General features: G+C 53.8%; 47 protein-coding genes, 1 tRNA gene and 3 pseudogenes (2 of these 51 cut by a window edge). 28 read left to right on the top strand and 23 right to left on the bottom strand.

The annotated features are described in order from the left end of the window. Nucleotides 1–662, bottom strand: the 5' portion of a protein-coding gene (mltF, locus tag CRO05_RS14870) for a membrane-bound lytic murein transglycosylase MltF (protein WP_097067862.1). The gene continues 760 nt to the left of window position 1, outside the view; the window shows 662 of its 1,422 coding nt (coding positions 1–662); its start codon is at nucleotides 660–662; the stop codon falls past the left edge of the window. 70 nt (nucleotides 663–732) lie between these two features. Between mltF and CRO05_RS14865 the strand changes: the two genes are divergently transcribed. The 7 genes from CRO05_RS14865 (at nucleotide 733) to CRO05_RS14835 (ending at nucleotide 6,894) form a co-directional block, all read left to right on the top strand. Further along, a tRNA-Ser gene (locus CRO05_RS14865) sits at nucleotides 733–825 on the top strand. Between the two features lie 163 nt (nucleotides 826–988). Continuing rightward, a complete protein-coding gene (locus tag CRO05_RS14860) occupies nucleotides 989–2,218 on the top strand; it encodes an integrase arm-type DNA-binding domain-containing protein (RefSeq protein ID WP_097067861.1) in 1,230 nt (409 codons plus the stop codon). Between the two features lie 178 nt (nucleotides 2,219–2,396). Next, on the top strand, nucleotides 2,397–3,164 hold the full coding sequence (locus CRO05_RS14855) for a hypothetical protein (protein WP_097067860.1): 768 nt from the start codon (nucleotides 2,397–2,399) through the stop codon (nucleotides 3,162–3,164). 195 nt (nucleotides 3,165–3,359) lie between these two features. Then, nucleotides 3,360–3,926, top strand: a complete 567-nt coding sequence (locus CRO05_RS15955) for a hypothetical protein (RefSeq protein WP_235001464.1) — start codon at nucleotides 3,360–3,362, stop codon at nucleotides 3,924–3,926. Between the two features lie 127 nt (nucleotides 3,927–4,053). Beyond that, nucleotides 4,054–4,353 carry a hypothetical protein gene (locus CRO05_RS14845; RefSeq protein ID WP_235001463.1) on the top strand — a complete coding sequence of 100 codons (300 nt, stop codon included), beginning with the start codon at nucleotides 4,054–4,056 and terminating at the stop codon, nucleotides 4,351–4,353. After that, the gene (locus tag CRO05_RS14840) at nucleotides 4,343–5,983 is read left to right on the top strand and encodes a hypothetical protein (protein ID WP_097067859.1); all 1,641 of its coding nucleotides are present in this window, start codon (nucleotides 4,343–4,345) and stop codon (nucleotides 5,981–5,983) included. The genes CRO05_RS14845 and CRO05_RS14840 overlap by 11 nt, the downstream gene beginning before the upstream one ends. A gap of 308 nt (nucleotides 5,984–6,291) precedes the next feature. After that, nucleotides 6,292–6,894, top strand: coding sequence for a terminase small subunit (locus CRO05_RS14835; protein WP_097067858.1), 603 nt, complete (start codon nucleotides 6,292–6,294; stop codon nucleotides 6,892–6,894). 248 nt (nucleotides 6,895–7,142) lie between these two features. On the opposite strand, the gene CRO05_RS14830 is transcribed toward CRO05_RS14835, so the two are convergent. Both CRO05_RS14830 and CRO05_RS14825 read right to left on the bottom strand, forming a co-directional pair. Further along, nucleotides 7,143–7,391 carry a hypothetical protein gene (locus CRO05_RS14830; RefSeq protein WP_200814417.1) on the bottom strand — a complete coding sequence of 83 codons (249 nt, stop codon included), beginning with the start codon at nucleotides 7,389–7,391 and terminating at the stop codon, nucleotides 7,143–7,145. Between the two features lie 244 nt (nucleotides 7,392–7,635). Then, nucleotides 7,636–8,016, bottom strand: a complete 381-nt coding sequence (locus CRO05_RS14825) for a hypothetical protein (protein WP_097067857.1) — start codon at nucleotides 8,014–8,016, stop codon at nucleotides 7,636–7,638. A 112-nt stretch (nucleotides 8,017–8,128) separates the two neighbouring features. On the opposite strand from CRO05_RS14825, the gene CRO05_RS14820 reads away from it, so the two are divergent. Next, nucleotides 8,129–8,896 carry a hypothetical protein gene (locus CRO05_RS14820; RefSeq protein ID WP_097067856.1) on the top strand — a complete coding sequence of 256 codons (768 nt, stop codon included), beginning with the start codon at nucleotides 8,129–8,131 and terminating at the stop codon, nucleotides 8,894–8,896. Here CRO05_RS14820 and CRO05_RS15650 read toward each other — a convergent pair. After that, nucleotides 8,871–9,119 (bottom strand): hypothetical protein, encoded by a 249-nt coding sequence (locus CRO05_RS15650; RefSeq protein ID WP_107758435.1) that lies wholly within the window; start codon nucleotides 9,117–9,119, stop codon nucleotides 8,871–8,873. The genes CRO05_RS14820 and CRO05_RS15650 overlap by 26 nt on opposite strands. Before the next feature lie 409 nt (nucleotides 9,120–9,528). Here CRO05_RS15650 and CRO05_RS14805 point away from each other — a divergent pair, with 409 nt between their 5' ends. Further along, entirely contained in the window at nucleotides 9,529–10,128 is a 600-nt protein-coding gene (locus CRO05_RS14805) for a GNA1162 family protein (RefSeq protein WP_200814415.1), read from the top strand. Nucleotides 10,129–10,151: 23 nt separating this feature from the next. Here CRO05_RS14805 and CRO05_RS14800 read toward each other — a convergent pair. Then, nucleotides 10,152–10,352 (bottom strand): annotated as a pseudogene (locus CRO05_RS14800) (helix-turn-helix domain-containing protein); the annotation flags it as partial. A 147-nt stretch (nucleotides 10,353–10,499) separates the two neighbouring features. On the opposite strand from CRO05_RS14800, the pseudogene CRO05_RS16190 reads away from it, so the two are divergent. The 4 genes and pseudogenes from CRO05_RS16190 to CRO05_RS14780 all read left to right on the top strand — a co-directional run. After that, nucleotides 10,500–10,589: pseudogene (locus CRO05_RS16190) on the top strand (recombinase family protein); the annotation flags it as partial. Nucleotides 10,590–10,803: 214 nt separating this feature from the next. Then, nucleotides 10,804–11,133, top strand: coding sequence for a hypothetical protein (locus CRO05_RS14795; protein ID WP_235001462.1), 330 nt, complete (start codon nucleotides 10,804–10,806; stop codon nucleotides 11,131–11,133). 428 nt (nucleotides 11,134–11,561) lie between these two features. After that, a complete protein-coding gene (locus CRO05_RS14785) occupies nucleotides 11,562–11,780 on the top strand; it encodes a hypothetical protein (protein ID WP_181319838.1) in 219 nt (72 codons plus the stop codon). 265 nt (nucleotides 11,781–12,045) lie between these two features. Continuing rightward, nucleotides 12,046–14,502 (top strand): choice-of-anchor D domain-containing protein, encoded by a 2,457-nt coding sequence (locus tag CRO05_RS14780; RefSeq protein ID WP_097067850.1) that lies wholly within the window; start codon nucleotides 12,046–12,048, stop codon nucleotides 14,500–14,502. Between the two features lie 332 nt (nucleotides 14,503–14,834). Here CRO05_RS14780 and CRO05_RS14775 read toward each other — a convergent pair whose 3' ends face one another. The 6 genes and pseudogenes from CRO05_RS14775 to CRO05_RS14755 form a co-directional block, all read right to left on the bottom strand. Then, on the bottom strand, nucleotides 14,835–15,845 hold the full coding sequence (locus tag CRO05_RS14775) for a 2-hydroxyacid dehydrogenase (protein ID WP_097067849.1): 1,011 nt from the start codon (nucleotides 15,843–15,845) through the stop codon (nucleotides 14,835–14,837). A 299-nt stretch (nucleotides 15,846–16,144) separates the two neighbouring features. Beyond that, entirely contained in the window at nucleotides 16,145–16,714 is a 570-nt protein-coding gene (locus tag CRO05_RS14770; protein WP_235001461.1) for a multicopper oxidase domain-containing protein, read from the bottom strand. A 3-nt stretch (nucleotides 16,715–16,717) separates the two neighbouring features. Beyond that, a pseudogene (locus tag CRO05_RS15950) lies at nucleotides 16,718–16,843 on the bottom strand (nitrite reductase, copper-containing); the annotation flags it as partial. A gap of 443 nt (nucleotides 16,844–17,286) precedes the next feature. Then, nucleotides 17,287–17,856 (bottom strand): hypothetical protein, encoded by a 570-nt coding sequence (locus tag CRO05_RS14765; RefSeq protein ID WP_097067848.1) that lies wholly within the window; start codon nucleotides 17,854–17,856, stop codon nucleotides 17,287–17,289. 293 nt (nucleotides 17,857–18,149) lie between these two features. Further along, on the bottom strand, nucleotides 18,150–19,166 hold the full coding sequence (locus tag CRO05_RS14760; protein ID WP_097067847.1) for a hypothetical protein: 1,017 nt from the start codon (nucleotides 19,164–19,166) through the stop codon (nucleotides 18,150–18,152). Between the two features lie 165 nt (nucleotides 19,167–19,331). Then, nucleotides 19,332–19,934 (bottom strand): recombinase family protein, encoded by a 603-nt coding sequence (locus CRO05_RS14755; RefSeq protein ID WP_097067846.1) that lies wholly within the window; start codon nucleotides 19,932–19,934, stop codon nucleotides 19,332–19,334. A gap of 546 nt (nucleotides 19,935–20,480) precedes the next feature. Here CRO05_RS14755 and CRO05_RS14750 point away from each other — a divergent pair. Genes CRO05_RS14750 through CRO05_RS14725 form a run of 6 tightly spaced genes read left to right on the top strand, consistent with a single transcriptional unit; the run spans nucleotide 20,481 to nucleotide 30,678 of the window. Further along, nucleotides 20,481–23,054 carry a sigma-70 family RNA polymerase sigma factor gene (locus CRO05_RS14750; RefSeq protein WP_097067845.1) on the top strand — a complete coding sequence of 858 codons (2,574 nt, stop codon included), beginning with the start codon at nucleotides 20,481–20,483 and terminating at the stop codon, nucleotides 23,052–23,054. 38 nt (nucleotides 23,055–23,092) lie between these two features. Then, the gene (locus tag CRO05_RS14745) at nucleotides 23,093–24,544 is read left to right on the top strand and encodes an ATP-binding protein (RefSeq protein WP_200814414.1); all 1,452 of its coding nucleotides are present in this window, start codon (nucleotides 23,093–23,095) and stop codon (nucleotides 24,542–24,544) included. Further along, entirely contained in the window at nucleotides 24,541–27,435 is a 2,895-nt protein-coding gene (locus CRO05_RS14740) for a Z1 domain-containing protein (protein WP_097067843.1), read from the top strand. Before CRO05_RS14745 ends, CRO05_RS14740 begins: the two co-directional genes overlap by 4 nt. Beyond that, nucleotides 27,419–28,429 carry a PD-(D/E)XK motif protein gene (locus CRO05_RS14735; protein ID WP_200814413.1) on the top strand — a complete coding sequence of 337 codons (1,011 nt, stop codon included), beginning with the start codon at nucleotides 27,419–27,421 and terminating at the stop codon, nucleotides 28,427–28,429. The genes CRO05_RS14740 and CRO05_RS14735 overlap by 17 nt, the downstream gene beginning before the upstream one ends. 3 nt (nucleotides 28,430–28,432) lie before the next feature. After that, entirely contained in the window at nucleotides 28,433–30,202 is a 1,770-nt protein-coding gene (locus tag CRO05_RS14730) for an AIPR family protein (protein WP_097067842.1), read from the top strand. Nucleotides 30,203–30,216: 14 nt separating this feature from the next. Then, nucleotides 30,217–30,678 (top strand): very short patch repair endonuclease, encoded by a 462-nt coding sequence (locus CRO05_RS14725; RefSeq protein WP_097068017.1) that lies wholly within the window; start codon nucleotides 30,217–30,219, stop codon nucleotides 30,676–30,678. Between the two features lie 42 nt (nucleotides 30,679–30,720). Here CRO05_RS14725 and CRO05_RS14720 read toward each other — a convergent pair whose 3' ends face one another. After that, nucleotides 30,721–31,878 carry a restriction endonuclease gene (locus tag CRO05_RS14720; RefSeq protein ID WP_097067841.1) on the bottom strand — a complete coding sequence of 386 codons (1,158 nt, stop codon included), beginning with the start codon at nucleotides 31,876–31,878 and terminating at the stop codon, nucleotides 30,721–30,723. After that, nucleotides 31,871–32,875, bottom strand: a complete 1,005-nt coding sequence (locus CRO05_RS14715; RefSeq protein WP_097067840.1) for a DNA cytosine methyltransferase — start codon at nucleotides 32,873–32,875, stop codon at nucleotides 31,871–31,873. The genes CRO05_RS14720 and CRO05_RS14715 overlap by 8 nt, the downstream gene beginning before the upstream one ends. Nucleotides 32,876–33,093: 218 nt before the next feature. On the opposite strand from CRO05_RS14715, the gene CRO05_RS14710 reads away from it, so the two are divergent. Further along, nucleotides 33,094–33,351, top strand: coding sequence for a hypothetical protein (locus tag CRO05_RS14710; RefSeq protein WP_097067839.1), 258 nt, complete (start codon nucleotides 33,094–33,096; stop codon nucleotides 33,349–33,351). On the opposite strand, the gene CRO05_RS15750 is transcribed toward CRO05_RS14710, so the two are convergent. Beyond that, nucleotides 33,346–33,519 carry a hypothetical protein gene (locus CRO05_RS15750; protein ID WP_200814412.1) on the bottom strand — a complete coding sequence of 58 codons (174 nt, stop codon included), beginning with the start codon at nucleotides 33,517–33,519 and terminating at the stop codon, nucleotides 33,346–33,348. The two genes, CRO05_RS14710 and CRO05_RS15750, sit on opposite strands and share 6 nt — an antisense overlap. Here CRO05_RS15750 and CRO05_RS14705 point away from each other — a divergent pair. Further along, nucleotides 33,510–34,076, top strand: a complete 567-nt coding sequence (locus CRO05_RS14705; protein ID WP_200814411.1) for a hypothetical protein — start codon at nucleotides 33,510–33,512, stop codon at nucleotides 34,074–34,076. The two genes, CRO05_RS15750 and CRO05_RS14705, sit on opposite strands and share 10 nt — an antisense overlap. 683 nt (nucleotides 34,077–34,759) lie before the next feature. On the opposite strand, the gene CRO05_RS15360 is transcribed toward CRO05_RS14705, so the two are convergent. From CRO05_RS15360 to CRO05_RS14675, 5 genes are all read right to left on the bottom strand, one after another. Next, nucleotides 34,760–35,503, bottom strand: coding sequence for a PEP-CTERM sorting domain-containing protein (locus tag CRO05_RS15360; RefSeq protein WP_143860944.1), 744 nt, complete (start codon nucleotides 35,501–35,503; stop codon nucleotides 34,760–34,762). A 575-nt stretch (nucleotides 35,504–36,078) separates the two neighbouring features. Further along, nucleotides 36,079–36,969, bottom strand: coding sequence for a diguanylate cyclase (locus CRO05_RS14690; protein WP_097067836.1), 891 nt, complete (start codon nucleotides 36,967–36,969; stop codon nucleotides 36,079–36,081). Continuing rightward, a complete protein-coding gene (locus CRO05_RS14685) occupies nucleotides 36,966–40,298 on the bottom strand; it encodes a response regulator (protein ID WP_097067835.1) in 3,333 nt (1,110 codons plus the stop codon). The genes CRO05_RS14690 and CRO05_RS14685 overlap by 4 nt, the downstream gene beginning before the upstream one ends. A gap of 387 nt (nucleotides 40,299–40,685) precedes the next feature. After that, nucleotides 40,686–41,780 (bottom strand): ADP-ribosylglycohydrolase family protein, encoded by a 1,095-nt coding sequence (locus CRO05_RS14680; protein WP_097067834.1) that lies wholly within the window; start codon nucleotides 41,778–41,780, stop codon nucleotides 40,686–40,688. 226 nt (nucleotides 41,781–42,006) lie between these two features. Further along, nucleotides 42,007–43,845: a hypothetical protein gene (locus tag CRO05_RS14675; RefSeq protein WP_200814410.1), complete on the bottom strand. Its 1,839-nt coding sequence runs from the start codon at nucleotides 43,843–43,845 to the stop codon at nucleotides 42,007–42,009. A gap of 843 nt (nucleotides 43,846–44,688) precedes the next feature. Between CRO05_RS14675 and CRO05_RS14670 the strand changes: the two genes are divergently transcribed. The 3 genes from CRO05_RS14670 to CRO05_RS14660 all read left to right on the top strand — a co-directional run bounded on the left by CRO05_RS14670 (nucleotide 44,689) and on the right by CRO05_RS14660 (nucleotide 47,554). Next, the gene (locus CRO05_RS14670) at nucleotides 44,689–45,702 is read left to right on the top strand and encodes a methyltransferase (protein WP_097067833.1); all 1,014 of its coding nucleotides are present in this window, start codon (nucleotides 44,689–44,691) and stop codon (nucleotides 45,700–45,702) included. Between the two features lie 98 nt (nucleotides 45,703–45,800). Continuing rightward, nucleotides 45,801–46,121 carry a hypothetical protein gene (locus tag CRO05_RS14665; protein WP_097067832.1) on the top strand — a complete coding sequence of 107 codons (321 nt, stop codon included), beginning with the start codon at nucleotides 45,801–45,803 and terminating at the stop codon, nucleotides 46,119–46,121. Between the two features lie 83 nt (nucleotides 46,122–46,204). After that, nucleotides 46,205–47,554 carry a hypothetical protein gene (locus CRO05_RS14660; RefSeq protein ID WP_107758437.1) on the top strand — a complete coding sequence of 450 codons (1,350 nt, stop codon included), beginning with the start codon at nucleotides 46,205–46,207 and terminating at the stop codon, nucleotides 47,552–47,554. A 183-nt stretch (nucleotides 47,555–47,737) separates the two neighbouring features. On the opposite strand, the gene CRO05_RS14655 is transcribed toward CRO05_RS14660, so the two are convergent. Further along, entirely contained in the window at nucleotides 47,738–48,325 is a 588-nt protein-coding gene (locus CRO05_RS14655; RefSeq protein ID WP_097067830.1) for a diguanylate cyclase, read from the bottom strand. Nucleotides 48,326–48,989: 664 nt separating this feature from the next. Between CRO05_RS14655 and CRO05_RS14650 the strand changes: the two genes are divergently transcribed. Next, nucleotides 48,990–50,861, top strand: a complete 1,872-nt coding sequence (locus CRO05_RS14650; protein WP_097067829.1) for a S9 family peptidase — start codon at nucleotides 48,990–48,992, stop codon at nucleotides 50,859–50,861. Between the two features lie 148 nt (nucleotides 50,862–51,009). Here the strand turns inward: CRO05_RS14650 and CRO05_RS14645 are convergent, their stop codons facing one another. Genes CRO05_RS14645 through CRO05_RS14635 form a run of 3 tightly spaced genes read right to left on the bottom strand, consistent with a single transcriptional unit; the run spans nucleotide 51,010 to nucleotide 52,910 of the window. Then, nucleotides 51,010–51,867, bottom strand: a complete 858-nt coding sequence (locus CRO05_RS14645; RefSeq protein WP_097067828.1) for a hypothetical protein — start codon at nucleotides 51,865–51,867, stop codon at nucleotides 51,010–51,012. Nucleotides 51,868–51,877: 10 nt separating this feature from the next. Beyond that, nucleotides 51,878–52,279, bottom strand: coding sequence for a biopolymer transporter ExbD (locus CRO05_RS14640; RefSeq protein ID WP_097067827.1), 402 nt, complete (start codon nucleotides 52,277–52,279; stop codon nucleotides 51,878–51,880). Continuing rightward, nucleotides 52,266–52,910 carry a MotA/TolQ/ExbB proton channel family protein gene (locus tag CRO05_RS14635; protein ID WP_097067826.1) on the bottom strand — a complete coding sequence of 215 codons (645 nt, stop codon included), beginning with the start codon at nucleotides 52,908–52,910 and terminating at the stop codon, nucleotides 52,266–52,268. The genes CRO05_RS14640 and CRO05_RS14635 overlap by 14 nt, the downstream gene beginning before the upstream one ends. Before the next feature lie 464 nt (nucleotides 52,911–53,374). On the opposite strand from CRO05_RS14635, the gene CRO05_RS14625 reads away from it, so the two are divergent. The 3 genes in view from CRO05_RS14625 to CRO05_RS14615 are tightly spaced (at most 16 nt apart) and all read left to right on the top strand, a layout consistent with a single transcriptional unit that may run on beyond the window. Continuing rightward, complete coding sequence (locus CRO05_RS14625; RefSeq protein WP_235001460.1) at nucleotides 53,375–55,318, top strand: PAS domain S-box protein; 1,944 nt, start codon at nucleotides 53,375–53,377, stop codon at nucleotides 55,316–55,318. A gap of 16 nt (nucleotides 55,319–55,334) precedes the next feature. Next, complete coding sequence (locus tag CRO05_RS14620) at nucleotides 55,335–55,769, top strand: response regulator (RefSeq protein WP_097067823.1); 435 nt, start codon at nucleotides 55,335–55,337, stop codon at nucleotides 55,767–55,769. After that, nucleotides 55,769–57,671 carry the 5' portion of an EAL domain-containing protein gene (locus CRO05_RS14615; protein WP_097067822.1) on the top strand. Its footprint extends 1,181 nt past the window's final position, so only the first 1,903 of its 3,084 coding nucleotides appear in the window; its start codon is at nucleotides 55,769–55,771; its stop codon lies off the right edge, out of view. Before CRO05_RS14620 ends, CRO05_RS14615 begins: the two co-directional genes overlap by 1 nt.

The raw sequence follows: 57,671 nt of genomic DNA, 5'->3' as shown, positions 1-57,671 counted from the left end.
AGGGCCGAATCCAGATTAGGGTAAAAATTCTTTGCCAGGTTGATCTGGTTGGAGTCCGCGACCACATAATCCACTTTTCCTTCCGCCAGTTTAGCCAGCAGATCTTCGGCCGTTGTGCTCCTTACGGTCCATTTCAGTTTCGGCGCCTGCTGCTTTGCCTTGTTCAATTGTTCCCCATAGGTCGTTCCACTCGCAACCTCAACGGTTCTCCCCACGAGTTGATGAACGTTTTTAGGCCTCCGATAGTCTGTGTTATAGGCTACCCGAGGTTGTATGAGCTGATAGATCGGCCCAAACTGGACACGCAATGCATGCTTGGGATTGATGCTTAAACCGGCGACAAAGTGTCCCTTGTGCTTCTCCAGATCCTCCAGGGCTCGATCCAGTTTTGGCATTACCTTGAATCGGACTTTTAGCCCGAGGTCCCGCGCGAATTCGGAAGCGAGATCGTGCTCCAGTCCCGCATAAACACCCTCTGCATTTTCGTAATAGGTATCGGGACTATTAACGGTAATGACGACCAGCTCATCGGTTTTGCCGAACGGCAACACGGGTTTTTTAAACGAATCACAGCCGGCAAGCACGAGGCCGCAACTGAAAACCACAACAAACAAGCCGGGGAGAATGCGCATGGAGAAGAGACAGGCAGAATTCCTGAACATTCTGCCATGTTGTGCTGAACGAGCGCGAGAAAACCACGGGAGAAACTGGTAAAATATGCGCAACCGCAATGGAGAGGTACCGAAGTGGCCATAACGGCGCTGACTCGAAATCAGATGGTCAGGGTAACCTGGCACGTGGGTTCGAATCCCACCCTCTCCGCCAATTTGGCATCCAAACTCGTCCAGTAGCTTCCGTTAAACCATATAAAACGGGAGGTTACAAGTAACTTAGTGTCCATCGTAGTTCGGCGGTATCCAGTTGAGTCTGACGTTAAACCGTGGTAAGTTCCGTGGTAACAAAATTACCACGGTTAAAAGTTACCACGATGGCTACAAATCTTCTTTCTGCTGCCCATTGCAAGAACGCCAACAGTAACGGAGCAGCCATCCGCAAGCTGTCCGATGGCGATGGTCTTTACTTATGGGTGTATCTCGACGGCCGCAAATATTGGCGCCTGCGCTACTGGCAGGCAGGCAAGGAAAAATCCCTTTCCCTCGGAGTCTACCCGCTAGTTAGCTTAAGTGATGCTCGCAAAAAGCGCAATGAGCTGCGCAAGCAGTTGCAAGCCGGTCTTGACCCCTCCGCTGAACGGAAAGCCACGAACCTGCGCAAAGAGCTTGCGGCTGAAAATTCCTTTGAGGCAGTTGCCCGCGAGTGGTATGGCAGGCAACTGCATACCTGGGTTCCTCACCACGCGAGCGATGTAAAACGGCGCCTGGAGAACAATATCTTCCCGGGCATCGGCAAGCGTCCCATTGACGAGATTCAAGCCTCAGAACTGCTCCACACCGTCCGCAAGATAGAAACACGTGGAGCGTACGATCTGGCGCATCGGGTATTGCAGGTGTGCGGACAGGTATTTCGCTATGGCATTGCGACTGGACGCTGCACCCATAATTTATCCACAGATTTACGCGGGGCATTGACCCCACACAAGAAAAAACACCAGGCCGCCGTTCGACCTGAAGAGTTACCTGAGCTGTTACTGGCTATTGCCAAGTATGACCAAATTGGCGATAAACAAACACGGCTCGCACTGCAACTGTTGGCGCAAACGTTCGTCCGCACCAATGAATTGATAGGAGCCGAATGGGCGGAGTTCGATATGAACAGTGCCCTGTGGATTATTCCCGCCGGACGCATGAAGATGAAAGCGGAGCACGTTGTCCCGTTGTCGACGCAGGCGGTTCTCATTCTTGCCGAACTCAAAGAAATATCTGGCAGCAGCCGATTCGTGTTCCCCGGCCGTAACCGGGATAAGCCGATCAGTAACAATACCATGCTGTTCGCCCTTTACCGGTTGGGCTACAAAGGCAAGATGACTGGGCATGGCTTCCGTGCGGTGGCCTCGACCATTCTCAATGAAACGGGCTTTAATCCAGATGTTATTGAGCGGCAGCTTGCGCACTGTGAACGAAATGAGATCCGAGGTGCGTACAACCGGGCTGAATACCTGCCCGAGCGCAAGCGCATGATGCAGCATTGGGCGGAGTATTTAGACTCGCTCGAAGCCGGGGCGAAGGTAATTCGGTTTAAAGGCAAGGGAGTCAAGTAGTAGCGAAGCAGGCCCCTTTTATTACTATGCGGATTTGCGGAATTAAATAGATGCTGGTCAATGTTTCCCTACCAGATGGGTTTGAGGTTCAGTCTGGCAAGCAAATAGTCTGCCATATGACTTCACACGAGGCATCTTTTCAGAATGGACGATTTCGCCAAATTGGGTGATTGCTAATATGAAAAAAAAAGGTACCCCTTCCCCCGATACCTCTGGACAACCCGGCAATACACAGAGGCAGCAGCACTTCGAGGCTGAGAATTTCAAAGAAAAGCCTAGGTATATTGCTTTCCCTCACGCGTTAAGGACACTTTTAAAACGTGGTTTGACCGAATCGGACGTGGTTGCGGCTGTTTTTAATGGGCCCGAGTTTGGTGGACTTCAGGCCTATGACGCGCACTCGCCATTCGAAGACCCGCTGTTATTCATATACGGCCTCTATTCTGACAACAATGATGCCGACCATCTTTCTCCGCTGATGGATTGCAAATTCCTCGCAGAGGATATCGAACATTTCCATCCATCAGAGCGCTACATTTCCGGCCGCGAGCTAATTGAACGGTGGGATAAACTTTTGGGCATGGATCCAAGAAGTTATATTAAGTCCAAAATCTTGGAATCGAAATTCATGGCATTTCACCCGACTAGAGGATTAACGGAAGCAACGAATAACAGCCGAGGGTCACACCCGCCAGTCGAAACCGGTCTCTTCGCTCTTAAAGAAGTACTGGAAATTGAAAAGGCAGAGTTTGGCAATGCAGAGATAACATCTACTAATCATTTGAATCACGATTTAACACTGCAACAAAGAGCGAACGAAATCGCTGCTCAGCTTATTATCCACAATGGCCAAAAGCCAACAAGAAACAAAGTGGCCGAAATATTGGCAGCAGAGCTTGGTAAGGCTCCAGAGACGGTACTGCGACGAATACGAAAGCAGTGGTGATGGGAGGGAGCGCCTAAGTACCTAACATTGCCTAAATAAGATATTGTTTTATAGAGGAAAGGCGGAACAGGCAGATGTTTCGCCTTATTTTTTGCCCGCGCACAATTATGTTCGGTGGTCCGCAGCATTCCTCAACTGTACGAACAAGACCTGCAACATTCGCGGAGCACCGGGCCTTGTTCGTTAGGACAAGTCATGCCGACCACCCGTAAGCCGTATCCGAAAACTGCTCCAGACCTCCAACCTCACCTGCAGTCCCAATCCCGAACCGCACTCAGCAAGAAGTTGGAAGGCCGCCCGCAAGCCCCCTGCGATCCTCCTAAAAATTACCGGCGCGCCGACCCCCTTTGGGAAACCAGCGATCGAGCCATCGGGGTAGCGAAGCAAGGAATGAACTCTGACGCCCTCAAGAATGAGTGGGCAGCCCATCACGAAGTGGACTCGGAAACGCTCCACGAAGGCTGGGAAGTCAACGAGAAAATCGCAAGTGCACTCGCCGCCCCAACCGCTGGCATTCCCTCTGGGGTAACCATGCTATCCACGCCGGTTGTATACAAACGACGTAAAAAAGGACGAAGCGCCCACTACGTCGACATTCAATCCGGACTCTTTATAGAGCCAGTAGCGATAGGATTGAGATCAAGGGCAACCCCGGACTACGAGGTCGATATCCTAATTGCTGCTGACATTGCTGGAAAGTCAGACGAAGAAAAACGCGCACTGGTCAGGAAACTGCGTGCTGCCCGCAAGGGGGTGTTATGAGCGTTAGCGAAGTGTTAGATAGGCTCGAAAAAGTCAGACGGAGAGGGCGGGGCCGCTGGATTGCCTGTTGCCCTGCCCATGACGATCGCAACCCCTCCCTGGCTATAGGTGAACGGGACGACGGGGGGTGCTGATTCATTGCTTTGCTGGCTGCAGTGCGTATGAGATTGTTAGTGCAGTTAGGCTCGATCTGAGCGACCTTTTTCCACCTCGCGAAATTGGGTTCGGCAAGGGCAAACCGGAACGCCGCCCATTTCCTGCTGCAGACATCCTGCGTTGCATCGCGTTCGAGGCTCTGGTAGTTGCAATGGCGGCCAAGAGCCTGCTGGCAGGATCACTGTCTGAGGTCGACCGCACGCGTCTGATGCTCGCAGTCACGCGTATTCATCAGGCAATGGACGCGGGAGGTATCAGCGATGTCAAATGAGAACGTTAAGCACAGTATCAGAGCGGTTGCCACCCTCCGCCCTGATACTGCTGGTGGCAAGAAGGATAAGGAAAATACAAGCGGTGAGGATGAAAAGGTCGATAAGGAGGAAAATAGCTCTACTGCAAACGCGCTAATCGCACTGGCCGAAAAAAGCTGTGAGTTTTTTCATGATGAGCGCGGCAATGAATATGCAGTCGTAACCGACCAGGATATCCGGCGCACCTTGAAGCTTCGCAGCAAGCACTTCCGCAGTTGGTGGGTCGGAACGTTCTATAAAACAACGGGACGGGTGCCAAACAGAGAAGCGCTATCAAATGCGCTATCTGTTCTTGAAGCCAAGGCAACCCATGTCAATTCCCAACTGGAACTGTTCAACCGTTTTGCCAAGCAGGGTGAGGCAATCTACATCGACATGGCAGACGACGATTGGCGTGCGGTAAAGGTTACAGCGACTAGATGGGAACTACTGGATAAGCCCCCCGTCCTGTTTCGCCGTTACTCCCACCAGCAGTCTCTGCCTGATCCGGTTGAAGGGGGAAAACTGTCAGATATCCATGACCATCTTGTAATCAAGTCAAATGACGACAAGTACCTGCTGGAGGCCTACCTCGTCGCTTGTGCATTCTCCGACGTGCCGCGTCCCGCAATCACGTTCCATGGTCCGCAGGGAGCCAGCAAGACAACTACCGCCCGTTGCATCAAAGCCATTACCGATCCCACCCTTCTCGGTTCAGTTGACCTTGGGAGATCAACTGCAGACCTGGCTCAGGTCCTCGATCATCATGGCGTACCCTGCTTTGATAACCTCACGAGGATTCAAGCATGGGCGGCAGACATGTTATGCCGAGGCATTACAGGTGGGGCATTTAGCAAGCGTGAGCTGTATTCGGACGATTCGGACATCATCCTGTCCTTCATGCGCCCCATTATTATCACGGGCATCAACATTCCAACGCACGCCCCCGACCTGCTGGATCGCCTGCTCTTGATTGAACTGGATCGCATCTCACCTCAGAGGCGCCTGGATGAGGCCACATTCTGGGCGAAATTCAATGAAGACAAACCCAAACTTTTCAATTCGCTATTGGATGCGATTGCCGGAACATTAAGGCACTTGCCCAACATCACGCTTCCTCGAATGGCGCGCATGGCGGACTTCACTCGTATCGCCTGTGCGTATGCTGAGTATGCCGGGATTGGATCAAGAAAAATGCTGTCGATCATCATGCGACACACTGCCCGTCAAACGGAGGAGGTGCTTGCAGCCGATCCTGTGGCAACCGCTATCATGGGCCTCGTTAAAAACAAAAAAACCTGGACGGGTACGGCAACCGATCTTCTTGAGTTGCTCAACAAGACCGCGCCTGTCCCTCGGCCTCATGAATGGCCCAGGCAGCCTAATAGTCTGACGAAAAGGCTGAATACACTGCACTCAACCCTAAACGACGCAGGGATCAGGTTCACGAAGGCCAAAGGTCGAAAAAATGGCAGGATGTTGACAATAGAATATAAAGGAAAACCACCGTCCCCATCGTCCTCAGCGTCCACAGCTCCTATTCATGAGGATTCAACTGAGGACGGTAAAGGACAGTCATCGTCCCCTGAATCCTCGGGAGAGGACGGTTAATGCAGGGTGAAACACTTACCGTCCCCCTTATCGTCCACTTTGAAACCCAGTGTTGGCGCGCCTTTGGACGGTGGGGACGGTGAGGACGATGAAATGCCGGTAGTTTCCCGGCCACAGATAGGGAAAGCAGGATGAGTTGGGGAAAATCAGGAAAGACCGCTTTCAAGCTCGGTTTTGCTCCGGTATGACGACAATAGCGGTCTCTGATTGCGTAAGGCCTGGATTGGCAATGGTGGCTGCGGTGAGCCTCGAAATTGCAATATTGATCGGATAACGCTAGATGATTATATTCAAAGGTTAAAGGAGTAATGCCTGACTTTCTGGAAAAGGGCGGGGTGATGAAGAAACCAAATCGAACTGAGCTGACGCTAAAACAGCAGAGATTTGCGAACGAGTATTGCGTTGACCTGAATGCCACTGCTGCATATAGACGCGCCGGCTATAACGCGCGGGGCAATGCAGCTGAGGCGTGTGCGTCCCGACTGCTAAGCAACGTTAAGGTGCAGCAGGCTATACAGCAGAAGGAGAAAATATCCGCCAGCCGATGTGAAGTAAACACAGAGAACGTGTTACGCGAGGCATCCGCACTTGCGTTCTCGGATATACGCAAGCTGTTCAATACGGATGGATCACCCAAGTCGATCCATGAACTCGATGATGCAACAGCTGCGGCCATCAAATCAATTGAGGTGGGCCAGATGATGTCGGAAGGCAAAGTAATCGGTCGGATGTGCAAGATCAAGCTATGGGACAAGAACAGCGCTCAGGAGCGCCTGTTCAAGCATCTTCGGCTATTCGATAAGGACAACAGCCAGGGGGCGCTTGCTCTTAAAGGTATTGCCGTTTCCTTCGTTTCGCCAGACGGCGAGGTAATGGGCGTATCTGATATCAGAAAACCTCGTCAGGGTTAAACAGGCTTCAAGAGCCTTTTTACTCCCCGCCGTTTTTCAACCGGACGATTTGCCAGATGCCGCGAGTTTTGCAACCTGTGAAATTATGGCCATCCTGCCGAGATGTTGTCTCGCCTCGAATTGCTCGTAACAGGACATTTAGCCGAACGGAATGTTCCGTTGCCAAGGATTAGAACCTCTGCAACGGTTCCATGCCGAGGCCGGGTGTTGGCTGCGACTCTATTGCAGGAGGGTTGGTTGCATAGGGATTATTCGCACTTATCCTGGCTGTAGGGGGAGCCGTACTGTCCGTATGGGTTGTTGATACTATCCTGCGAATACTCACTTCCATAGCGGCCATATGGATTGCTGGTACTGTCGGGATCGTATGGATTGCTGCTCAGGTTGCCGAGATACTTGACGGTTTTCTTGTCAACGAGAACGGGGGAGCCAGCTGACGTATCCAGTGCGAGGCCGAGAAGAAACCCGGCGACAAACGTCAAACCTATTTTATTCATTATCCCCTTCCCCTCATCTATTGTTTGTGATTAAAGTGCAGCTGCCTGATATATGCATATGCGGGCCGCTGTCTCCTTTCCGGTTTGAGCCTTTTTACCTTCTATCGACCGGGCTCTGCTATAAATAAAACGCAATCTGGTATTAATGACCGATGGACGTCGGACAGCTTTTCAATCACGTGAACTCCTTTCCCCCGCTTGGCAATTTTGAAGCCATGACTTCATTGACCGTAAGCAATTAGGTTTAGTTGGATGTTCTCATTGGACGTGGCGTATTTTCTGGCGACCAGAATTGCGTTTGGTCTAGCGCCGCCTCAAATGGCTCAATACCTTTGGCGCTTGCAACAAGCCACTCAAGTTCTTTATAGGCAAGGCCCCCTGCATTAATCCTTCGACCGTCTTTGGCTGTAATCAAAACTTTTCGGTTGGGCCGATCCAGGAACTCAATGATTACCGTTGGAAGCTTGTCCCAGGTTTCTGCTGACTGAAGAATGTTTACGAAAGGCGCATCCATCCTCATGCTTACCTTTTGTTCACCCAGTAAGTAATGCAGGCTGTGCTTATTTAGCAGCGTCAGAAATGGCCGGCAACTATTTTTGCGGAGATGAATTTTAAGTAATCTCATACATTCGTTGGCACTGTGGAAAGTAATTCGAATGCTACATATCTTTTGCAGAGCTGATTTTGGAAAACAGAGGGGAAAATTCGGTCCAATTGCCCGAGTGCGACTATTCGCGATGGACCATTCTGTTTCACGAGCTGCCCACTATGAGGCAATAGCCAACATAGACAAGCTATTCCGGCTGGCAACGAAAGGAGATAGCAGACCCGGCACAAAGGAAACGGACGCGATGACCATTGCGGCCATTCATCATTTCGATGTGCCCATGCCGTTCAAGGGCGAGATCCTGCATGTGGAAATGCTGGTGAAGGAATTCACGCAGCACCCGGAACGTGGCGGCAACCGGATATACACGTTGCAAGCGGTGGAAATAGCAACGCCAGCGTCTAAAAGGATAGCGGAGAGGCTTGGTTCCCCAAACCTGACCAGTATTCCGCCCGCTGGCGCTACACCCAGATTCGCGCAAATGGTCCAGATTGTCAAGGGCGAAGTCAGGCCCGACGGTTGTGGTCACGCTTTTTCTCGCGCCACTACGGCAACCGCTGCTAATCCTGCTAATGGCGCGACACCCTTCCACGACCGCATGGACCGCATCGCGGATACCCTCATCTACAATTTTCAGGACCGCTTCAAGCCGCCGCGCGATATCCAGAAGCGCGCCGCGCTGGTACCCGAGGCCGGGATGCGGTACTGGCCGAGGAACGGTACTCGGGTATGGTGCGGGCGCGCACCGACGACTTCGAGCAGGACATGCGCGATCCGCTCATCAAGGCGACCCATGATGATAAGCTGGAATATGAGGAGGTCGAGGACTACCTGCATGCGCGCCATGCCCATCGCGCATGCCATGCGCAAAATCAATCCGACCGAAACAGGAACTTAAAGACAAAACCGAGGCGCTGACCGCGCAGCGCGACAAGCTGGCCGGCGACGCCGACGTTCAGGCGTACGTCAGGACGCGGCGCGAGCTGCGCGATGCCGAGGCCGACATCGAGGACGGCATTGCCGATGAATCGCTTGGCCGGGTGTTGAAACAGGAAATAGCCAAGCTGCGCCAGACCCGACCGTGAAGGATGACGTTCGCGCGGCGGAAAAACTGCGCGCATTGTAGGGTGTGAAGCCGTTCGAGGGCGACAATACGGCACTGTCAGGCATGAGTAACGCCGAGTCCGTCAAGTTCATCAGCGATGCCAAAAAATGAGGCCGTGACAAGGCGCAGGAACGCGTATCGGCGCTGGTTGATGGGGTAACCCGCCAAAACGAGGGAAATCATCACAGAGGGCGGATTAGAGGCCCCTACGACGATTTCGCCCTGTAATGAGAAATACGAGCACTATTTCCCCCAGGATCGGGGGCGAGTGAGCGGAAATATCGCCCACCCCATCGGTCAGGACTTCAATATCCGGGGCCGCGAGAATAAACGGGCGATGGTCTCCCACCGGGAAGACGACCATTCTTACGCATGTTGTCGCGCAGCATGAAGCGGCCATTATCCCTAACGCGCGGAGTTCTACGGTGCTTCCAAGAAACGCAAAGGCCGCAAATGGCTTGCTGACAGTGGCGGGTATAATCCCCGTCGCACGCAAGCCCATGCGACCCTTGACGATTCCAATTGTATGCCATTCTCCCAATTGCAGGAATACCCCTACCGTAACGAGGCCGTTGGCCGAACGCGGCTATTACGTATTTCCCGTCTATCTGACGGACCTCGTCCTGAAAGATTTCGGACTGGCGGAGGCGGGACACATTCATTTGCTCGCCACACAGCGCTTGCATGAACTGTTTGGCGCTGATGCCGCACTGTACATCACCATCAAGGACTGGAGCAGCAAATACATTCTTCTTGCCTCGACCGTTGCTGTTGAGATGGACTATGAGCTGAGAGATACGCGCACTGGCATGGTCCTGTGGCAGGCCAATGAAAAAGTGGTGCAGAGTTCAGGAGGCGCCGGAGGGGGATTGATAGGCATGGCGATCGCAGCAGCGGTGAACGCAATGGCGACCGATTATCAGCCGCTGGCGCGGCAGGCGAACAAGCAGGTATTTCTACCGCCAAAAGGGCTGCCAGCAGGCCCTTATCATCTGGAGTATGGAAGGGATCAGGAGAAATTCTAGACAAACGCAGCTGCTCCCACGGTTTACCGAATGTATTGGTACAGGGTCTCCCGACTGATGCCAAACTCTTTTGCCAGCTTTGTCCGGTTTGCTCCTGCTGCGGCCTGTTCTCGCAGTTGAGCGATTCGTTCCGCATTGAGCGCTGGCTTCCTGCCCTTGTAGACCGTCCCCTTGGCTTTTGCCAGGGCTATTCCCTCCCGCTGCCTTTCCCTGATGAGCGACCGTATTCCAGATTGACGTAGGCACGCGATCAATCTTCCATTTGTCTCGGACTCTCCAGTTCCCGAGTCAAGCTAGAGCTAGCTGTAGTCGGGAGACTACAAAAATGGGGGGTTGGAAGCAGTTGATAAAATATGTTATCAACTGTAAATGGCGGGAGAAAAACTTCCTCTTCTGCAAAAAAACTGCTACCTAATGGCGTACCGCCACGGGACGTGGCTGAGAACCTCGGCGTATCCGTTGGAAATAAATTAGGAATAGCGGCAGGGAGAGTTGAGCCTTTTTTTTGTTTATTGGCCCCATCTCTTCCTTTCTCTAAGCCCTCTTTTTCTGCCCGTTGTTGGGCTTTAGCAATGTTTGCCAGCGTACAGACCACTCCGGCCGTTTCAAATAAAAGGGAACCTCGCAATCAGCTCATGTAACTTGCCCCTTAAATCCAATTAAAGGAGTATGAAAATGAAAAATATAAAAACGATATTAGCTGCAATCGGCTCGGCCGTTGTATTAAGCATGGCACCAGCAGCCTTTGCTCAGCAGTCGGGATTAGTTAACGTTGATATTAGCAATGTGGCGAATAATATTGCCAAGAACATCAACGTCGACGTGAGTCAGATTCCCGTGACAGTGCAGGCGCCTGTTTCGGTCGCCGCTACCGTATGTAACGTCGCCGCGGATGTTTTAGGAGCCCAAGTTGCCAGCGGAAGTGGAAGCTGTACAGCGCAAAGCACTTCCAGCGCTCTGAATCAAATCGTGCTGGAACAAATAAAGGGTACTGCGCAACAGTAAGCCGGTTCAATGGAGATGCCCTGCGAGCCAGGATGCATCTCCCCTGGCCAAGTTAAGTCCAACCACTAGTTGGGGTAAGCGATTTCCGATGCTGCGCATTGCCGGGCTTGTGGCTTATTCCCAAGCCGAGCTTCATCTTGGATTCTAGCTTCCTCTATCAAGTCTTCCAGGACGAGTTTCAGTCCCGGTGCTTTACATTCCATCCTGCCAGACTGCAGGAAGGCGACGCCCAGGTTGTACCAAGCTTCGAATAGAACTGAAAAGCAATCTTTCGTACTCCTTGGATTACCGAGCATAGAAAGTGAATTCATTCTCTTTGAGCGAGTCGGAGTCGGCGCCACCCTATGCTTCGAAAAAAACACCTATGGTTAGCAAATTCTCTCAAGTGCTCCGGTTCATCCATTAGCTACCGCGTCGATGCAAACCGCATGATCCGCCGAAGAGCCACGGATGCAGATATCCTCACCCGTATCGGCAATCGCTCCTTTCGCGCTACCAGGTATCATGGAATACTTACGTTACGTAATGGCGGAAAGCTTGAGGTGGTGCAACAAATGGCCGCCCACGAGAGCGCACGCACGACTGGACTTTATGGTCGGCGTAACGACCTAGTCTCCCTGGATGAGGTTGAGCGGATCGTTATCTGACGGAGGAGAGCGCGTCTCATCTCCTGCCCTGGCCTCGTACCCTGTATATCTGGAAAATCTCTGTTTTCCATTACCTCATCTGCCGATCATTTCACCACGCTAAACGACAAGCCCGTCAAAAAGTACCTGTCTCCTGTCAGTTCGACCATAACCTGATGTATAGATGCGCTGGGTTGACAATTTATATTGATGATCTAATTTGAGATGAGGAACTCTTCAGCGTTTTCGTTCCGCTGGATTGCAGAATCCCTAAAAGGAGATTGGCATGGAAACAGGAAAGGTCTATCCCCCCCGCTATAGCGGTTTTATCGTCATTCGAATCGCACAGGGAACCGCTCCTGCGAGCGAGTCGATGAAATCATTACGATCGTTTGCCGCTGAGTGCAAATTGCATGGTATCGAGAAACTGCTTGATTCGTACGAAATCAAAGAAACACGGCCAGTGATACGTGCGTTGCCACCGGAAAAGATACGTGAACTTGAAAAACAGGCGGCTCAAACCGAACTGCCGCCGTTACATAGCCTCACGTCCTACTGGAAACTCGATGTTCGTCATTCTCCTGAAAAAACAGAAGAAATCGTAAAACGTTTCAGTGCCCTCGATGAAGTGGACGTTGCATATCGCGAATTGGAAGCTACGGATCCTGCGGTTAACCCGGCTGACGATCCCTATAACGCTAATCAAAACTACCAGGACGCAGCTCCCATTGGAATAGATGCACGCTGGGCTTGGACGCAACCGAACGGCGAAGGCGCGGGTGTTGGATTTGTTGATTTGGAACAAGGCTGGTTTTTGGATCACGAAGATTTCGCAAGTAAATCACCGGCACTTCTGTACGGTGACAACCGCGACGGCATTGATGGATATGTTGGTAATCACGGAACTGCGGTTCTTGGCGAAGTTATTGCTGACGATAATACGGTTGGTGTTGTCGGAATCGCGCCATCGGTATCGTCGGTTAATGTGACAAGTCACTGGGATACCGCCAGCAGCTCATCAGGGAACGTGGCTGACGCGATTGCAGGCGCTCTGCCAACACTACAGGTCGGTGACGTATTATTGCTAGAGATTCAGAAAGGCCTTTTACCTACTGAAACCGATGCCGCAGATTTTGACGCGATACGGCTCGCCGTCGCTCTCGGAATCGTTGTAGTGGAAGCAGCGGGAAATGGTTCTTTTGATCTAGACAGCTATACAGATGGGGGCGGCAATTTCGTACTTAATCGAGGGAGCGGCGATTTCAAGGAATCAGGGGCAATTGTGGTGGGCGCCGCTCTTTCACCTTTACCTCACAATCGCGCAGGTTTCTCGAATTTTGGTAGTCGCGTCGACTGTTATGCCTGGGGTGAAAATGTTGTAACTGCAGGTTATGGAAACCTCGACAATGGTGGTGGTGATAACACTAGGACGTATACCAGCACCTTTAATGGCACTAGCTCAGCATCGCCTATTATTTCTGGGGCGGCGCTCATTGTCCAGGGCATGTATGAGGCAAACAATGGCTATTCGCTATCGCCTCTCGAGATGCGCGCGCTGTTGTCCGATCCAGCTACAGGTACTGCTCAAGGCGGAGGTGTACCTGGCAACATCGGTGTGATGCCAGACTTGCGTTCGATAATTGAAACTCTTCTACCGAGACTGGTTACTGTGATCGCAGATGACGGCAACTTTGGCGAACTATGCACCGGATCCTTTAAGGACATGATGCTGAACCTGAGCAACAGCGGCGGCGACATGCTTGCTGTAACCAACATTACCTCCTCTGATGCTGCTGAGTTTCTTGTTCCGAGCGTTTTGTCATATCCCGTCACCATCGAAGCAGGAAATGCTATTGAAGTACCGATCCGATTCCAGCCAGACAGTCTCGGGCCAAAGGCGGAAACCATTACCGTGTTCAGCAACGATCCAGGCGGTCCGAAATTGGTGGAAGTATCAGGAACAGTAAGGGCACCAAGGTTGGTTGCGATAATCGCGAATGCAGGCAATTTTGGTAACGCCTGCATCGGATCCTTTGTAGATCAGATGATAACCTTAAGCAATAGTGGTGGTTGCACACTCACAATAACCAGCATCACTTCGTCTTCCGCCGAGTTCCTTGCCCCCAACGTTCTGGCATATCCAATTGCCATAGCAGCTGGCGGCTCCTTGCAGGTGCCTATTCGGTTTGAACCGACTGGCTTCGGTCCAAAGGCGGGCATGATCACGATCATAAGTGACGATCCGACAGGTGCAAAGGTCGTCGCAGTTTCCGGGAATGCGCCTTCCGGCAAGCTCGTCGTCACAGGCTCCACATGCATTGGTGGCGTAAAGGCATGTTGCCTCGGCGAGCGTACCATCTCCATCTGCAACATGGGCGACTGCAAACTATACGTGACAAGCGTTGCATTCAAGCGCAAAAGCAAGCACTGGAAGCTGATCAACAATCCCTTCCCGGCGACGCTAGTGCCTGGCTCGTGCCTGAGCGTCTTGATTCGGTACAAGGCGACTGAAAAGTGCCCGAGGTCTTCCGAGCTGATTATTACAAGCGATGATCCAGAGACCCCCGTGAAAACTCTCGATGTTATGGCCTACACGATCTGGAGCGATTGCGGGTGCAGAAATTGTGACGATTGCCGTAAGGGGTGTTGCGAGAAGCACCATGACGAATCTTGTAGTGCGCAGAGTGTTGACGCCTGTTGCGATGATGAGAGTCACGATCATGAGGATGATGACGAAAGCTGACGCCAATTCCGGATGACGCCGCGACTTGGACAAATAAATAATCTTCCTAGCGCAGTCTTCGAATTGTCCGGCTCAAGCGACATGCAGCGAACATGCCGCCACGTCTTGGTGACCCTGTACATGATCCTTCCGGCCTTTCCGTACATCACAACCGCATCATATGGCTACACCCTGAAGGAACAGGTTGTTACCCTCAAAGCGACAGAAGCGGCTTGACCGCTTGCCGCGCAAAAGTCCGGAACGGGCTGCCCAGATTGCGGCGGTAGCAGAGGGGCGCTATATATCTTCCAGAGGCCACATTTGGAATGAACTGTTGTGAAAAAAATGATGAGCTAATCTGCTATGAGCAAATCAACCTTTACTTCATTCTGGCATATTCCGTCTCGCTCGAAAACGGTGATATTTCGCAGGGTGGTTTGTGCGATGCTCGAAAGCGCTTCGGCAGTGAAGAACCCCTGATGACCGGTAACCAGCACGTTTGGAAAAGTCAGCAAGCGTCCAAACACATCATCCTGTATCACCTGATCAGATAAATCCTGGAAGAACAGATCGCCTTCCTGTTCATACACATCAAGTCCAAGGGAGCCGATTTTTGCGGACTTCAGTCCTTCAATTACCGCTTGCGTATCAATGACTGCGCCGCGACTGGTGTTGATTAGCATCACGCCGTGTTTCATTTGGCTGATCGCAGCCCTGTCGATTAAACGATGTGTTTGAGGGTTCAATGGGCAATGCAACGTGATGATGTCACTCTCGGCATAAAGTTTGTCGAGCGCTACATACTCCACGCCCAGGCTGATGCATTCAAGGCTTTCCTGGGGATCATGGGCGATCAGGCGACAACCGAATCCGCGCAGTATTTGCGTGACTGCCTCGCCAATACGGCCAGTGCCGACGGTACCGACGGTTTTACCGCGCAGCTCAAACCCTAGCAACCCCTGCAAAGCGAAATTACCGTTACGCACCCGGTTATATGCATGGTGAAGGTGCCGGTTTAGCACGAGCATCAGTCCCACGCTGTGCTCTGCTACCGAGTGGGGCGAATAAGCCGGAACTCTCACGATACGTAGCCCAAGTCTGCTGGCCGACTGAATATCCACATTGTTGAAGCCGGCACAGCGTAGCGCGATCAGTCGCGTGCCCTGTAAGGCCAGAGTTTCAAGCACTCGAGCGTCGAGCGTGTCATTGACGAAAACACACACAGCAGGAAAGCCTGCAACCATCTGCCGCGTCTCGTCGCGCAGGTGCGATTCGAAAAACACGAGCTCATGCCCAATGTCATGATTAGCTTCCGTCAAGAATTGACGGTCATAGGACTGTGCGCTGCAAACAGCTACTCTCATGCAATTTCCTTGCTTGGATTCCCACCCTGCTACCTAGCAGAGGAAGCTCGACGTCAAAAATCTCAGCTGAATTCGGGGGCCGCTTACTTATCAATCTGATACTGCATTTAACCGCAAGTATAAAAGAGGCAATAGCGCTGGATAAGGACTGCAGCAACCAACCCTTATAGAGTGGGCTGGACAATAACAATTGCGCAATACCGTCAGCCCAGCATTGCCGCTGATTGCTTCACAGGTTCAATAGAATTGACGAGTACGGATAACGCTTCTACACACCTCTGTCTAGCTCCAAGATGCTTTTAATGCCCGGGTGTGGTGTCGATTTTTTCACTGCTGTTGAATATTGCCGGGTTTGCCTTGCCATTGACGGTGAGGACACCTGCCAACCCTTTTTCCATGCGTGACAGAGCATGGTCGACCAGAATATAACGTCCCGGGTAATCGACCTTGAACTCTACTATGGTAGCACCGCCGGGTGGGACAAGCGTGGTTTGCACATCAGTTAGCGGTGGACTGGTGAGCGAAGCCTGATCATAAACCTTATCGAACACCTCGCCAATGACGTGAAAGCTGGAGGTGAGATTCGGGCCACCCACACCGAAGTAGATACGTATGTTTTCTCCCAGGTTGGCTTCCATCTTGTAGGTTTTGGTGAGCGCATCCATGGTGCCATTGAACATGATGTGCTCCGGATTCTCGGCAAGTAGCTTTTCAAGCGAGAACTCCTGCAAGCCAAGTGCACCATGCCGCTGCGCGGTGTAGAGCTCGCCCTGCATCACATAGAATTCCCTTTCGACCTTCGGCATGCCGCCTTCCGGCTCAACCAGAATCAATCCGTACATTCCATTTGTGATGTGCTGAGCGACCATCGGAGTTGCGCAATGGTAAACGAACAGCCCCGGATGGAGCGCTTTAAAGGTGAAGCTCTTGGTTTGGCCAGGGGCTGCCTGAGTTACCGCTGCGCCACCGCCCGGGCCAGTAACCGCGTGGAAGTCAATCGAATGAATGTGGGCGCTGTTTTGAGCATTACTCAGATTAACAGTAATCGTATCGCCTACGCGCGGTTGATTCCATGAGCTTTGCCGGACGACAAGATTGCTTGACTCCTAATGCGCGAGTTTTGCGATTGCCAAGGTGGTGCGCTGGAACATGGGAAGGAGAAGAACGGCAGCAGACAGGTTGTGTTCAGGTACTTTAGAGTGGGAGCGAACCCGCACTCACTGTCATTGGCCAACAGCCCGCATACGCTGCCAATCCTGAAACAAGGTCCAGTCAGGAGACCCCATGCTCGCGACTAAAGTGAATCAAATATATGAGGTGGCGGTACCGATTATTTTTTCAGGTAACCTATGATCACCCGAGCTTTTGGCACGGAAGACGTAGCTGCATCAAGTCCTACTGGCGCTCAAAGACCGCTGGTCTATTGCCATGGCGCATGCGCCTAGATGGTATATTTAACTTTGGACAGCGCCGTTTCCTGGGTTTCAAACGGCAATACTTCTCTTGGGACCGGTTGTTCGCTTTGCCAGTCCGCTTCGCCGACTTCGCGAAATCTGTCGATGGTGGCATCGATCACTTCCCGATTGATTTCGTCCGCGAGGACAACCGCCCGCAAGCCGGTCCCATATTCATAACTGGGATCCGTCTTGAATGATTCATAAATTGCCGGCGGCTCATTTTCTATAATTTCCATCTCTCTTTTGCTTTGATATTCGCGCAGCATTAACCCGCCGAAACAGTCATAGCGACGCGGCTCTCGTTCCGCCATTCTGTAGTATTTTTCGCCGTCTTTGTGAAATGGCCCTTCAAATTTCAATCCGCACTCTTGTTCTCGCTGCTCTTCCGTGAGAAGTGAAATAGCGCGCTCAGAGGCCATGCTCCTCGTTTTGTTCCAGAATTCGCAATTCGTGGTAAAGATCGTGGCATTCCAGATGGTGACCTCATCGGTTCCAAGAAAATAGACGTCGAACGATTGCTTATATAGCTTAGGCCGGCCTGGCTCATCGAGCACGAGGTGCGTCGTGAATTAATTTCCCACCATACTCACCGGCGTCTTGCGTGATCTTCCAGCGAAGGCTGACGTAGAGGTCCCGCCGTCGCCGTCGCGGCAATTCTGCAAATGGGGTGAAACGGAAAAGACGGTTTAGCGCTCGTTTTCTCATTAATAGTCTCGTTTCTATCAGCTGTTACTGAAATACTTGTTTGGCTAACTCCAGCCGGTCCAAATCACCGACATGCAAATCCAACGTTACAAGTCTTGTACGGTTTTTCACCAGGCCGGGTTGTGTAGCCCTATAGGGGTGATTATCGGGGCAGCTTTTTATATAGAAACAGATATGCTTCCCTCAGGACCTTACGTTTGTAACCCCTGATTTCCCCCATCTCCTCGTCGGTCAGGATGTAAAGAGGCCACTGATCAGGGAAGCAGCGATAATACTGCTCATACAAAACCTTGGGTGAACGACCGACCTGCCGATCCATGTCGATTAACAAATCTCCATAACCCAGCCCTTCCTCCGAATAAAGCGCGTATCCACCCCAACGGCTCGCTCGCGGAAAGTAGTCCTTATTTGACATTATGAGGTTCATAACGCTTACCGGAAATACCGTTTTCGGGTCTTGGTTCGTGTCGGCGCATCGCTTTAATTGTTCTGCACACATAAGGCGAAACGTTCTGAGATCCGTTGAGCGATAGGATACGGAGCCGATCTCATACTGCCCCAGCATGTGAGCCAAATCTTCATAAAACCATTCAGGATATTGATCCTTTACCGGGATATATCGGGTCCCCGGTGGCGTTAGAACAAAGGGCGTCTCTGTTTCGTATTCGTAGTCGTGCTTGCCGCTGTCTATGAGGCTGATTTCGCGCTGAGTAAATATATCTTCCGACTGTCGCAATAATTTTTTTGCTGCCAGAACGCGATCAAACCAATAGTCAACGAATTCCTTGATTTCCGGCCGCTGTTTCCCCCAATGCCAGGCACATTCCTCTGGTTGTTCGTCCCAGGTTAAACAGAAGGCATTATCCCATTTGGGGTAGTGGCATTCGTTTTTCGGCCACCCAGCTTCTTCGCTTATCCATTGGTAACGACGGGTTATCCTCTCAGCTGCTTCTATAGTCCGTACCCAAAGGTGTCGTTTGATATCGCCGTGCCTGCATATCGAAAAAAGCTCGTAGATACGGTCGCCATGAGCAGCGGCATCGATCAGTTGCGGTAGCGCATCGGCACGAAGGCTGATTCGAAACGGAAGCGTTTCGCCCCGGTACCCCAGACACGTCAGATCGAGGTCAAGGGAGAGCCTGCCATCTTCATTTTCCATTTTGTTTATGCTGCGGTAAAAGCGTTTCCGATAGGCAGGTGTTTTTACGATGGGACGCCTAAATAATGAGAGTTATTTTTGCTTCGACGCTCCATACTTCGCCCGAGTGAATCGGTGTCCGCTCACACCGATAACCCGGTTTCCCGTCTGTCTCGCCGATTCTCATCATTCTGTCGTTACAATAACCCTGCCTTCCTCTGCCTCTAGACTTGCACTTCTCGCATGGGGAATATGGCGGTATAACGTGGATGCGGCCACGTTTAATCGACTGGCAACCGTAGCCACAGTGATATTGGAATCTTTCAGCATAGCCTTCGCTACTTGGAGGTCTTTGGCTGAAAGTGAGGGAGGTCTGCCACCAACCCGTCCACGTTCCCGGGCGGCTCTTAACCCTGCAGTCGTTCGCTCACGAATAACGCCACGTTCAAATTCGGCCAATGCCGCGAAAATATGGAAGACGAGTCTTCCGCTCGGCGAACTGGTATCGATGGGGTCCTGTATGGATTTCAACCCTATACCCTCGTCCTGGAACGATTCAATTGTTTCAATAAGCTGTTTCATGGAGCGGGCAAGCCGATCAAGTTTCCAGACGACCAATGTATCGCCTTTCCGCATGTAGGAAAGGGCGGCTTTCAGCTCTGGTCTGTCCCGCTGTGCTCCTGAAGCCTTTTCCTGAAATATTTTCTCGCACCCTTCCTTAGTCAAGGCATCGAGCTGTAGAGCCAAATCCTGCTCTTGAGTACTTACCCGCGCATAACCGATTTTCATTCCACCCCCTACAAAGTTGTTATTCTCCTGAAACTCATCAATATCTTAACTTATCGGAGGTGGTATTTCAAGATATAGTTGTGGGAGGAATAAACACGGCAATAATAGGTATTTTTCCTTTCCGCTACTCATCTCCGACAAACGACCGTTTTGAAGAGCCAAGTCGCAGCAGGGTTACGAACGGACTCATGGAGAAGTAACAATAAACCGTCTATCATATATTTCAAAGACCTCTTTTTGCATTCGACTTTAAGTTCTTACCTGAAGCAGCCCTAGGTATCTATTGCCTCAAGTAGCGACTCCTCTTCGTCAAATCCTAAATACCCACACTGATTCTCTGGTGTACCTCAGTACACTGGTAAATACTGCTGAGTTTGATAAAATCCCGTGGCTACAACGATAAAAACTCGACAGAACCAATATGGCCAAAGGGACATCAGAGCTGTCTAGCCACGACCACCGCCTAACAACGATAAAAATTTTCGGGGTGCGCCTCCGGCAGCTGGGAGAGGCTGTCAACGCAGCGGCCCAGGGGGAGACGGGCGCGTGAACGACACGAGCGTCGCGGGCATGCTGCCTCTCAGCCGGTTTTTAAGAATGGCCGTCATGGCTGGGATCGAGAGCGCGATTCAGATTCACATCGATCGAGGCGACGATCTCAACGCCCGCGACCGAAACGGTTTGACGCCTCTAATGTTGTCGGCAGCTCGAAACAAGCCCGTCATCTGCAAACTGCTGCTCGATGCAGGAATTGACGACGGTCTGCTCGATCCCTCTGGAAAAACGGCCCTTGCCATTGCGGTTGCCGCAGGCGCACACGAGGCCGCCGCCATCCTCGAGTCAGTCAAAGTCTCGATAGGAGCTTGGGGCCACCAAGCCCTTGGCATGCCCCCACTGTCCGATGGACCCATCGAACCTTTGGGCGTTCAAGCCTCGGAACACCCCGCGTATCTGATCGGCGCAAGCGAGACTGAAGCAGACATGGCGCGCCCTGCGGCCCCAATCACGGTCGATGAAACGACCGAACCAGAAAACACGCCAAACTTTGACTTGTTCAGTTGGGAGCCCGAGGAAGACCGGCCTCCGCCCGATGCCGATTCGTCGATCGCCCAAGCCGTCAGCGCAATTCAGGCAGCCATCACGGAATATGAACCCGTCGACTCTTCAGCTGACTGGGATGATATCGACGCTTACCTGCCAGAAAGATCGCAGCCCTTGGCGCGCACAGACGACGCCGAAGTTCTAGGACGGCTCCGCCTGCTAATGCTTCGAGCCGTCCGCGAAGGCAGCGTGCCGTACATGTGGGTCGAGGCGCTGTCGGTCAACGATGACCGATCCGCAAACCCCGAGGCCGAAGCGCAGCTGAGCATGATAATCAACGACCTCGGCGCCGAAGTCGATGAACGATTCGAATACGTCGGTGCCAGCGCCACCGAAAACTTCGAGGTCTACGTCAAACCAGAGGAATCGCCGGACGAAGAAGAGATCGTGGCCAATGCCTTGGCCTCCATCGACAGCCTCGTCTCCAATCGAACAGAGCCTCTGCGCATTTACCAAAAAGAATTCCAGCAAGAAAGGCTCATTTCCGCGGAAGAAGAGGTCGCGCTGAGCCAAGCCATGGAAAGCGAGTTGGAAAGAGCACTCGACGCTTTGGCGACTTGGCCGCGTGGCATCGACCTTACGTTGGCCGCTGGGCACTTGGTTAGGGCCGGACAACAGCCTTTGAGTTGGTTGTCGCTTGGCCCCGCCGACGTCCAGCCAAAGCTTGAACCCACTCTCGAAGGCGAAAACGATGCCGACACCGCCGCATCGGACTCGCCTGACGAAGCAGCAGAGCACGATCCAGCCCTCCAATTCGAGACTCGCCCGCTTGGCGACCAAGCCTCGGACTTCTTGGATGCGCTGGACCAGCTCGCGAGCCTTCCGGTTGGCTCTGTCCAGCAGGGAGCGGGATGGCGAGCCATCCGTGAAACGCTGTCGTCGCTTCGACTGAATCGGCGCTTCCTTCTGGAGCTGGCCGATATCGAAGACCACGGCAACACCGGCTCGGCCAATCAATACGCGAGCGCCATGAAGGCCCACCAGCGCGCCCGCGAACGAATGGCCGTCGCCAACCTAAAGCTCGTTTTCCATCTCGCCAAAAAGTATCTATACAGCGGCGAACCTTTGGACGACTTGGCACAAGAAGGAAACATCGGCCTGCTGAAGGCCGTCGAACGCTTCGATTGGCGCCGCGGTTTCAAGTTCTCCACCTACGCCACTTGGTGGATACGACAGCAAATTGGACGGTACCTCGCCGACAAATGTAGGACGGTTCGTGTTCCGGTCCATGTCTATGAAAAGACCCAGCGCCTTTCCCGAGAAACTCAGGCGTTTGAATCGGAGACAGGGTGTCCGCCCGAGCTCCATGAGATCGCGGCTCGTTTGAACATGGCCGTCCACAAAGTGGCCGAGCTTCAACGCGTCACTCCTGAGCCATTGCCGATCCATGAACTGCCCATCGACGAGCTGATCGCCGTCGAGGTCCGATCCGATTTCGCCTCGACAGATCCCATGGACGTCGCGTTCAAGTCCGAATTACTCGAGACAATTGACAAGCTACTGTCCACGCTAAAGCCCAGGGAAGAGCAGACTCTTCGTCTGCGCTTCGGCATCGGCGTCGAAGAGGCGTTGACGCTCGACGAAATTGGCTGCCAATACGGAGTCACGAGGGAGCGCGTTCGCCAGATAGAGGCCGCCGCGCTCCGAAAATTAAAGCACCCAAGTCGAATGGATGCGTTCGCGCGCGCAGTCTTCGGTGGCCCGCTTTACCCAGAAGGCAAAGAGGAAGAAGACAGCGCTGAGCAACCATCGGAAGCTAAAATGATGCGGCGGCCTGCCGCGACCAAGACGGCTCCCTCGAGCCTGAGCGCCCCACCACCCGCGCGATCGTCGGGCACCGACAGGCTCCTGTCAGAAGTCGCAGACTGGGGCATTCCCGTCGACGACGACCGCGACGGGCCTTCGGGGAGAATATGGGTTAACCTCACCAACGCGCCGGATAGACGTTACCGCAAATTGGTCCACAAACTGCTTGCGTTGGGGTTCGAGTTCTCGCTAGGGAAGGGCTATTGGAGATGACCCCAAAGACGCGAAACGCGCCTCCGCGGGCCGTGTCGATGCTTGAATCGCTTCGCGGCCTCGGCTATTCCACCGCAACGGCGCTCGCTGATATCGTGGACAACAGCATTTCCGCTGGCGCGACCGAAGTTAGTATCGATTTTTCCTGGGCTGGGCAGAATAGCCGCATTTCGGTCCTCGATAACGGGCGCGGCATGAGCGACGCCGAGCTTGAAAGCGCGATGCGGCTTGGCGACAAGAACCCGCTGGTCGCCCGCGAAGCGCACGACCTAGGGCGCTTCTGCATGGGGCTCAAAACCGCATCCTTCTCGCAATGCCGCCGCCTCACGGTAGCCACCGTCAAGGACGAGGTCCAAAGCTGCCTGCGGTGGGACTTGACCGAACTGGCCGCCAACCCAGACAGTGGATGGCTTCTCTTCGAAGGCACTGCCCCTGGCTCAAAGTCGTTTATCTCGAACTTGAAGGGTAAGAAGGCAGGGACTCTCGTGTTGTGGGAGACACTCGACCGCATTGTTACTGATGGCTACAAGTCGGACGACTTCTTGGCTTTGATCGACGATGTCGAAGCGCATTTGGCGATGGTCTTCCATCGCTTTCTCCAAGGTCCGCTAGCGCGCCTGAAACTGTTTTTGAACGGTCGCGCCCTCAAGCCTTGGGACCCGTTCATGACAGGGCACATAGCCAAGGCATGGGCGCCTCCGATCGCGAAGCACCATGCCGAATATGGAACCGTCGAGATCCAATGCCATGTCTTGCCACACCGCGATAAGCTGACGGCGGCTGAGTTCGACGCCAACGGAGGCCCAGCGGGATGGACTGCCCAGCAGGGTTTTTACGTCTACCGCAACGAGAGGCTCTTGGTCGCAGGAGGCTGGCTCGGTCTGGGCAATTCGCGCGTATGGAATCGAGAAGAAGCGCATCGCTTGGCGCGCATCCGCATCGACATCCCCAACACGGCCGACGCCGAGTGGAAGATCGACGTCAGGAAGTCCACGGCGCGGTCCCCGGTGTCGCTCAAACCCTGGCTCACCCAGTTCGCCGAAAACACGCGCGAGCGCGCTCGCCGGGTGTTCGCCTATCGCGCAACCCCGATGCCGAGCCAAGGCGACAGGCCCGTTGAACAAGCTTGGCGTGTAGAGCGGATCAAGGCCGGTATGCGGTATCGGATCGAAGAGAAACATCCCTCCGTCGCAGCCGTCCTCGACAACGCAGGCGATCTCCAACCCTTGATCAAAGCAATGATTCGGGTGATCGAGGAGACGGTCCCGGTCCAGCGCATCTGGCTCGACACCGCGGAGAACAAGGAGACGCCGCGCACCGGTTTCGACGGTGAGCCCAACGAGGCGGTGATTGAGATCGCGACCGTTCTCTTCGATGACCTAATCCAGCGAAAGAATCTAAGCGTAGACGAGGCCCGCAAGGCACTACTGCGTACCGAACCCTTTCACAAATTTCCCGCGCTCGTGGCGCGGCTTGGGAGCAAACCGTGATCCCCACAGAAACTGCGGCAGCCCAATTGGAACTGCTCGAGAACGTGATCGCCACCGCACAGCGGTTGGTGAAAGCGGAGAAGGAAAAGTCGAAAGTTACGGCCGCCTACATCGCCGAGAAAGTGGCACGAGCCGCGGAGATGTTCGAGACCGACGCCACCTCCACCGTGGACCAGCCGTTGGCGGTTTCCACGCTCATTCAGCGATTCAGTCACTGGATCGGCAAGGCCACGACGCTCAAAGACGATGCCGGCCATATCCATTGGCTCAATGCCGCTCGCAAGAAAGATTGGCACTATTGGCGTCGCTACCGCGACTACCTCGAAGCCAAGCTTTCCGATAAGGTCGTGGATGGCCTCGACGACGCAACTGACAACATCTTGGCGCTGCTCGAAGACCCGCATCGGACAGACCCATGGGATCGCCGAGGGCTCGTCGTCGGCCATGTCCAATCAGGCAAGACCAGCAACTACTCGGGCCTGATCTGCAAGGCGGCGGATGCCGGCTACAAGATCATCATCGTGCTGGCAGGCACGCACAACAATCTGCGCTCCCAAACTCAAATGCGCCTCGAAGAGGGCTTCTTGGGCTATGAAACAACGGCGAACCGCGACCCTGGCTTGCCCATCGGAGTGGCCGAGTTCGGCGAGGACCTGAAAACGAACTCCGCAACCACGCGCGCGGACAACGGCGACTTCAACAAGGCCATCGCCAAGCATTTCCACGGCATTTCGCCAGAAGAACGCCCATGGCTCTTCGTGGTCAAGAAGCAAAAAACGGTGCTTACCGCCCTCCTGCATTGGATTCAGTCGCGCGTGTTCGATGCCACCGAAGATGGCCGGAAGGTCGTCACCAAGCTGCCGTTACTGATGATCGACGACGAGGCGGACAACGCCTCCGTCGACACCGGTGAGCAACTGTTCGATGAGGACGGCGCTCCCGACGAGGAGCACCAACCCAAAACAATCAACAGCCTCATTCGACAGCTCCTGCATGCATTCACTCGAAAGGCGTATGTAGGGTACACCGCCACGCCCTTTGCCAATATCTTCATCCACCATAAGGGAACCACCACGAAGGAGGGCCCTGACCTCTTCCCGCGCTCCTTCATCATCAACCTAGGCGCGCCGTCGAACTATGTCGGCCCTGCCCGCCTCTTTGGAAGGATGACCAAGGATGGCCGAAAGGGCGAACTTCCCCTTTCTCGCCCCATTAGCGATCAATACGATCCCAAGACCGACTCAGGTTGGATGCCGCCAAAGCACAAAAAGACGCACATTCCGGTCTACAACGGGCAGGAGATGGCACCGCCCTCTTTGCGCGAGGCGATCTGCGCCTTCGTCCTTGCTTGCGCGGTGCGTGAACTACGCGGCCAAGGGGCAGCGCACAGCTCGATGCTGATCCACGTCACCCGCTTGGTGGCAGTGCAGGACCATGTACGGCTCCAGGTCGAGGATTCGGTGCGCAGCATGCGCCAGAAAATCTGCAGAGGCATCGAAGCCGACGGTCTGCTGACTCAGATGAAAGAGCTATGGGAGCTGGACTTCGCTCCGACCAGCGCCAAGGTCTCTGAGCTGTCTCCCGACGAAGAGCGGCCTGCAGCATTGCCGACATGGGATGAGGTGCAGGCGGCGCTTCCCGATGTCCTCGAAGACATCGAGGTGCGTTCGATCAATGGCACGGCCAAGGACGCTTTGGACTACGCTACCCCAGGCTCGACACTCAAGGTCATCGCCATCGGTGGCGACAAGCTGGCGCGGGGGCTGACGCTCGAAGGGCTCTGCGTGAGCTACTTTGTACGCACCACGAAGATGTACGACACGCTGATGCAAATGGGCCGATGGTTCGGCTATCGCCCCGGATATCTGGATATCTGTCGCCTCTACACCTCGCCCGACTTGGTGCGTTGGTTCGGCCACATCGCTGACGCTTCCGAGGAACTGCGGGAGGAATTTGACTACATGGCCAGCGCGAATCTTACGCCAGAAGATTATGGCCTCAAGGTGATATCGCACGAGGTGCTTACGGTCACGTCGCCCTTGAAGATGCGCAACGCGCATACCCTGTCCTTGACCTACAGCGGAACGCGCCCCCAAACTATCCTGTTCCACCGCGACGCCAGGACGCAAGAAGCGAACCTCTCTGCGACGGACGATCTGATCGCATCCCTTGGACAACCTACGGTCCACGGCCAAAGATTCGAGCGTAACGGCAAAGCCGACTCATGGCCGCGTTCGCGGCTGTGGACAGATGTAGACGCTTCGAAGGTGCTTGCATTCTTGGGCGCCTATGCGACTCACCCCAACGCGACCAGCACCAAAGCTCCGGTGCTCGCGGAATTCATCCGCAAGATGAACGAGATAGGTCAGTTGGATCTTTGGAGCGTGTCCCTGTTGGCCGAAGGCAGCGACGAGAGCAATCCTTATGAATTCACGGGAGGCGTCCGCATCGAGTCCTTCCCGATGCGCACGCCCGACGATCACGAATCACCTGCTCAGAGAGACCCGGCTAGTTTCGCCATCGGAGTGCTGACCGATCCCGCCGACGAGGGGATCGATTTAGATGACGATGCGTGGCGCGAGGCTCTCGAAATCACCCAAGCGGCCTGGAAACCCGACCCGGCACGAGGACGCGTCACCATGCCATCGGTGCCAAGCGGAAAAGGTATGCGCATGGCCCGCGGCGAGCTTGGCGGCGCGGTGGATCGCGGTTTGCTGCTTCTTTATCCACTCGCCCCATATGCAGGCAAGCCGAAGTCACAAATCGTGTCTGGGTGGGACAAGCCCATCATGGCCTTCGCCATCGCCTTTCCAGCCAGCAACAGCGGAATTAGCGTGGAATATGAAGTGAATGTCCTCTACTGGACTCAGGAATATGGCCCGACTGAGTGATGAGTTTTTGATGGCATGGTCGTCGCTATCCGGCGACGGCCCGGACATGGGCTGGCAAACCATCTCAGTGACGCCCACAGGTCCGCTCGAATTGTGCGCGGGCCGGCGTGCCCCCGACAATGCCGAGGCGGTGTTGGTGGGATTCCCGGCGGAGCGCTTGGCGGCCGCCGACAAGCTGCCGGAGGGGCAAGGCTTCGCCATAGAACGCGCGAATCCCGAAGACAGGGGCATGCTTTGGCTCGCCTTGACACGCAAGGCCGCAGGAAACGCTGAGCTGTTCACGGATATGGTCTGCAACGTGACGGGCGCGTTGGACGGCGCCGTGGCGGCAGGGGCCGATGTCGCCAAGCTGCTACGGGTTTTCGTCGGGCGCGTGGGGGCTTGGCAGGAGTTCATGCGCAAAGGAAGCCAAATATTGAGTCCCGAAGCCGAGATCGGTTTGGTTGGAGAGCTAGCGACGCTTCTGCAAATTATCGAAGCGGGTATTTCCGCAACGGCAGCCACCGAAGGGTGGCTCGGCCCCTTGGATGGCGCCCAAGACTTCGAGCTCGGGACTGGCGCGCTCGAAGTCAAATCGACGCTGTCGTCCGCGGGTTTCCCCGCGCGCATCGGGTCGCTTGAGCAGCTCGACGACTCTGTCCGCCAACCGCTCTTTGTCGTCGGCGTGCGATTGCGCCAGACCGAAAGCGGACTGGGCCTGCCCGACTTTGTCGATGCCGCGAGGCTTGCAGCCAAGGCCGATCCTGGGGCCGCTAGCGCGCTCGACGACCGTTTGGTGGCCGCTGGATATTTCGACGCCCACGCCAACCACTATCCTCGACGCTTCGCGTTAGTGGACACGCTCGTGATCGAGGTCGGCGATGGATTCCCGCGCTTCACCGTCGGCGGTGTTCCTTTCGGCATCACAGGGGCTGCGTATGGCATCGATCTTGACAAGGTCGTTGGCCACCGCGTCGACGTGGCTACAGCATTGAAAAAAACGGGAGTGATATAAAGTATGGACTTGCCAGAATTCCTGCGCGAAACGCAGACCGCCGTGCGGTCGCAAATGAGAGAGGGCGCGCTCTATGAAGAATTGGTGTTCGCCGGGATAGTGATGGAGCACATGTCGGAGATCGGCATGACGTTCGAGCCGGTCGAATGCCATTTCGAGGGCAAGGTAGGCAACGCAAATCTGAGACTCAGCGGCTATTCCGTATCCGATGAGAGTGACCAGCTCGATTTGTTCGTCAGCCTTTACGAGGGCGTCAATGTTCCGACGCCCGTTCCCGACTCGGAAACCAAGACCGCGGTGGAGCAGTGCCTACGCTTTCTGACACTTTGTGCGGAAGGCAAGATGGCGCCGAAGCTCGATCCTTCGAGCGACGTACGCTCGCTGGCGGAAACGCTGCAAGGCATCTACAACGACTTGGAGCAAATCCGCGTCTATGTCATCACTGACAAGGTCGCCAAGTCCAAGAGCTTCAAGACACGGGACATCGGCGGCAAGGCCGTGCGCCTCGAAGTCATGGACATCGAGCGGCTTCATCGGCATTGGTCCGAGGGCAAGCCGCGCGACGAAGTAGTCGTCGATTTCAACGAGGTCTCCGGCGGTCCCTTGCCCTGCGTCTTTGTGCCGGGCGAAAGCGACGATTACGACTACGCGCTGACAGCCATACCCGGCGAGGCGCTGCGGCTGCTCTACGAGAAGTTCGGTGCGCGGCTTTTGGAAGCCAACGTCCGCTCCTTCCTTAGCGTCAAGGGCAAGGGGATTAATGCCGGCATTCAAACCACCTTGCGATCGGCGCCTGAGCGATTCATGGCCTACAATAATGGAATCGTGATCGTGGCCGACGAAATGCGTCTGGGTAAACCAGGAGATGGCTCGGTGGGGATCGCGTGGCTCAAGGGACTGCAAATCGTCAATGGTGGCCAGACGACCGCATCTATGTACTTCACCAAGAAGAAGTTCCCTGAAGTGGACTTGGGACCCGTCAGGGTGCCCGCCAAGATCATCGTCATGCGAGTGCAGGACTCAGCCAAAGAGGAGGCGCTGGTTTCGGACATCTCGCGCTTCGCCAATACGCAAAACGCGATTAAGCAATCTGATTTGTCGGCAAACAAGCCCTTCCACGTAGATGTGGAAAAACTGTCGTTGACCGTTTATTGTCCCGACGGAGTCAGCGGATGGTTTTATGAACGGGCATCGGGCAGCTACAGCACCATGCTTGCCCGTGAAGGAACGACACCCGCAAAGCTGCGTAAACTCAAAGACGCAATGCCTCCGGCGAGGAAGATCACGAAGACGGACTTGGCGAAGTATATCAACGCATGGGATCGCAGACCGGACTTGGTAAGCCTGGGCTCGCAAAAGAACTTCGAACGCTTCATGGCTATGCTGTCGACCCCTGACGGAGAAACAGCAATGCTTCCGGATGTAACTTGGTACAAGGCGATGATCGCCAAGGCGATTATCTTCAAGGGGGCTCAGAAAATTGTCCGGCCAATGTTTCAAGCATTCCAGGCGAACATTGCCGCCTATGTCGTGGCCGTGCTCGCCGACAGGCTTGGCGAGCGAATCGAATTCGACCGGATTTGGTCGCGGCAGGCTCTCTCCCCGGAATTCTGCGCGCAGATTGCTCGTTGGGCAAAAGAGGTCAGCAATGTCCTGCACCAGACGGCCGGAGGCCGAATGGTATCGGAATGGGCGAAGAAGCCGGAATGCCGTGACTCTGTCCTTGGGGCATCCTTCACAATGCCGGCCGACGATCTCCCCGAGCTGCTCTAAGGAGAATATTCTTGGTGGACGTTGTCGACAAAGAGACCCGGCGACGCATGATGTCCGGCATCCGAGCGAAGAACACGAAGCCGGAAATGCTCGTGCGGAAAATTCTGTTCGCTGCAAGCTACCGTTTCAGGTTGCACAGGCGCGACCTTCCAGGTGTGCCCGACGTGGTCCTGCCGGGTCACAAGGTTGCGATTTTCGTCCATGGATGCTTCTGGCACCGCCACGCGGGTTGTGGTTTCGCCACATCGCCCACGACTAACGCAGCGTTCTGGCATGCCAAATTGAGCGGCAATGTCGAGCGTGACACACGGGCTATCGAAGCACTCAAGGAAGCGGGATGGCGCGTTCTGGTTGTGTGGGAATGTGCCACCAAAGGCAAGTCGACCGAGGCTGTCACGGATCTCGCCCAATCTTTGTCCGAATGGATTGAGGGCGATGCGCCCTTCGGCGAAATCCCGGAACTTCTCCCCCATTAGGGTGTGAGGACAAGGCGGCGGGCATTCGCGAGCATGCTGTCGCTAGATCCGTTGCAGCCAGAGCTTGATGTTCTCGAGGCTGCCGAACCTCTCCCTGAGCTTCACGGACATGTCCCTTGCCGATATGACGACGACCGGATGGGTGTCGTCCACGAGCTCCATGTATGCCTGCGAATCAAGATAGGAAGTCGTGACCAAGATGCCAAACTGACGATGTCTCAGGCGCGATATCAGTCTGGACAGAGGCTTGACTCCTACCCCCACATCCGGGCCGTAGCACTTGGCCTCCATCGCGAATTCCACATCGATCGCGCCAGCCCCATATCCTATGCGATAGGTGCCCAAGGCGTCCCTTCCCCCATCTCTCCATGGCCGCGTCAACTCCCAGTGTTGAATTGCCGGCATGAAAAGCCGAGCCAACTCCATAGCGCACCGCTCGAATGCGTATGGATCTTCCTTGTAATGCTCGTAGACCGTCCTCACGTACGCAGCCAGTTCGGGGGTGTCGGGAATCTGCTGCCGCTTTGAGCGCACAGCGTTTACGGAAACGGACTTGAGTGGCGTGTACTTCCTGCCGCAGACCCAGTCGAGCCATGCCTTCGGCACATGGAGCGAGGACACTGCGTTACCGTTCTGGATGTCCTTAATCCATGCCCTGGAGACGACCGGGATATCGAGTATGGTGAACGTCGCCTTGTAGTTCTGAAATCGAACACCATCCTCTGTCGTCCGCCATATGGCCACGAGGTCATCGTCTGCACCCATGCCTGTCGCGCTAGGTACCGCGAGTCCGAGAAACCGGACGTCTCGATATGTGCCCGTATTGCCGAAAAGAAGGATCGGAGGAAAGGAAGAGCTCCGCTGGCATTGGTGAGCTTCGTCGAAAAGATTCCGGAGCATCAGGTTCCCTTGCCGCGGCGTCGCGTGAAGATCCCCGGGGCCGCGCTTGTCTCCGTAGTAGACAAAGATCCCATTCTCACGGTCGAGCGCGTCAGGCCAGTTCACATCCGAAAAGCTGGTTTTCAGGACAAGGAGCCTGAGAGTCGCCACCGCCGGCCGTTTCCCGAGGTGCCGAAACCCAGCTCCGTTATCCACGCCAAGCAACTTTGGCAGCGGATCGTCGGAAGAGTTGCCCCTCCGGGAGCCGCCGTACACCTCATCCACACAAAGATCAGCCGAGTCCAAATCCTTTTCAATCATTGGGTCGGCGTTGTCGCATCGCCCTTCCTCGGGGATGTGTCTGAGCCACGCTGATCCACTTGAAGATGGCAGCCATGACCTCCGAGCAAACGCCATTTCCGCAAAGCTTGACCTTTTCGCGGCGGGTACCATGAGGTAACAGATGTTCGTCGCCGCCGCCCATCGCCTTGAGCAATTCGTTGGGTTGAAGCATCCTCAAGTAGGGCTCGCGCTTTCGCCAGGTTACAAGCCCGAACCGATCTACGGTGGTCACGGTGCGCAGTGGAACGTCCAGCGTTTGCCAGCCGCCAGCGTAGTCTGATCCGTAATAGACGATGATGAATGGGACATTCCGGCCCGATGCGGCGATAGCCCGGTCCGCCCGCTCCAGTGTGGCCTTCGCTCTTCCCGGCTTGCGTAGTGGACTGGACGGATACGGAGTCTCCCAATCGATAATATCGTTGGCCGTCAGGGGCCGATCGCTTCCGAATGCCAATAGCTGTTCCCGCGAAACTTTTGAACCTTGCTTGTCACAGACAAGAAACATGCGCTTCCGCGCTTGGGCGGCCCCGAAATCGGCAGCATTGAGGAAAAGATCACTGACCGTATAGCCCAGCCCCTCAATCGTCGCGACGAGCTCGTTGTGTCGGTCCCACTTTTTCATCCGGTTGACGTTCTCGACAATGACCCATCGAGGGTGCATCGACTCCACCCACGGAACAATGCCAATCGCAGTTTCACGACTGCTTTCCAACCCTGGCTTGGCGCCGCGTGCAATTGAGTGCGAGGTGCACTCGGGAGACGTCACGAGCACGTCCGGACGATACCGTCGACCCAGCGCGGCGGCGTCGACGTTTTCAATGAAATCAGTGATTACATCCGCCGACGGAAAGTTGGCCTCGTAAGTCTTAGTGGCCAAATCCCACGCATCCAATCCCAATAGTGGAACGCCTCCTCCTTGAACCGCCCCCCTGGCCCCGAATCCGCCTCCACAAAACAAATCCACGAAAGTTGCCATTTTTATTTCAGTCAGCGCCGGCGCAGCTGCGCGGCTTTCCTATCAGTCGGAAGTGTCCGAAGCATCCAGAGAGCGAAGCTTCTGTCTCAGGTGACCGGAGACTACCAGGTTCGCACACATTCCGCTAGGTCTACGATCCATGTGTTGCTATGTGCTCTTCACGTAATTCGAAAGGTCTTGCGACTGGATCGGTTGATGTTTCTGGACTCGAGGCGCTGATGAATGAAACCGAGTTGGCAGAAGACCACTGGGTGCTTGCACGTGAAGCAAATATCAAGGGATGGCTACCAAACGTAGATACTAAAGATTTTGTAGCAGCCCATAAGGAGCTTGGGACAATGAAGACCGCTAGAATATCATTTTACGACGTCACTGCGAGTTTCGATATAGATGTAAAGTCTGCAGATGCCGAATATGGCAAGCGGTATCTCATCCAACGTTCAGCAGGCAGCGGCAAGAGCAACACGCTCTCATAACTGGCCCACCAGTTGGTCGAGCTCAAAAGCGCCGCCGATGCCATGTTGACCCAGTTCGACTCTGTCGTCGTTATCACTGACCGGCGCGCACCAGATACGCAGATTGTCGGCACCATCAAGAGCTACGACCACGCTGCGTCGATAGATGAACGACACGGATGCCTTCATCGAGCCGCCCCCACCCAAGGCGGTGGCGGTGGTGGCGGCCGGACATCGACAAGCTGTCGAACATCATCAGGGCGTCCAACAATATGTTCGGCAATATCGAGTGGAAGGACGGCGACAAGATTCGCAAGGTCATCACCAAGGAGATTCCGGCCCGCGTGGTACAGGACAAGGCGTACCAGAATGCTCAGGCCAACTCTGACAAACAAAACGCAAAGCTGGAACACGACAAGGCGCTGAATCGCGTCGTGCTTGGCTCATTTGATCACACAGAGCTGTTCAAGCAGTACAGCGACAACCACAACTTCAAGCGCTGGATGACGGATATGGTTTTTTACTCCACCTACCACCCGGCACGACGCCCCCTAAGGTGTCACCACAGGCAGGTGCGGCGGCGTGAGGTACCAGATGGGAAAGTGCGCGGTGAGCAAAAAAGGAGTAGCAAGCATTGTCTTGTAACCCCTTCATTCTATCGGATCTGGTTGAACCAACGGAGCGAGAAATGGTTTTATCGGCTATTGGGCAGTATCTCCAGTGCTGATTTCGGGGTACCGAGGTAATAACCGTGGTAACAAACGTGGTAACTTGCTTGAGGCTGTGAGTCAAACATAGCAGTGATACGGGTTTCAAGCTTAGATATGAATGTCACCCTCCCGCCATCTCGCCCCAATTATTACGTAATCTCGCCTCTTAGTAAATTTACGCGTTAAGCTCGCAAATATTGTCGTCTGCCCCGGTTATTCTTACGGTGAAGAGCGGCCAGGGCCGTGAATCGGGCTGATCCAAATAACAACAGGAAGGAGTTGCTGAAACCGATAGGCGAGTCCGCCCGAAAAAAATAGCTCCCTACACGCAGCGAAATCGGCGCGGTAAGCTGTTCAAAAGACAGGGTTCGTATCCGCATTACACATGAGGAAATAATGCCGCTTGCACGATTCGATCGGAGAGAAACTTTTGACGACAAAGTGTGGCAAGAGGGACAAGAGCATAACCAGGCTCGATTTTCTGCATTCTCAAAAGAAATAAGCCACGATTTCCTACCTGATTTCTCTTGCGCATCGCATGGCTTGCGCCTAGAGGAAGGACTGCTACTTACGTCTGAAAGGTTGTGCGGTCTGCTTCAGCTCGGGTACGTCTCCTAGTAAGAGTCTGTTGGGAGGAAGAGTCGCACAATGCGATGATGCGCTCTTCCCCGAACCAATATTTCCAAACCCAATACCCAGGCAAACCTCAGCAGGATTTTCTATATTTCTATCCGCTTTCCTTTTCTGCGGTTTACCATGAGACCCATCAGACCGAGCCCGGCCAAAAGCATCGCATACGCATCCGCTTCCGGAACTGCGGAAACCGCTGCATCGGCCGCATCGGCCGCTACTGCCAGTTGGGGAAGCATATTTTCCATCTCCACTGCTGCGCTCAAATCAAAAGTGTTAGTTGATTGACTAGCTATATCAACACCTGTATCTGCGATATCTGAACCGAGCACGGCAGGCAGTCCGGTATTGGTGGTTGCAGCTGCTGAGGCGGTCAACGCGCTGATCTCGGTAGAGGTTGAGGCATCTGTATCAGCAGTGAGGCTGAGCTTCGGAGCGACTCCTGCGGAAATCCCCAAGTCAGTTGATACTCCCAAGTCATTAGAAACCCCTAAGTCATTAGAAACCCCCAAGTCTATGTCTGAGTTGGTAGAAGTTCCTATGCCGGTAGAAGTTCCTATATCGGTAGAAGTTCCTATATCGGTAGAAGTTCCTATGTCGGTGGAAGCTCCTATGTCGGCGGAAGTTCCTAAGCCTGTAGAGGTGCCTAAGTTCGTAGAAGCGCCCGAGCCGGCATAAGCGCCTGAGTTGATAGAAGCTCCCGGGTCTGTGGAAACGCCGAGTTCCGTAGGTGCCCCTAATCCCGCAGAAACTCCTAAGCCGCCAGATGCTGACGATTCCGCCGCCAGTCCAAACATTGCAACCAGGGCGAGTACAACTTCTTTCTTTTTCATAATGCTTATCCTCCTAATATTATTTTTCAAAAAATTGAAGCTACAGCCGGCCAAATGGCGCCACTAACAAACACATCAACAGCACGGCTATAGGCGAAAAAGCAATTTGTATGCCAGAAGATATCTGACAAGGAATCAATCGATTAGGGGAGACTTTCCGGTTTTAACCGAAATTCCGTCCCCTATGGGAGACGCTTATTTCAGCGCTTCCATCAAACGCCTGAGCTGTAAGAGTTTTTCATGTCACTATACGAAGACAGATTTCTTAAGCCCTGGGGCTGATTGATTAGATGGGCCAGGGCTCAAATCGAAACACTGCATTGCTGCAAAACCTCATCCATTCCCTCCGTCCGCCGCGCGTGGATTGTCAATGGCGTTGTAGACCCAAATGTCGTCCTGATCCTGCACCGCCACGGCCGTCCAGATAATCCTCCGCCTGGTTTGCAGGATTGGCACGCCGTGCGGCAAATTTGTTTCAATGGGAATGTTTCCATAGCCGGCAATATCGACCGCCTTTACGCGAAATCGTTAGGAACGGGGGTGGTAACTTTTCATCACCATATTCCGGACCTTGATTACGTCGTCTGATTTGACAATTCAATCCGATTACGGCCAGACTTTTTTGCCCGGTAAAGCGCCTCATCGGCGGCTGCGATGAGCACTCCTGTATCTTTACCTTGCCCGCAACCAACAGCAACGCCTAAACTTACAGTCATGGGAATTTGCCCTGCCCCGCTATTAACAGGCTGCCTGCTGAGAGAACTACAGATTCTTTCGGCGAGAGCCATGGCCTCGTTCCAGCCACAACCGGATGCTGTGATAAGAAATTCCTCCCCTCCATAGCGCCCGATGCGGTCATAACCGCGCAATGCGAGTCCCATGCGCCGGGCTGCCTCTTGCAATACCTCATCGCCGACGGGATGCCCGTAGGTATCGTTGACTCGCTTGAAGTGATCGAGATCGGCTACTATAACGCTTGTGCAGGTACCTTCACGCGCTGCCCGCTCCAACTCCTTTTGCAGATGACCCATGATGGCGGCGCGATTCCATACGCCTGTGAGGTGATCATGCGTTGCCTGAATATGTAGCTTTTGATGCAACCCCAGAATTCGTTCCGCGACCCGTAACCGGGTTGCCAGCTGTTCTTCATCGAACGGTTTGGTAATGAAATCATCTGCGCCTGCGTCCATTCCTTCGAGAAAGCTACCCTTGCTGTCCAGCGCCGTAAGAAGGATGATGTAGGTATATCGCAGGTTGGGCTCCCCGCGGATCATTTTGCACAACTGCAAACCATCCACATCTGGCATCATCCAGTCAGAAATGAGCAGAAAATGCTCGTCCTTTTGCCATGCTTCCCAAGCCTTGCGCCCGTTCTCTACTGCCGTCACGGTATGTCCCAATTTCCTGAGCGTGGCGGCAAACAATAAGCGGGAGGTAGCGTCGTCCTCTGCGATGAGTATCTTCATAGCTGCGCTGCATCGGACAACGGCACACCACTGACATTCAGCTGGCCTATTTCGCTCTTCACACGTTCAAACTCCACTTCAATTTGTTCTATCAAGACAATCGCTCCGTATATGCTGCCTGATTTGCCTAAAAGTTCCAGTTTTCGTGCGATATCGGCCATGGAATGAGCGCCGATATTGGCGCTCGCGCCTTTGATGGCGTGGGCGGCTTTCCCCAGGAGTTCGGCATCGCTTCCAACTACCGCCTCCCGCATAGTATTGATGCGTTCAGTCCCATCGCTCAGGAACGATGTAAATATCTGCGTAATCAAGGATGGGTTCGTTGCTTCCGCGAGCGACCGAAGTCGCGCAATGACTTTCGGGTTCAGCGCAGATGAAGTCGAAAGCGATAAAGAGACTGGTAGCAGGGACTGGTCTGAGATAGTGCCGGCCACCTCTTCACGCCTTGTCAGGCAGGGTTTTGCCTCACTCTTCTGCCCTCGTTCGTGATCCGGCAACCAACGTTTTAACGCTGCCGCAAAATCTTCCTGCTTTACTGGCTTACCAATGTAATCGTCCATGCCTGCGAGAAGGCAACGTTCCTGATCACCCTGCATGGCCTGCGCCGTAACAGCGATGATGGGTGGCCGCGAGTTGCTGTCCGCCCGGCGGCGAATTGCGGCAGTAGCTTCAAACCCGTCCATCTCGGGCATCTCGCAATCCATGAATACAGCATCGTAGAGAAATGCCCCCACCATTTCCATTGCTTCCCGGCCATTGGCGGCGACATCCACCAGGCAGCCCAGATTCCGCAGCATCATGGCGCCAACGAGCTGATTGGTAACGTTGTCCTCAGCAAGTAGGACGCGGGTTCCGGCAAATGGAGAGTTATAAACAAGCTGTCGCGCAGGAGATTCTGGTAGGGATGGCTGCACATCCATGAGATTTATAGCCTGCCGGTTGCGTTGCGCATCCCGTATGCTTACCAGAGTTAGCAATAGTTCCGATTGCCGGGCCGGCTTGGCGAGATAGGCTGCAAAACCAGCTTTCTTGAGTCGCTGCCTGATATCACCTTCTTGGCCCAGTGAGCTGAGCATCACCAGTTGAACATCGTGGAGCAATGGGTTGGCCTTGATAACCTTGCCCAGTATTTCTCCATCCATCTCCGGCATTTGATGATCGAGGATCGCGATCTTGTAGGGATCGCCGGCGGCTTGGGACTCTTGAAGCGCCCGTAACGCTTCCGCACCAGACGCGCAACTGCCGATGCGCATCCTCCAGCCGCGGAGTTGCTCTTGCAGCACCAGGCGATTAGCTGAGTTATCGTCCACGATCAACACACGAATACCTGCCAGATCCAGATCCACATTCGGTCTCACGTCCCGCGGAGCTTCTTTCTGCAAGGCCAGGCGCAGGGTAAACCAGAACGTCGATCCAACGCCAACCCGGCTCTTCGCCCCAATGGTGCCGCCCATCAATTTAGCCAGTTGCTTGCTGATAGCCAGACCCAAGCCGGCGCCCCCATAACGCCGCGTGGTAGAGGTATCTGCTTGCGTAAACTTGTCGAAGAGGTTTTCTAGTTTATCTGCCGCGATTCCCAGTCCGCTATCTTCAATGCTGATGCGGAGGGACACCTCATCTTTACTAACCGCATCGGTTTCCACATCGATGAGTACGTGGCCCTTGTCAGTAAACTTGATGGCATTGTTAGTCAAGTTGGTCAGTATTTGACGGATACGGCCCAGATCACCGAATACATAGCGCGGCACATTCGGCAGGTAACGCACTATTACATTCACATTTTTCTTTCTTGCCGGCTGCATGGCAATCATGCTCGCCACCTCTTCAACAGTTTGAAGAAGATCAAAAGGAACGGGTGAAATAACGAGTTTACCTGCTTCGATTTTGGAAAAATCGAGAATGTCATTGATAATGGAGAGCAGGGTCTCGCCGCTGGCTCTCGCCAGTTCCGCCAACTCGCGCTGCGAGGCGATTAATGAAGTATTCAAAAGCAGCCCAACCGCGCCAAGTACTCCGTTCATGGGCGTGCGGATCTCATGGCTCATATTTGCCAGAAACTCGCTTTTGGCCCGGTTTGCAGCCTCCGCTACTTTTCGGGCCTTATGCAGCTCTGTCTCGATATTCTTCCTTGGTGTGATATCCTGGCCCGAAAAGTAGAATTCACGAGTGTCTTGTGCCGGAGCTATATTCCATAAGACCCAGCGAAAGGAGCCATCGTTGCAGCGCATCTGGCTTTCAAAGGAAACAGGAACACCCAAGATGAGCTTGTCCAGCTCTAGCACAGTATCTGCCCGTGAACCGGAGAAGACGAGGTCCATGAAATGCTTGGACAGAAGTTCTTCCGCCGAATAGCCGAAAACCCTGGTCCAAGCTGCATTCACTCGCTTGAAACGATTGTCGAAACCGGAAATCGCAAGAAAGTTAAGGGACTGATTAAAATAACGATCGCGTTCCGTTTGAGCCGTAGTGAAGGCGCGGGAAAGACTGCCTATCTCATCGTTTGAGTCAATGTAGAAACGAGGCGTGCTGCCCACCTTTCCGATATTCCTGGTTTCATCTTCGAGCCATGCAAGATTTTGTACCTTCCGGCGCACGACGCGATACGAAAGGGCGAGCCAAGCCATGAGAAAGGCGAGCGTAAAAAAGACGCCGGATACGTAGAGGTTGGAGCGGTCCTCAGCGAGAGCTATTGTATTGAGTGTACGCTCCTCGAGCAGCTCATAAAACTCGTTCACCAACCGCATGATCTCGGCCTTGGTAATATGGTAGCTCTCATCATGCAGTAGGCTACCGGCCAACGCGGTGTCCGGTGTGCCCTTCACGCTGAACTTTCCGTTCGAGTCCTGAAACAGCCCTTTCATTGCATTGAATGCGCTGCGTTCCCGCTCCACCAATTGGTTTGAGTGACTTTCGGCTTTCGCAAGTTTTGCAAGCTCTGCCGCCGTAAGCCCGAGCTTTTTCATTCGCGATCTAAAGGAAATCCTGCGCCCCGGTGCGGGCTGGAAGTCTGCATCGGCGACGATGAGATCCCAGTAACCGCGCTCATAGTGCAGCGGGCGCTCCTCGTCGCCGTTGCGGATCGCCAATATATTGGAGTAGATTCGCTCAAACTTCGGGTCGCGTGTGGCGACATAGGCACGCGCCATGCGCGTCAGATCATCGGAGGATTGGCGCAGCTCATCCGCTGCAAGGAAGGAGGCGTAGCGCAGGTCTTGGGCATCACTCAGTTTCCGGTGCTCCAGGAAACGGAGCGCAATAAACAGCGTAAGCAGGGAAATAAGTACCGCCGTCATCAGATAGAAAATATAAGTCGTTTTTCGAATTGTCATTAATCTCTTCCCGTATGTTTGTCCCGTCGGAAATCTCGCCAATTAACCCTGCCAGCAGCACATGAGCTTGTCGGCTAAATGGTAAATGTGGCTGGGTTCTTAACGGATGTCTAATTCGAATGCTGTGCAGATTCGGGGGCGGGATGTGTAGTTGACGCTTAAAGGAGTTGATATGCTGCAAGCTTCGTTTGTACCTGGCCACTCAATCCGTTTCTAATTACCGCCATTAGATAACAAAGGGAGAGTTTTCAATAGCTGGAGTATCTTACAGGTACATGGCGATTCATGAGGTCGGGAGGAGCCAAGAACCTGCTGCCGCTCGCCATAAACGGACAATGTTTTCCTGTTTAAGATAAGCACATCAATGGGGGGTTTCTCCAGGGTTTTTCAACTCTCCCCGCCGGCGGTTGAAGCGCCCACTTTCGTGGCCAGTTCCGTCGCAAATCGCCGGAGTGTTTCGGCTTCGTCCAGGCCATCGAGGAAGCGCCGGGGTATTCCCGATAGCCCCGTTTGGGCTCCGACCAGGGCGCCGGTCAATACGGCGCGAGCCTGGTTTTCGCCACCGCCATTCACAGCGTGGAGAACAGCCGATTCGAAATCGTCCGGAAAGCGGGCAGTGAGATGGTAGGCTGCGGGAAGCTGGTGATAGATGGCGCAGGTCATGCCATAAACGATGGAGACTTTCCATGCGGGCTCTATCCGGATATCGGGGTCCACCGCGGCCGCGGCGACATATGAGGGCGTGAGCAGGGCGTCCGGCGAGACGAAATGCCAGCTTTTTCGCGGACGATCCTCCTGTGGCGGCTGCAGGTCGGTATGCGCCATGGTATGGAAAGGCAGTTTTCCCGCCCTTGCCAAACGCATGAGCTTGCCGGAAAGGCTTCTGTTGAGCTTGTGTCCCTGCACCAGAAGACCCAGCACTGCCCCGTACGCGACAGTCAGGGTAACGACGGTATCGTCGATCTGGGTGAGGCGTGTATTGCTGGAGATGGCGGCGGCCAGCTCCTGTGGCTGGAAGGCGTAGCGAACCGCCAGGGCGAGCGTGCGCCCTATCGCTTCGGTGGTATCGGCCTGGCCTCCCGTTTGCCCCCAGGGCAGGTTCTGCTGGACACGCTTGCGCCAGGCATCGCGGATCGACTGCTGGGTGTATCCGCCCGGTCCGTGCACCGGCATGCCATTGAGCAACGGGAATATTTCCTCATCCATGCGCCGGCAGAAGTCCGCTTCATCATAGCCGCCGCGCTCGACGAGCGAGCGCAGCATGAGCCGGAGAATGATGCCCCCTTGGGAGAGTTGGCCTGCCTTGAGTTCGCTATGGTAGCGGCCGGGCTTGGGGTCGGCATAGGTCGTGATCCAGTCGCCGTAGTCGCGGCGGAGCACTGCCAGGTCGTAGTACCAGTGGGGGCCGAGGCCTAATGCATCCCCTATAAAGGCGCCCATGATGGCGCCGGCGGCGCGGTCCTGTATGGCGGGGTCGGACATGTTCTGATCCTCCTCTTGGTTAACCTAATTATCCAAACAAATCTTTTTTCAGTTTTGTAGGTGTCTCTAGTAGGGTCTCTGGTGGTCTTTCGAGCATTGGGGAAAAAAATACGAAAGAGGGAGCGGCGCCTGTGCTGCGCGCCTTGTATGCATTAATCCGGGAATGCCGGAGTTGATCACTTCATGGTTTTGCCATACTCGGCGCCGGCAAATCCCCAACTGGGTTTCACCCCGTTCTCATGGACGCATCCATCCCGCTTAACTCAAGATAGCGCATGGCTTCGCTGCATGCTCTCAGCACAAACAGGGAAGTTGCAACCTCACTGCCAACCAGAATCCGGGTAGGGTGACGCATGCGGTTCCATTCGTAGGCTCGGTAAGGATGCCTGCCCCTGCCTTCCCCCATCGCCTGGCTAAGCACGTTGAGGCCAGCAGCAATTACTCCGTCATGTCTTGGCTCATATGCCAGCAGCACTAGCGCAGATACCGCCAAGGCGGCATCGAAGGCATTGAGTGAATACCCGATTAGCTCATCCTTGCAGTACTGCTGAGCAATCCGACGCATGTCTTCCATTTTTTCTTCAGGGTCAAGGATACGTTTATCCATATCGGTAAGCATTCCGTAAGTCTGGTACAGGCGCCCGAAATAATAGACATAAATTTCCGGTAAATAATACTTGAGGGCCGTTTCATGACGGAAATTACCGCTTACAAAGGCTCGGTAATGAAAATTAAGCAACCGCTGTAAAAAGGCCAGATTTTCACCCTCCAAGGCACTCCATTGCTTCCTGTTAACAAGAATGGCGTCCAGGATGTCCATGTTATGGCCTGGGCAAATCTCATTACCCAACATTTCCCTGATTATCCTGCCGTCAGCGTTCTTGAACGTTTTATCAAACCAAATAGGCACGGCGCCCTCGTAATCCAAGGGCTTGGTGATGTGAATGGTGGGTGGATTTGAGTTGTATTTACCTCCTACCTGGTATTCGCTGATAATTTCCACCCAAGGATAAGCCAGCAACGACTCACAGGCTTCCAGAAGCGCTTTGTCCACCGTCAGTTGCTCCCTCTGCACAAAATCAAGCCACTTTCTCGCCATCGCCAAAGTGAGAAAGGTTGTATCCGTATCGGGAATGTAATCACCGAATCCCAGGCTCCGTTTCTTTTGCATGGCTTCTTCGGACAGCCGGCACAAGGGTCTTCCCTCCGCATCGTTCGGAAAGCAGGTGATAGCGGGGTGCTTAATGTGGTTATTCGGCGTCTCAAGCCACTCCCGACTGCTGCATACGCAGTAGCGCAGCAAATTTTCCAGAATGGGGACGATACGAGCATAATGCTGCCGCGAGGCATTCGAGTCTAAAAATACAAGCAGATGTTCGAAAAAATTGATATCTGAAAAGGCTATTCTGTGCCAGATCAACGTAGAGGATACGGACAGGGGCTCGCAAATCCCGCGATAAGGTTTTCGGATGAGCCGGAGTTTGCCGGGGTTCGTCATCAGAAAGCAGCGTATCAACGCAAACAACACTGTGATATTTTTATATTCGAAGGAACCAACTCCCTGTAATACATTGATAAAATTCTTGCCATCCATATGGTCATCGCCCGATAACTCGACCTGTGCGGCAACTGGAAACCAGGGGTCATTCTTATCCTGATCCCAGATCCGTAAAATGTCCTGCAGACAGTTATCGATTATCGTCTGCAAGTCTGTTCGACTCGGTTCACTGTCGATCCGCTCAGCCTTTTCGCGCTGCTGCCAACGGGGGTTTTCGATGCTATCAAGAAGTCGAGCCAAAGAATGGAAGGTTGTTTCGATCCACAGCGGATCCTGCCAGTTATCAGCGCTGGCCTGCATGGCTTTACGCATCATCTCTTGATAACGGGATATTTCCGTAACCCCTATAGCAGGGTGTCGGCAGCCTTTGAGAATCAAATACTTCAGGACGGTATGGCCGGCCACTTTTCTGTATATGAACCGAAGATTGCGTCCCGGAGGAGTGAGGCACTCTCCTTCAAGGATCGGCTGATCACAGATATCATAGAGGTTCGCGTTTCTTGTCATTGCTTGGTTCCCATATGACCAGTAGCGTCCGGCACTTTTGCTCAGGTGGTTATGTATCCACTGGATCCTGAATAAGGAACAGCATGCTTAGGGGTATCACGAACTTGAACGTGAATCTCCAGGGAAACTGGGATTTCCCCCAGGATTCCTTGATGGCGGACCGCCTCCGCCATCCCGCTCCAATTATTACCTGGCCCAACTTCTTGGTGTTGTGCCTGTTCCTATTTATTCTTAAACCATAAATATAATTCAGGCAAGAACCGTAGCTCATCGAATGCCTTGTGGGGCAAGCTGATGTGATGAGGCATTCAGTGGCGCGGATGTCCGGAATGACAGGTATCCTCAAGGACAGATGGCTCCTCGGCTCCGAGGCCGACACGTAACCTGAAGTTCTTGCGTCGCCTCGCTTTGACTTACCCCGGATACTCTTAGAGCAGGTAGCAGACTGGAATTAAAATCGAGCCTTTCTACCAAACACCCATTCCTACCTGCAGCACAACATTTTTTTCCGTGTATGCGCCAACTTGTGGCATGTTGGTAACTAACTTACAATCGAGAAGCGCCCCGGCGAAGTTCACAAATTTTGTTTTGTGATGCAAACGGTATACTCAGCGCCATCCAATTGATACCGTTGAGACTTGAAGAGGATAGCTGCCTGCCGCTAAATTGAGACGTTTGGGCAACTGCAGAGCGGCCTCGGCTGGGTTTCGTCACTCAAGACGTGATGCGTTTATTCGTATGTATCGGTTCCAAGTACAGAAGCACGACAATAGACGAATGATTCCGGCATGAATATATATTCGAGATCCATCTAAATCGGACGTTTTTCCGCCAGGAGTACAAATGAGCAACCAACCTACTCCCGAAAATATCTTGCAGACCGGCATGGCCTTTTGGGCATCCAAAACGCTGCTCTGCGCTGTTGAGTTGGGCGTTTTTACCGAACTGGCGCAAGGTCCGGCGAGTCTGGATTCACTCCGGGAGCGGGTTGGGCTGCACCCGCGCGGGGCACTCGATTTTCTTGATGCGCTGGTTGCGCTCGGCTTCCTGAAGCGCGACGGGAGCCGCTACAGCAACACGCCTGAGACTGATCTGTTTCTCGACCGTAATAAACCCTCCTACATTGGCGGTATTCTTGAGATGGCAAACCGCCGCCTCTACCCAATTTGGAGCAATCTCACCGACGCGCTTCGCACCGGCAAACCGCAGAATGAATGCAAGGACGGTGAGGCGGATCTTTTCGAGACCATTTACGCCGATCCCGCAAGCTTAAAGGAATTTCTCTCCGCGATGACCGGTGTCAGTCATGCAGCCAATACAATCATTGCGCGCACCTTTCCTTGGCAGGATTACCATACGTTTATCGACGTGGGCACTGCCCAGGGAGACTTGGCGGTGCAGATTGCGCTTGCAAATCGTCATTTGCGCGGGTCAGGGTTCGACCGGCCAGAGGTTGCGCCGGTTTTCCGGCAGTATGCGGAAACCGCAGGTGTTGCCGACAGGGTCGATTTCGTGTCCGGCGATTTCTTCAAGGATGAGCTGCCACAGGCAGATGTTGTGCTGATGGGGCATATTTTGCATGATTGGGATCTTCCCACGAAGAAGATGCTCATCCGGAAGGCGTTTGACGCAATTCCCGCAGGCGGGGCTTTGATCGTTTATGAGTCCATCATTGACGATGACCGTTCAAAGAACGCTTTCGGGTTAATGATGAGCCTGAACATGCTGATAGAAACGCCGGGAGGTTTCGATTTTACGGGTGCCGACTGCGCGGGATGGATGAAAGGCACCGGCTTCTCCGACATACATGTAGAACCATTGATTGGCGCGGATTCGATGGTAATCGGAATCAAATAGATCGAAGCGGTCTCGGACCGCAGTCAAGAAATTCCATTCCGCCGGCCTTATGTCCGTTCCTGTATCAGGAAGCTTGCACCCCCACGCTCAGGAAAACTATGAAAACCGCTGCAATCGCATTATTGGCTATCCCGCTGCTGACTGCTTGTGCCGGCTCGCCCGATTATGAGCAGACCTCCAAGACATTAAATGATGGGACAACGCATTATTTCATCAAAACCAAATTGGGCCCTTGCCCGACGAGTCGGGATTGGGCAACCCGAACATTGGCGAAGCGTGCTAATGAAATTTGTAAATCGGGATATGTACTCATTGGCGAGCAAGCGCCTGTACTTCTGGATCATTTGGGACCCCCGCCTAAAGATACCAAGCTTTTATGGCAAATCAAGTGCAAGGAGGCCGATCGGCCTGAATCCTAACTTGAAGCGACACCCGACAAGTTTGTGGAACGGACTGCCGACCATATCGGAACAAGACGAACAACACGCGTTCGGTAAGTAACATGAGACGTCTGACAGGGACTATTAAGAAGCAAGTCCAGAACCGATGTATCGGCGGAGTTCGCTGGTGTGCCGCAATAATCGCTGGCAAACCGGCTGGCTGCCTCATCAGGAGAGTTTGCACGCCTCTTTCCCGCATCACGTCCTTACTGGCTATCCTGTTATCGGTCTTGCCAGCCGGTGTACAGGGCAAAGAAGCTTCCCCAACAGGTATCGCAGTCTTCAACATGGCATGGGCCGGGACCGTTGACGACTTCAAACGTCATGTCGAAGTTTGCGGTACGCCGGAAGTTGACTGGTGCGATAGCCGGGTCAAGATGCCGCGGGGCGCGCTGAATGCGGTTCCGGAAGAGGAAGAACGGGCAAAGCGGTGTCAGGAAGCCACGGCTGCGGCAGCAGGGAGCCCTGATGCGGCAATGATGATAGCTCCATGCAATGCCTATGGGAGAAGGCGGAATCCGGGCAGAGTCGAAACAGCGGAGAATTACAATATCAAGCTGAGCGGTTTGCGAGCCACGGTCGAGAATCTGATCCGGAACAAAAAAATCAGGGTCATTGCCTTCCAGGAAGTAAAGTCGCAAGAGGTCCTGGAGTACGTCCTCGGTCAATTTGCGGAGCAATTCAATGTTTGTGTCGCACCGCATACAACCTTCCAAACGGTTGCATTTGCCTGGGATAAAACAATTCCATCCGGCGTGTATGGCTGCGAACCGAATCCGGCCCTTGCGATCACGGAGCAGCCTGAGGACGAATCACTTGCACGGCGCGTCAGACCAGGGTTGGCCTTGGAACTGGTCATCAATGGCTCACCGGTGACTTTTTTGAATATTCACCTCAAGTCCGGCTGCGCCAATGTAAAAACGGCGGGCGGCTTCCCCGGTCACAAGCTGACCGATCTCGCGCCGGCCTGCGCGGTCCTCAATCGCCAGATCCCCCTCCTCGAGGATTGGATCGACCGTGTGGTTAAGGAAAGCCCGCGATTCGTCCTGCTTGGAGACTTTAATCGCCGGATAGACGAGGAGGCCAAGGCGCATGTTTCAAAGACCGAGGTTCGCACTGATGGCATCGACCCGGCGGAACCAAATACAAAGGATGAGCAGGGCCGGGTCAAAAGCAGCTATCTGTGGCAAGAGATTGCCGATGGATCCCCTTCAATGCACCAGGTGCCACTGACATCGACACAGCGAGGCTGCACCGGTTTTAAAGGACTGGACCATATTGTTATCAGTGATCCGATCAAGCTGGCACAAGCTGGCGCCCTTCGGTCGCGCAAGATTGCTGTGGTAAAGAAAAACCGTCAATCCATTCCGACCAGTGATCACTGTCCCAGAATTACGGTTCTTGAGTTGTGATAATTTGAGAGCCAGGGGGTTCGATTACACGGAATGGATGAAGGATACGAAGTTTTCAACCCTGGGCAGAGAGCGTTTCAGTGAATCGAACTTGATGGTGATCGGAATCAAATAGCGCACGCATTTCCGGTCACGGCTCTGTATCGTAATGCCCACCCTTTGGCACATAAAGCGGCATGCGGCTCAACGGTTTTTATGCGCTCGGGCTCCTGGCGGCACGATCGCGCCATGGTTTGCTCGCAGTCCGCGGAAAAATTCCTCTATATAAGGAATAATTTCAAACAGGAGGGCGACCGTCATGATGGAAAGCACATAAATCGCAGGCAAAGGTTCCTCCTTCCAGATGAGGTCGAACCGGGCAATCTCGGGTCCGAAGCCGAACAGCGCCTGAAACTGATCCCAATGCCGTGAGATAACGAACAGGATCGCCATCAAAGGGATCATCTCCTGGAAGCTGTGCACATGTTGTTCGACCGGCGACACGTTTCGCCTACGGACAGCATAACTGACGTCCCAGAGTGCCGTAGCTTCATGAAGGAAAAAGGCAACGATCATGAAGGCGATGATGCACGCGTTTATCTGGAGAAAGATCGCGGCAAGCAACGGCAGGCCCATCTCGGCGAGCATGACAAGGTGAAATATGGATTCCTTGGCGCCAGCCGTCGTTTCGATATGCGAGGCGCGATGGCACAGCCAATCGGCAAATCCTGCCAACAACCAGAGGGGGAGGATGAAATACATCAGTATGAGAACTGACGGATCATTCAGCATATGTTCTTCCTACTCGCATCACGCTTGCCTTCAAAGAATTTGAGTGCCCCGATTAAGCTTCTTCGCCCAGTATGGGGCACATGATTGCACAATCGCCCGTTTAGTGCAGTTCGGAAACACACAGAACGCGCTGGCACTCTGCCCGCGCCACCGTGGGCGGGAGCGGTGGCCAACGAGGGACCATGGTAGCGGCAAGTCTCTTTGGCTATCATGCAGGCCGAATACTTTCAGGCAGGCTCTCCTCCAGGCTAACCTGGTCCGGTATTGAGCTATTCGTGCCAGAAATCCTGCTTGTCATCATCTACCCACCTTCGCTGTTGCAATAAACTACCCCTGCGTCCCAGGCTCCGCGGGAGGCATGGAAAATTACGGAGGGATTGGGGAAACATAGGATTTTTTGAAGCATTAATCGGAGTTTAGTTAAATGTTGGCGCCTTTGCAGTAACATAGTCCTCTGCCATCCATTGCTTTCTCGAAGCCGATTGCTCAAAATAAAAAAAAGAGGAGTCCGGGGGGCGGCAGCGAGCACTTGCGCCAGGTCAGGGGCAATAAAGACCCGCAAGGCCGAACTAAGCGCAAGGGTGGAAGCATATGAATAATTCATCCTCCCTTAAGTATTTTCCAAAGCGCCTACCCACCCACTCACCAACCATCCATACTTTATATGAAGCGCTATACGATAGAACAATTCATGGCGACGACTTCCATTCTGGGAGCTTCGTTCAGCGCTGACGAAAGACGAGTCCTTTTCAGCAGCAATGCCCCTGGCATTTTTAACGCTTATACCTTGCCGGTGGAAGGCGGCACGCCAGAGCCGCTGACTTGTTCTACCAGCGATAGCACTTTTTCCGTCAGCTTCTTTCCGCACGATGATCGGGTCCTTATTACACGGGATCAGGGGGGCGATGAGAATTATCATCTTTTTCTGCTTGCGCCGGATGGCGTGGAAAAAGACCTGACTCCGGGAGAAGGGCTCAAGGCGCAATTCATGGGCTGGCGCCCGGATGGGAGCGCTTTTTTTGTTTCCAGTAACGAGCGCGATCCCCGATTCTTCGATCTGTATCGCTATGATGCACAGACCTACACCCGAACATTGATATACACGAATGAGCAAGGTTTTGACCTTGGTCCCATCAGCCGAGACGAGCGCTGGATTGCGCTGAACAGGGTCAATACCACGTCCGACAGTGATATTTACCTGTTTGATGTCGCCAGGCAGGAGGTAAAACACCTCACTCCTCACGAGGGCTCCATCAGTTTCCATGCCGAGACTTTTGGTCCCGCGTCTCGAAAACTGTTCTTTCTCACCAATGAGGGAAGCGAGTTCAAGCGCCTGTGTACTTATGATTTGTTCAGTGGTGCTGTCACTGATCATGAAAGCGCCGATTGGGACATAATCAATACCTATTTTTCAAAGGATGGGCGATTCCGGGTGACCGGGATCAACCAGGATGGCAGCATAGTGATCCGCGTTGTGGAGGTTATGGAGGTTGTGGGGGAGGAGGGCGAGAAACCCGTGAAACTTCCCGCGTTCCCGGAGGGGGAAATTCGCGGCGTGGTCTTTTCGCAGAGCAGCTCGCGCATGGCCTTCTACCTGAACGGCGACCGCTCTCCGGATAACCTGTTTGTCCATGACTTCAATACCGGCCAGTTCAAACAGCTTACGCAGAGCCTGAGCAAGGAAATCGATTCTTCCGATCTGGTGGAAGCGCAAGTAGTCCGCTTCAGGTCTTTCGACGGGATGGTTATACCTTCCATCTATTACAGGCCGCACGAAGCGTCCGCCACTAACAAAGTACCGGCTATTATCTATGTGCATGGCGGGCCGGGCGGCCAGACCATGCGTGGATACAATGCTCAGATTCAATATCTCGTGAATCATGGCTATGCCGTGTTGGGAATCAATAACCGTGGTAGTTCCGGCTACGGCAAGACCTTTTTTGCCGCCGCCAATCGCAAGCATGGGCGTGAGCCGCTGTGGGACTGTATCGAGGCCAAGACCTATCTCGCCAGCCGGGGTCATATCGACCATGAGCGCATTGGCATCATGGGCGCAAGCTATGGCGGCTATATGACGTTGTCAGCCCTGGCATTCCGTCCCGAGGCGTTCAAGGTGGGTGTGGACATTTTTGGCGTCAGCAACTGGCTGCGAACGCTGGAGAGCATACCTCTCTACTGGGAATCGATGCGCAAAGCCATTTACGATGAGATTGGAGATCCGGTGAATGACATAGACATCCTCGTCGCGACTTCGCCGCTCTTTCACGCCAAGGAAATAAGAAAACCCTTAATGGTGATCCAAGGCGCCAACGATCCGCGCGTCATCAAGGCTGAAAGCGATGAGATGGTGGAAGCCGTCAGGAAGCATAATATTCCCGTGGAGTATATTGTTTTCCCGGATGAAGGCCACAGCTTCACCAAAAAGAAGAACCAGATCAAAGCCAACAGGCGAATACTGGAGTTTCTGGACAAGTATCTGAAAGGGCGGCGACGCGCCGAAAGACGAAAAACGAGTGATACAGGTAGGGCGCAATAAGTGAATACACTCCTCTCAACCAGCCCCCAGACGTAATATCGGGCGGATTCCGTACGGCGCAATGCGCTTCGCTTATTGGCCACCTACTATCAGTACTACCTGTCAGTATCTATCACTCGGTCGGGCGAGGCTTCAGAATACTGCTGTGCTATCGCGGAAGCGGCGCGGCGATGTCGCCGAAAAACTCGCGTATCAAAAAATCCTCAAGCCCTTTGCTGTCTTCCAGGCGTGCTGAAAGAACTACGACGCGGTCGAGGCGGTACGACTCCCAGTTGAAATCGCCTTTGTGGTATTCGCGGATCAGTTCGATCATTTTGCGGACGACTGCACGTTCTATATCGACGCCTGGCGGAGCATTGACTTGTATCAGTTCCCGTCTGGGGTTACTGCTGTCCTTTTTCCAGGCACGGAACAAAAACTGTGCGCTGCGGGGTCCCATTCTGATGATTTGAAATATCCCGCTCGCGCCGGGCTCGCGCAGGTTGCGCATGACATTGGCCATTCTGAGTTCTTCCGCGGACGGCTCGCGTTCGGTGGCTTCCGGTTCTACAGGTTCATCCTCAAAGATTCCGCCTGCACTGCGGCGCTCCCGCGCTTCCTTCATATAGTCGAGCATATCTTTCGGAGCTGCGGTATCCGGAGCTGATTTTTGAGTTGATGAACGGTCTGCCCGTGCATCGCTCCTGGCGGTTCCTTTTTCGGGGGCGGGTTTCGCCGGTTGCGTTTTTTCGGGGCTCAGGCGGGGCTGAGGCCGAGGCTTGGGTGGCGGTTGCGGCTTGACGGGGGGCGCAAGCCTGGGACTTTTTTTCGGTGCCGGTGATGATTTTTGTTCTGGTTTTTCTTCAGGCAATTCCACAAAAGTTGCTTCGATTGGTGCGGGAGTTTCAGTCTCTATCTCTGGAGATGTGAGAAAAAATCCAAATGCCCAGATAATGATCAGCCAAATGGTGGCAGCCAGTGGCAACGGCCACCAGAATCGATCTTCCTTCGATCTGGACTTGAGCATGCGTACGGAATTACTGGTGTTTAACCGCAATCAGAAAGTGCTGCGCGCCGGCCGTGCGGGCCCGCAGCATCGCCTGCACGACGAGGCCCTGCGGCGCGTCATTATCAGCGGATACGACCAGTTTCTGTTCTGAGTCCTGGAGTAACGGCTTGAGCGTGTCGGCCAATGTCTCAAGAGTAACAGGCGTCTTATTGATAAAAATCTTGCTGTCATTAGTCAGCGTCAGCGTGACAGGCGTTTTGGCGCTGAGTTTCTCGGCTTGACCCTGGGGCAGATTCACCTGCAGGGAATCGAGATTCTGCATGGACAATGAAGCCAGCATGAATGTCGCAAGCAGGAAAAACATAACGTCGATCAGCGGGATGATTTCGATTTTTCCTCTGCGGTAATCCCTTGGTTTACGCCGCTTCATCTCTGTCCTCCTGATCCAGGCGGATATGATCGATCAGGCGTGTGCCAAGACGCTCCATCTCATCCATGGTTTGGGATTGCAAACGCGAAAAATAATTGAAACCGAAGAGTGCAATCAGTGCGATCACCAGGCCAACTACAGTTGCAATGAGTGCTTCGGCCACGCCCCCCGTCACCGCCGTGGGATTGACGATTCCCTCGCCACCGATAATCTGGAAAGCACGCATCATGCCGATAACCGTTCCCACGAGTCCGAGCAGGGGCGCTGCGGTGACCGTGGTTTCAAGCACCCATAGCCTGCGGGAAAGAGACTTTTCTATCAGTTGGGCTTCATCCGCTGCGCGCGACTCGGTCCACCAGGAAGGCCGGTGCCGGTTGCTGATCACCACCTCGAAAAACCGCTTATAATAGTGGCGCTCGTCCAGCCCCGAGAGTATCTTTTCCAGGTCGTGCCATCCGAAGCCATACGTCTCGACGAGGTTCAGCAGATCATGCGAAAGGCGTGCATAACGCCAATAGATAAAGGCCTTCTCAAGCATGATCGCCAGAGCAATAACCGCAAGCAAAGACAGCGGGAACATAATAATTCCGCCGACTTTTAGCGCGGTCCAGGTTGCATTCAGTTCTTGCATGTTTATCTCCGAGCTGGGGTGATATAGGTGCCCTTATTGGCTAAAAACTAATTATAAATTAACGCTTCTATATGGTTTTCGGTAAGATGGTTCAGTAAGATGCTGACGCGGCCATGCAACTGCGATGCGTGACCAGCCGACGCGATGGGTTGTTGCTTATACCCCACTCAGGGTGCAAAAGCACTGATTCTCGCTCATTGTAGTGAGAAAGTTTTATCGATGCCGGATCCCACGGGAATTAGTCTCGCCCTGCGCAAGGGCTTGCTCAACCTCATCGAGGCTAATTTTGATCTGCCAAGCTGTAAAATCTTACAGCTATCCATACACCTCGTTTTAGGGTTTCATAGCTCTGTTATTTTCGTCGGAACAAGCGAACTTGCAGGTAATTTTGATTTTTCGTAATGATATCCCTAATCAAAAATCATGCAGGAAGTCTTGTGGGATTTTCCAGGACCACATCTAGCATGGCCGGTTTGACAGAGAATGCGCAGGCGCGGCTTGCAGTCATACTGGAGCAGAGTTTGAACGAGATTTACCTCGTGAATGCCCAGACCCTGCGTTTCGAGTTTATAAGCAATGGTGCACAACGCAATCTGGGCCATAACCTGGATTCGATGCGGATGATGACGCTATTCGACATCCAGCCGCAATTTGACGAGGCGTCTTTCCGGATACTGGTCGATCCGCTCGTAAAGGGCGAACAAGAGATCCTGGTTTTCGAGACGATGCATTTGCGGGCCGATGGCACATACTACCCGGTCGAAGTCCATCTGCAACGCGTAGGGCACCCGAGCCCAACTGAATTTCTCGCAATTATTCTGGATATTACGGCCCGCCGCAGTGCTGAGCTGGCATTGCAGGAAAGCGAGGCAGGGTTTCGCGTCATCGTCAACACCATCCCGCAGCTCGCGTGGATAGCGGAGCCCGATGGAAAGAAATCGTGGCACAACCAGCGCTGGTACGACTATACAGGCACAACTCCGGAGGAAATGAAAGGTTGTGGTTGGCATAAAGTGCATGATCCGGAATTGCTGCCCAAAGTAATCAAGCGTTGGAAAGATGCTCTCGCCGCTGAGCAAGCGTTCGACATGGACGTTCGATTACGTGGAGCGGATGGACAATACCGGATATTCCTGACGCGGGCAGAGCCGCTAAAGAACGCGGAAGGCCGTGTAGTGCAGTGGTTCGGTACCAATACAGACGTAAACGACCAAAGACTGGGGGAGCAAGCTCGACGCGAAACCGAAAAACAGCTTCAGGTGGTGATGGAGAACATGAGCGAAGGCCTTGTGGTTTCTGACTTTAGCCGCAAACTGCTGCACTGGAATCCCGCGGCGTTGAAGATGCACGATGTCGGTAACGCGGAAGAACTCCTGAGCGATCTTCAAACCTTCGCGCAGATGTTTGAGTTATCGACTATTGATGGTGCGATTCTGCCGATCGAACAGTGGCCTTTGACACGCATCCTGCAAGATGAGCATCTGCATGATCTGGAGTTGCGTATCAGACGCGTCGATAGGGATTGGTTGCGTATCTTCAGTTATTCCGGCGCAGTCTCTTATTACGACGACGGCAAGGGTCTGGCATTTCTGACCATTAAGGACATTACCGAGCGCAAATGTGCCGAGGAAGCACTACGCGATGCGAAGATAAACCTTGAGTACAAGGTGAATCAGCGCACTGCTCAGCTCGTTGCCAAAAGTAAGGAGCTGGAGAATTTCTGCTATTCAGTGTCGCATGACCTCAGGGCGCCGCTTCGCGGCATTGCCGGCTACACGCGCCTCCTGCTGGAGAGCCATAACGAATGTCTTGATGAGGAGGGCCGGGGCTTTCTGAAAAATGTGCGTTTGGCGACGAAAAATATGACGGATTTAATTGAAGATCTGCTCTCTTACTCAAAGCTCGAACGGCGGAAGCTGTCGACAACAGACGTCAGCCTTCCTACCTTTATATCGAAGCTATTGGACCAGTTCCAGGGCGCCACCAAGGATGTGCGCGTCATTGTCAACGTTGACGATTTCCCTATCAGAGCCGATCCGGAAGGGCTTGCTATCGCATTGCGCAATCTCATCGATAACGCGCTCAAGTTCTCCAGATATTCTCCTGAACCGGCTATCGAAATTCTCGCGCGGGCTGCGGATGGCTACTGCGTTCTCTCTGTACGCGACAACGGAATCGGGTTCGACATGCGTTTTTACGACAAAATTTTTGAAATATTCCAGCGTCTTCATCGCGCCGAAGACTATCCCGGCACGGGTATCGGACTTGCCATGGTACAGAAGGCCATGGAACGGATGGGTGGGCGCGTGTGGGCGGAGAGCAAATTGGGCGGCGGCGCCGTTTTTTATCTGCAATTGCCTTTGTCCGGTACGGCTGAAGCAGCTGCTCCGGCAATTAATAGCGCCTAGTCGCGGCATTTTACTCATGAATATTACGTTGCCGATTTTGCTCATTGAAGACAATCCGATGGATGTGGATCTGACCCGGCGTGCTTTTATTCGACATAACCTGGCCAATCCGCTCGAAGTGTTACGCGACGGACAGGAAGCGCTCGACTTTATCGTCGGTTGGAGAGCAGGAGAGCCTGCGCCGTCAGTGATATTGCTGGATTTGAAACTGCCAAAAGTCAGCGGACTTGAGGTTTTACGAAACATTCGAGCGCATCCCCATCTTGGCACTGTACCCGTCGTGGTCCTGACGTCTTCCGCTGAAGATGATGATATTCACGAAGCCTATACGCTGGGGGCAAATTCCTACATCGTCAAGCCCGTAGATTTCGAAAAATTTATTGATGTGGCCCGGCAAATTGAGCTCTATTGGACAGTTCTCAATATGCCCTGCTTTTCAAAGCGCGTTTAATGAAAGTTCTTTATCTGGAGGATAATGCACTGGATGCCGATCTGGTGCGAATCGAGTTGGAGAAACGCGCACCCGACATTCAACTGGATATTATCAGTACATTGAACGAGGCGCTGGCACGGGTGGACCGATTCCATGAGAGTTATGGAACGAGTCTGGAAACGCCAGCAATCGCCAGGGCCAGCATCGATACGATTCCTCGCTATGATCTCGTTCTGACGGACCTCCATCTTCCCGATGGTAGCGGTGAAGCGCTGTTGGCCCGGGTACGTAGTCAGCAGTTGCCGCTTCCTGTAGTAGTTCTTACCGGCTCGAGTTGCGAAAATATATTGCTGGCATTACTCCGCGCGGGGGCCGACGACTATGTCATAAAACGTGACGGTTTCCTTGAAACACTGGCTCTGGTGTTGCGTGCCGCACTCGATAAATTCCACACGGAAACCTATCCGCGCGCTGCTGCGCTCAGGATTCTTTACGTCGAGCCGAATGCTCACGATATCTACCTGACAAGACAGGCACTCGCTTCCATTGCTCCGCACCTGCAAATTGAATCGCTTCAGTCCGCCGAGCAGGTTTTTAACCATTTTGCCGCACCTGATGGAAAGGCGGGCATTGATGTTCTGCTGCTCGATTATCGTTTGCCCGGCGCTTCCGCCACCGATATCCTGAAAGAACTCTGCCAGGTTCGCGGGCTCGATCTACCGATCATTCTGGTAATAGGACAGGATGACGAAGAAATTGCGCGGCAGTCTCTAAAACTTGGCGCCGCCGATTATGTCGTAAAAGGCGCAGGCTATCTTCAGCGGTTGCCCACGGTCATCGAAAACGTCTGGCTCAGGGCGGAGTCGGCCCGGAGAGAACGGGTTTTGCTGGAAGAAAGGACCCGCCTTTTCCTCGCCACCGAAGCCGCCGCAATTGGCATCTGGGAATGGAATACTGCTACCGGTGAGGTTATCTGGGATGACCGTATGTATGAAATTTATGGTGCTCCGCCTGGGAGCAAAATCACTTACGAGATCTGGAAATCCTATACTCATCCCGATGATTTGCGAGAGCAGGAAATACAGCTGGAAAGAATAGGCGCAGAGAATGGACGGGAACAGCTCGATTTCCGGATTATTCGCGGGCACGAAACGGTACGTCATCTTCATATTGCGAAAACGGTGAAATGGGGACGAAATGGCAACGAATTGAAAATAGTAGGCACTGCCATTGACATCACCAAGCGCAAGCAGACGGAACTGGCGATTCAGGAGCACGCCATGCAGCAGGGCCTTATTGCGGCGCTCGGACAACAGGCGCTCGCCAGCGCTGATCTTGACGAGTTGTGGAACGAGGTGGCCGTGGTTGCATCCCGCGGGCTCAACGTCGATTTCTGCAAGGTTCTGCAGCTCACCCCGGATTTGCGTTCCTTTATACTCAAGGCAGGCTTGGGCTGGCGGGACGGCTGGATAGGCCGTCAAATATCGTTCACCTATGAGAACAGCCAGAACCGGTTTGTTCTCGCCAGTCATCAAGCAGTGATCATCGGAGATTTCCGCTCAGAGATGCGCTTCAAGCCCTCGAATATTCTCAGGGATCATGAGATACGCAGTTGTGCCGATGTGCTTATCTCCGGAGCCGGCGGCGCGTATGCTGTCCTCGGCGCATACTCCCGTGATGCGTTCCGCTTCACGCCGGGCAGTATCAATTTTTTGCAGAGCCTCGCGAATATCCTCGCAACCGCGATTGACCGCAAAACTACCGAGGAACGCCTCACCTATCTGGCCCAGTTCGACCCTCTTACGGAACTGCCCAACCGTAGCCTTTTTCTTGATCGCTTAAGGCAAGCGATGGAGCAGGCGCAGCGCAACCGCGGACGTGTTGGCGTTGTCTTTGCCGATCTGGACCGTTTCAAGATCG

Origin of the sequence: Nitrosovibrio sp. Nv4 (genome assembly GCF_900215485.1) — a bacterium.
Lineage (GTDB): Bacteria > Pseudomonadota > Gammaproteobacteria > Burkholderiales > Nitrosomonadaceae > Nitrosospira.
Note: the sequence above shows the minus strand (reverse complement) of the source record. Positions and strands in the feature narration are given on the sequence as shown.

Coding starts and splice junctions, on each gene's coding strand:
- CRO05_RS14860 (WP_097067861.1), top strand. CDS start 989: ATGGCTACAAATCTTCTTTCTGCTGCCCATTGCAAGAACGCCAACAGT.
- CRO05_RS14855 (WP_097067860.1), top strand. CDS start 2,397: ATGAAAAAAAAAGGTACCCCTTCCCCCGATACCTCTGGACAACCCGGC.
- CRO05_RS15955 (WP_235001464.1), top strand. CDS start 3,360: ATGCCGACCACCCGTAAGCCGTATCCGAAAACTGCTCCAGACCTCCAA.
- CRO05_RS14840 (WP_097067859.1), top strand. CDS start 4,343: ATGTCAAATGAGAACGTTAAGCACAGTATCAGAGCGGTTGCCACCCTC.
- CRO05_RS14835 (WP_097067858.1), top strand. CDS start 6,292: ATGCCTGACTTTCTGGAAAAGGGCGGGGTGATGAAGAAACCAAATCGA.
- CRO05_RS14830 (WP_200814417.1), bottom strand. CDS start 7,391: ATGAATAAAATAGGTTTGACGTTTGTCGCCGGGTTTCTTCTCGGCCTC.
- CRO05_RS14825 (WP_097067857.1), bottom strand. CDS start 8,016: ATGAGATTACTTAAAATTCATCTCCGCAAAAATAGTTGCCGGCCATTT.
- CRO05_RS14820 (WP_097067856.1), top strand. CDS start 8,129: ATGGACCATTCTGTTTCACGAGCTGCCCACTATGAGGCAATAGCCAAC.
- CRO05_RS15650 (WP_107758435.1), bottom strand. CDS start 9,119: ATGCGCGCAGTTTTTCCGCCGCGCGAACGTCATCCTTCACGGTCGGGT.
- CRO05_RS14795 (WP_235001462.1), top strand. CDS start 10,804: ATGAAAAATATAAAAACGATATTAGCTGCAATCGGCTCGGCCGTTGTA.
- CRO05_RS14785 (WP_181319838.1), top strand. CDS start 11,562: ATGATCCGCCGAAGAGCCACGGATGCAGATATCCTCACCCGTATCGGC.
- CRO05_RS14780 (WP_097067850.1), top strand. CDS start 12,046: ATGGAAACAGGAAAGGTCTATCCCCCCCGCTATAGCGGTTTTATCGTC.
- CRO05_RS14775 (WP_097067849.1), bottom strand. CDS start 15,845: ATGAGAGTAGCTGTTTGCAGCGCACAGTCCTATGACCGTCAATTCTTG.
- CRO05_RS14770 (WP_235001461.1), bottom strand. CDS start 16,714: ATGGTCGCTCAGCACATCACAAATGGAATGTACGGATTGATTCTGGTT.
- CRO05_RS14760 (WP_097067847.1), bottom strand. CDS start 19,166: ATGGAAAATGAAGATGGCAGGCTCTCCCTTGACCTCGATCTGACGTGT.
- CRO05_RS14755 (WP_097067846.1), bottom strand. CDS start 19,934: ATGAAAATCGGTTATGCGCGGGTAAGTACTCAAGAGCAGGATTTGGCT.
- CRO05_RS14745 (WP_200814414.1), top strand. CDS start 23,093: ATGCTTGAATCGCTTCGCGGCCTCGGCTATTCCACCGCAACGGCGCTC.
- CRO05_RS14735 (WP_200814413.1), top strand. CDS start 27,419: ATGGCCCGACTGAGTGATGAGTTTTTGATGGCATGGTCGTCGCTATCC.
- CRO05_RS14730 (WP_097067842.1), top strand. CDS start 28,433: ATGGACTTGCCAGAATTCCTGCGCGAAACGCAGACCGCCGTGCGGTCG.
- CRO05_RS14720 (WP_097067841.1), bottom strand. CDS start 31,878: ATGATTGAAAAGGATTTGGACTCGGCTGATCTTTGTGTGGATGAGGTG.
- CRO05_RS14715 (WP_097067840.1), bottom strand. CDS start 32,875: ATGGCAACTTTCGTGGATTTGTTTTGTGGAGGCGGATTCGGGGCCAGG.
- CRO05_RS14710 (WP_097067839.1), top strand. CDS start 33,094: ATGAATGAAACCGAGTTGGCAGAAGACCACTGGGTGCTTGCACGTGAA.
- CRO05_RS14705 (WP_200814411.1), top strand. CDS start 33,510: ATGCCTTCATCGAGCCGCCCCCACCCAAGGCGGTGGCGGTGGTGGCGG.
- CRO05_RS15750 (WP_200814412.1), bottom strand. CDS start 33,519: ATGAAGGCATCCGTGTCGTTCATCTATCGACGCAGCGTGGTCGTAGCT.
- CRO05_RS15360 (WP_143860944.1), bottom strand. CDS start 35,503: ATGAAAAAGAAAGAAGTTGTACTCGCCCTGGTTGCAATGTTTGGACTG.
- CRO05_RS14690 (WP_097067836.1), bottom strand. CDS start 36,969: ATGAAGATACTCATCGCAGAGGACGACGCTACCTCCCGCTTATTGTTT.
- CRO05_RS14685 (WP_097067835.1), bottom strand. CDS start 40,298: ATGACAATTCGAAAAACGACTTATATTTTCTATCTGATGACGGCGGTA.
- CRO05_RS14680 (WP_097067834.1), bottom strand. CDS start 41,780: ATGTCCGACCCCGCCATACAGGACCGCGCCGCCGGCGCCATCATGGGC.
- CRO05_RS14675 (WP_200814410.1), bottom strand. CDS start 43,845: ATGACAAGAAACGCGAACCTCTATGATATCTGTGATCAGCCGATCCTT.
- CRO05_RS14670 (WP_097067833.1), top strand. CDS start 44,689: ATGAGCAACCAACCTACTCCCGAAAATATCTTGCAGACCGGCATGGCC.
- CRO05_RS14665 (WP_097067832.1), top strand. CDS start 45,801: ATGAAAACCGCTGCAATCGCATTATTGGCTATCCCGCTGCTGACTGCT.
- CRO05_RS14660 (WP_107758437.1), top strand. CDS start 46,205: ATGAGACGTCTGACAGGGACTATTAAGAAGCAAGTCCAGAACCGATGT.
- CRO05_RS14655 (WP_097067830.1), bottom strand. CDS start 48,325: ATGCTGAATGATCCGTCAGTTCTCATACTGATGTATTTCATCCTCCCC.
- CRO05_RS14650 (WP_097067829.1), top strand. CDS start 48,990: ATGAAGCGCTATACGATAGAACAATTCATGGCGACGACTTCCATTCTG.
- CRO05_RS14645 (WP_097067828.1), bottom strand. CDS start 51,867: ATGCTCAAGTCCAGATCGAAGGAAGATCGATTCTGGTGGCCGTTGCCA.
- CRO05_RS14640 (WP_097067827.1), bottom strand. CDS start 52,279: ATGAAGCGGCGTAAACCAAGGGATTACCGCAGAGGAAAAATCGAAATC.
- CRO05_RS14635 (WP_097067826.1), bottom strand. CDS start 52,910: ATGCAAGAACTGAATGCAACCTGGACCGCGCTAAAAGTCGGCGGAATT.
- CRO05_RS14625 (WP_235001460.1), top strand. CDS start 53,375: ATGGCCGGTTTGACAGAGAATGCGCAGGCGCGGCTTGCAGTCATACTG.
- CRO05_RS14620 (WP_097067823.1), top strand. CDS start 55,335: ATGAATATTACGTTGCCGATTTTGCTCATTGAAGACAATCCGATGGAT.